Raw genomic sequence first — 47,704 nt, forward strand, 5'->3', positions numbered from 1 at the left:
CACGGCGGTGTCGGAATCCGCGCAGTCGGCCTCTTCAACCGTCGTTTGAATGCCGCGCGCATTCAGCGCACGCGCCACCTGGCCCACGGTGGTTTCTTCGGCCCAGTGCTTTGGCTGCCTGCTGGTGATCTGCAGCACGTGCACGTTGGCACCCTTCATGATCGGCATGGCGTCGTGCACCGCACGGGCGGCTTCGCGGCCGCCGCTCCAGGCGACCAGTACACGCTTGGGCAATGCGGTGAAGTTGCCCGCATACGGCACAACCAGTACAGGGCGGCCCGACTCCAGGATCAGGGTTTCCACAAAGTCGCCGGCGATGAATTCATCCGGATCATCGTGGTTTCGTTGTCCGACCACGAGAAGATCGCTCTCTCGCGCCTCGCGCAGCACGAGCGCCACGGGGTCGCCCTCCACTGCGCGCCACTCCGTTTCCACCCCAAGGCTCTCCGTCGCCTGGCGAAAGCGCGCATGTACGGCGTCCCGAACGCTGTCGCGCCGGATACGGTCTTCTTCCAGATAGCGGGCTGCGTTCTCCATCATGTAGAACCAGCTGAGACTGGGCGCAAAGCTCGCATAGATGCCGACGAGTTTGGCGCCATGCGCCTGCGCGTACTGGGCTGCAAGGTTGAGACGGTGCATGGCGCGCTCGCTGCGGTCCAGATGCACCATCACACTGGCGTAACTCATGGTCAGATCCTGGTGTCGTGTCAGAGGGGGAACTACCCGGTCAGGCAATGACGGCATTGGCCAGCGGTTCGGTAGCTTCGCGCGCTGCTTCCGTGGGCACCGCGCGGACGAGCAGCACCGGCAGCGTGCTGCGGCGTACAACGCTCTCAGCCACGCTGCCCAGGAACAAGCGCTGGAAGCCGCGACGCCCATGCGTGCCCAGCACCAGGGCCTGGGCGCCGACGTTCTGTGCCGCCTGTTCGATGGCGGTGCCGATGTCGAAGGTTCCGATGGGGTCGTCCACCACCACGCTGTGGACATGTACACCGGCCTTTTCGGCCTTGTCCCGCGCGTCGGCAACGATTTGCTTGCCTTGTTTGACCAGTGCCTCGGTAAAGGCGCCGACATCGATATAGCCAACGTCGTACATCAGATACGAGTTGTCGATCACGTGCGCGATGACCAGCTCAGAGCCGAGCTTTTTTGCCAGCTGGATGGCCTCGTCCAGCGCGCGCTCCGCCGTAGGACTGCCATCCACGGCTACCAGAATCCTGTCGTACATGATGTGCCTCCATCTCGAATCCGTCGTCCGCCCCACACGGGGTTGCTGGATTCCATGTTGGACCACCATGCGGATCAGCCCTTGATTTACATCAGCGTTTGGCTTGCCGGCGCCTCAGGCAATGCCAATTGATCTGCCTCAAGGGCCTGCGCGCCGCGCTCGATAGACTCGTGCGCTATCCGCTGCCTCTCGGGTGCAGTTCTGGAAAGCTCACGGCACCTTGTGCGGGATCAACTTCTGACACCGGCCCGTTCTTATAGTGAAAACGTACGCGCATCGGAGTTCAGCATGAGGGTCAACGAGATCTGTTCCCACCGCATCGTCCACGTCCAGGCGACGGCGACGCTGCAGCAAGCCGCCCGGCTGATGCGCGACGAAAGCGCCCGGGCGCTGCTTGTCACGGAACAAGCCGTTGGAGGTTCACGGGTGGTCGGCATCGTGACAGACCGCGACATGGTGGTGCACGGCATTGCCAGCCAAAGCGACTGCACCCACACCGCCGTCTCCGAAGTCATGACGCGCGGCCTCCTGACCATCCACGATGACGCCGTGATCAGTGAAGCCCTGCGCTCGATGCTGAGCCACGGCCTGCACCGTCTAGGCGTGGTCGATCGTCAGCAACGGCTGGTGGGCATGCTCAGCCTGGACGACACCATCCGCGCGATCGGCGGCGAATGGACGTTGCTCGCCGGCATTCTCGGTCGCGACAACGCGACGCGCCCCGCCACCATGCGCCGTCCGACTTGATTCTCTAAGGCTTCACTCACTGTTATCCAGGAGCACTGCCATGTTCACCAATGTTGGAACCGCGGACCGCGCCGTCCGCATCTTGATCGGCGTCGCCATGATCCTGCTGGCGTTCTTTGGCAAGGTGCCCGCGTGGGTCGGCTGGGTGGGTCTGATCCCCCTGGTGACCGGCCTCGTCCGCATGTGCCCGCTCTACTGGGTGCTGGGCATCGGACGAGATTGATCAGGCAACCAACCAGAACACCGCCCAGCTGGCCAGCAGCATGGTCAGCAGACCGGCGGTGACCTTGCCGGCAAATGCCCGGCCTCCGCTGACGGCCACGACAACCTTCGAGAAAGTGTTGGCCGTCAGCGCAAGCATCACGAGCGCGCCCGCCGTCGATATTTGCAGCGTGTGGCTTGCCGCCTGCGTTGCGATGGAAGCGGTGGCGGCATGGACATCGGCAAACGCACCGAAGACCGTGACGGCCACGACCGCTGCCGTCCCGAACCACATGCGCGCGGCGGCTGCGGCAAGCAGCAACGCCGCCGTCCACAGCGCAAAACCGATCGCGATGCGCCAGTTGATGGCGGACGCTGCGTCCTCCGGCGCCGCCTGAAGCGGCTCGCTGCCGCGCCATATCCATAGGGCGGACCATGCCACGGTCACCACCATGGCCACCGCCAGCGGGGCTGCCAGCAGGCGCAACAAGTCGATGCTGATGGCGGCAATCAGCAACAGCATCTGCACCAGCGTGGCAACGTTGGAGAGCAGTGCAGCGGCAACCGCGCCGTCAACGGGGCGATGGTCTTTCCGCGCCCGTGCCGCCATCGTCGTGATCGTTGCCACACTCGAGGCAAACCCGCTGAACAAGCCGGCCAGCGGCAGACCGAGGCGCTCTCCAAACCCTCGCGCCGCAAAGTGGCCCATGTTGCCGGTCAGCATGACAAGCAGCACAACGAGCCACAGCGTATGCGGGTTCCAGGCGTTCAGCGGCCCGAGGTTCCGGTCTGGAACAGCGGGCCAGATCAGCAATGCCGCCACGGCAAGGATCAGCAGATCGGCCAGTTCACGCTGGGTGATGACCGTGCGGGCAAACCGATGCAAACCGGCTTTGGCATAGAGCAGAACAAGAAGGACCGTGCCCAGGCCGGCCGTCATTTCCGGCTCGGTCACGGCATAGGCGCCCAGCAGCGTGGTCGCCACAAGCGCGAGCTCCGTCGTCACACCAGGGTCAACATTGGCCGAATGGTGATACCCCATCGCCGCCAACACCGCGACGGCCAGCAACACCGTGGGCACGGCAAACGGTATCGGCAGGCTTGCCGCAATGGCGCCTGCGAGCGCCCCGATCGCAAACGTTCGCATGCCCGCCGGCAACTCGGCGCTGCCGGCATGACTACGCTCGCGCTCAAGGCCGATCGCCAGGCCCACGCCCAGGGCAACCGAGAAAGACAGCAGTGAAGACATTCAGTGAAGTCGGATAGTCGTTGCAATGCACCCATTCAGTATTGCGCGCGGCAACGCTTTCCGATTGATCTGGCGCAGTCGATGGTCGACTGTCGGGCAGCCGTTCCGTGGTGCTGACCGATACTGTTCAGGCACGCCATTCTCGGAGACAGCGATGTCTGAATCGATGCAGGCCATGGTGATGGAAGGCGCGGGAAAGCCGTTGAGCTGGCGTGAAGTGCCGCTGCCCGCCCCTGGCCCGGGAGAAGTCCGGATCGCCGTCTCGGTATGTGGTGTCTGCCGTACCGATCTGCATATCGTGGACGGCGAACTGACCGCCCCGAAACCATCGCTCATTCCCGGTCACGAGATCGTGGGCGTCGTCGAGTCATGCGGCGAAGGCGTGACAACACCCGCTCCAGGCGAGCGCGTCGGCGTGCCGTGGCTCGGCTGGACATGCGGCGTCTGCCCGTACTGCCTGCACGGCCGCGAAAACCTGTGCGACCACCCTGCCTTCACCGGCTATACGCGCGACGGCGGGTATGCCCAATACGTCGTCTGCGACGCGCGATACTGCCTGCCGATTCCAGCGCGGTACGACGATGCCCACGCCGCGCCGCTGCTCTGTGCCGGGCTGATCGGCTACCGCACGCTGCGCATGGCCGGCGATGCGCGCCGGATCGGCATCTACGGCTTTGGCGCGGCGGCCCACCTCATCACGCAGATTGCCGTGGCAGAGCAGCGCGAAGTCTTCGCCTTCACCCGCGCCGGCGACACAGCAGCCCAGCAACTTGCGCTCGACACCGGCGCCAGCTGGGCAGGCGCAGGCGACGCGCCCGCCCCAGAACCGCTTGACGCCGCGCTGATCTTCGCGCCCATCGGCGCGCTCGTGCCGCAGGCGCTGAAAGCCGTGGTCAAGGGCGGCCCGGTGGTCTGCGGCGGCATCCACATGAGCGACATCCCCACGTTTCCGTACCGGCTGCTTTGGGAAGAACGCAAGCTCGTGTCGGTGGCAAACCTGACGCGCGCCGATGGAATCGCCCTCATGCGCACCGCCGCAGAGGTGCCCTTGCGCGTTCACGTCACGCCCTATCCGCTGCAAGACGCCAACACCGCCTTGGAAGACCTCCGCGCGGGGCGCGTGGCGGGCGCTGCCGTCCTGCAGGTGGCGTCGAAAGACCTTTGACGCGCATCAACAACCCCGCCGCCACGCTGTCTACGCTGATTACACGCGGTGCCGTACTGCGCAACGCCTTGGAGACCACCATGTACCAGCGAATCCTGCTCGCCGTCGACGGCAGCCACGCGTCGTATCTCGCGCTGCACCAGGCCATTGTGGTCAGCAAGGCAACGGGCGCCGAAGTCGAAGCCCTCTTCGTTGCCGACAGCAGCGACATCACCTTCGACATGGTCGGCGCGGACTCGATTGCCTACGCCAACCAGGTCGTCAATTACGGCCGGGACACGCTCGCCGAGGTTTCGAAAAAGCTCGACGCTGCAGGCGTCAAGCATTCGACCAAGTTGCTCGAAAAATCCATTGCGCCGGGGCAGATCTCGGCAACGATCGTCGCAGAAGCCAACGAGACCGCCGCCGACCTGATCGTGCTCGGGACACATGGCCGACGCGGGCTCAAGCATCTGGTGCTCGGCAGCGTGGCCGAAGGCGTGGTGCGCAAGACCAACAAGCCGGTGTTGATGGTGCGTAGCGAGGTCGAGGAGTAAGGCCACAACCTTCCCCGATCGTCTGACGCCGCCCGTCCGAGCTCATCGGCGGGCGGCAAAGTCTTGCTCGAAGCGCTTGCGCACCTGAGTGCACTCGGCCCTGCCTTCCGGATTCAAACCGACGCCACCTCCTTCTGCGTCAATTTGACCAAGGCGCGTTTGTTACTTTCGGTTCCAAAACGCAGCCAAACCCTCATCCCAGTGGTCGATGCATCGGCTCGGGGCCATTGCCCGCGAGCCTGCCCACCAATACGGCGGCCTGCGACAGGCGTACGGAGCGCATCGCTCCAGATTCCTGCCCGCCCAGATTCACTCGACCATGGAAGACTTTCTCTCGCACCTTCATCCCGAACGCCTGAACTTCATCTGGGACGCCTTCAGCCGCCTGGCCGTCAGCCTGTGCGCGGCGATGCTCATCCTGTTTCTCGGCTGGTGGATCTCCAAACGCATCGGCCGGTGGCTCAACCGGCTGGCCAGCGGCCAGACCCGCGTCGACGCCACGCTCAGGCCCATCCTGTGCGACATCGCCGTCTGGGGCATCCGGATTCTCGCCATTGTCGGGGCGCTGTCCCGGCTGGGCATTGAAACGGCCAGCATCATTGCCGTACTCGGCGCGGCGGGCCTTGCCATCGGGCTGGCGCTGCAGGGCACGCTGCAGAACATTGCGGCGGGCATCATGCTGCTCGCGCTACGGCCCTTTCGGGTGGGCGACTACATCGATGGCGGCGGCGGTGAAGTTGCCGGCACGGTGGAAGAAGTCAGCCTGTTCATGACGCGCCTGACCAAGCCCGACGGCATCTGCGAATACGTGCCGAACAGCGCGCTGTGGAGTCACTCCGTGCGCAACTACACGCGCAACCCGACCCGCCGGCTGGATCTGGAGATCCGAGGTCTCGCTCCAAGACGATATTCCGCGTGCGCTTGAGGCACTCCAAACGCTGGCCGCCAATGAACCGCAGGTGCTGGCCGACCCGGCGCCGCTGGCCATGGTGATGCGTTTTGACGACAGTATTGCCGTGTTGAATCTGCGCGTCTGGGCACGGACGGAGCACTTCTGGGACATGCGTTGGACGCTCGCCCAGAAAGTCCGCGCCACCCTCGCAGAGGCCCGCTGCGCCGTCCCCATGCGGATTCGCGAACTTCATATTGTGCGAGACGACACCAAGAAAATGGACGATGGACCGAGCCGTCAAGACCGAAAAAGCACCCATCCCATGGCCGGATGAGGGTCGGGATTTTCTTGTGCATTCGCAAACGCATTGCATAGACTCACCTTTCAAGGCATCCCTTACAGGCAAACGCATCATGTGTCGCTGGCTGGCGTATTCTGGCAATCCCATTCAGATGGAGACAGTGCTGTTCCGGCCGCGGCACTCGTTGATCGACCAAAGTCTGCGCTCCCGCCTCGGCGGCGAGACGACCACCAACGGCGACGGTTTCGGCATCGGCTGGTACGGCCGCTACTCTGAAGTGCCCTTCCGATACCGCTGCCTGCACCCCGCGTGGAACGACACCAACCTGCGTGAAGCCGCCCGCGCCATCCGCTCGTCGATGTTCATCGCCCACGTGCGAGCGGCCACCGACACCCCGGCACAAGAGACCAATTGCCATCCGTTCCGCTACGGCCGGTGGCTTTTTGCGCACAACGGGCTGATCCGCGAATATCCGATGCTGCGCCGGGCGCTGATGATGGAAGTGGCGCCGGAGCTGTTCCGGTGGATCGAGGGGTCGACCGACTCCGAAGTCATGTTTTTCCTGGCGCTGTCGTTCGGGCTCGACCGCGACCCGCGCGGCGCCCTGGAACAGATGGTCGGGCTGATTGAAGACATCGGCCGTCGCCACGGCGTCGAATACCCACTGAACATGACGGTCTGCGCAACGGACGGCGTCCAGATCGTGGCAGCGCGCTATTCCAGCGAGGGGGAATCGCGCTCGCTCTTCCACAGCACGTCTTTCAAGCATCTGCACCAGCTCTATCCTGACAGCGCTGCGATTGAAGACGCCGGGGACGGCGCGTTTCTTGTGCTGTCCGAACCGCTTGTCGACCTGCCCGGCGCTTGGGCCGAGATCCCCGAAGAGACCGTCGTCATCGTCAAGGGTGGCGTGGTCGAGCACCACCGTTTTGTGCCGCGCAAGCCCGGCCCCACGGGCTTCGACCTGCCAGCCAATCAGGCTTCCTACGGGCGCGAGGTAGGCTGACCGCCCAGCCGCGGGGATGATACAAGCGTCACCCCACTCTTTTTCCTGCTCCGCTGAAACCTCCTGACAAAACGCTGTCAGGAGCCCTGCGTTACGCTCGCGCCCGCGACTCGTTTCGTAGACGAACCGGATCTTGATAATCCGCTACAGTTTACGGCTCGAATTCTGATTGCCGGCGCAGCTGCCATAGGTTCACCCGCGCCGGCATTCCCCCTTACCTCCAAGCTCCAAGGAACGCCCTCCATGTCCTCCGGTGTCATTCGCCTGCGCGGAGCCCGTCAGCACAATCTCAAAAACCTCGATCTGGATCTGCGCACGGGCGAAATGACCGTCGTGACCGGCCCGTCGGGGTCCGGCAAGTCCAGCCTCGTTTTCGACACGCTCTACGCCGAAGGCCAGCGCCGCTACGTCGAAACCTTCAGCGCCTACGCGCGCCAGTTCCTCGACCGCATGGACCGGCCGCAGGTCGAGCACGTCGAAGGCGTGCCGCCCGCCATCGCCATCGACCAGACCAACCCCGTGCGCAGCTCGCGCTCGACAGTCGGCACGATGACGGAACTGAACGATCACCTGAAGCTGCTGTTTGCGCGCGCCGCGCAGCTGTTCGACCGCGAAACCGCGCTGCCGGTGCGGCACGACACGCCGGAAACCATCTACGACGACCTGCTTTCGCGCACGCGCGAGGGCGATCCGCGCCTGGTGGTGACGTTTCCCGTCGAGCTGCCCGCCAATACGAGCCCTGAAGAAGTCACGCAGTGGCTGTCGGTCAGCGGCTATACGCGCGTGCAGGCCGAGCGCGTGGTCGAGTCGCCTACCGGCAAGCGCAAGCTGCTCGACGTGGTGGCTGATCGCTTCCGCCTGCAGGGCACCGAGCGTGCGCGTGCGCTGGAGGCCATCGAGTCGTCGCTCAAGCGCGGCGGCGGGCGCGTCAGCGTGTACGTTTTGCCTGCAGAGGAAGGTGCGGAACCCACGATCTGGCGCTTTTCCACCGGCCTGCACTGCCCCGAAAGCGACCTGCGCTACGCAGACCCGCAGCCGGCGCTCTTCTCGTTCAATTCCGCCTACGGCGCTTGCGATGCCTGCCGCGGTTTCGGCCGCGTCATCGGCGTCGATCTGGGGCTGGTGATTCCGGACGAGCGCAAGACCCTGCGCGACGGCGCCATCAAGCCGATGCAGACGCCGGCCTGGAAGGAGTGCCAGGACGACCTGATGCGCTACGCCGCCGCTGCCGACATCCCGCGCGGCACGCCGTGGGCGGAGATGACCGAAGCCCAGCGCAACTGGGTCATCAATGGCGACCCGGCCTTCAAGCGCGGCGGGTGGAACAAGCAGTGGTACGGCGTGCGCCGCTTCTTCGACTACCTGGAGTCGAAGGCGTACAAGATGCACATCCGCGTGCTGCTCTCCAAGTACCGCAGCTACACGACCTGCGAAACCTGCGGCGGCGCCCGCCTGAAAACCGAGTCGATGCAATGGCGCCTCGGCACCAAGGAAAACGCCGACGCCGTGCTGGCGCCCGAACACCGCTTCATGCCGCGCGGCGTCGCCTGGAGCCGCGCCCAGCTCGAAGCCTTGCCGGGGCTGACCGTGCACGACCTGATGCTGCTGCCGATCGAGCGCATCCGCCGCTTCTTCGATGAGCTGACGCTGCCCTCCACGCTGCTCGACGACGCGCTCAAGCTGCTGCTGGACGAGGTGCGCACGCGCCTGGCCTATCTGTGCGACGTCGGCATCGGCTATCTCACGCTCGACCGCCAGAGCCGCACGCTGTCGGGCGGCGAAGTGCAGCGGATCAACCTGACCACGGCGCTGGGCACATCGCTCGTCAACACGCTGTTCGTGCTGGATGAACCCAGCATCGGCCTGCACCCGCGTGACCTGGACCGGATTGTCCAAGCCATGCAGCGCCTGCGCGACGCCGGCAACACGCTGGTGGTGGTCGAGCACGACCCTTCGGTGATGCTGGCGGCCGACCGCCTGATCGACATGGGCCCCGGCCCGGGCGAGCGCGGCGGCAACATCGTCTTCGACGGCACGCCGGCGTCGATCCGCCAGGCGGACACACTCACGGGCGCGTATCTGTCGGGCCAGCGCCGCGTGGCCGATGCGACGGACTGGCAAGCGCGGCCCGTCAATGACGCCACGCCGCGTCTGGTTCTGGAAGGCGCGTCGGAACACAACCTGCGCGATGTCACGGTCGAGATTCCGTTGCAGCGCCTGGTGTGCGTGACCGGCGTGTCCGGCTCGGGCAAATCGACGTTGATCCAGGACGTGCTGCACCCCGCGCTGGCGCGCCATTTTGGCAAGGCAACGGAATCGCCCGGTGCATTCCGTGCACTGCGCGGCGCCGATCAGATCAGCGACGTGGTGTTCGTCGACCAATCCCCGATCGGCAAGACCGCGCGTTCGAACCCGGCCAGCTACGTTGGCGCGTTCGATGAAATCCGCAAGCTGTTCGCCAAGGCGCCGATGGCGCTGCAGCGCGGCTACACGGCCGGCACGTTCAGCTTCAACTCGGGCGATGGCCGTTGCCCGACCTGCGGCGGCTCGGGCTTCGAACACGTCGAGATGCAGTTCCTCTCCGACATCTACCTGCGCTGCCCCGATTGCGACGGCACGCGCTATCGCGCCGAAATCCTGGAGGTGAAGCTGCCGCGTGGCGGCCGCGCATTGTCGGTGGCCGATGTGCTGGAACTGACGGTGAGCGAAGCCGCCAGCGTGTTCGCCGATGACGCCGACGTGCTGCGCGTGCTGCAACCGATCGTCGACGTCGGCCTGGAGTACGTGAAGCTTGGCCAGCCGGTGCCGACGCTCTCCGGCGGCGAGGCGCAACGCCTGAAGCTGGCAGGCTTCCTGGCCGAAGCCGCACAGGCCGCCCAGACGGCGGCGCGCAAGCGCGTGAAGCAGGACGTGCCGGCCAACGCGGGCCGCCTGTTCATGTTCGACGAGCCGACCACCGGCCTGCACTTTGACGACATCGCCAAGCTGATGCGCGCGTTCGGCAAGCTGCTCGACGCCGGGCATTCGCTGATCGTGATCGAACACAATCTCGACGTGGTGCGTGCGGCGGATTGGATCATCGACCTCGGCCCCGAAGGCGGCGACGCCGGCGGCCTGCTGGTCTGCGCCGGCACGCCCGCGCAGGTCAAAGCCTGCGCTGCATCGCACACCGGCGCCGCGCTCAAGCAATACGAAGCCAGCGTCGGCCAGCCGGAAGCCATCGAAGGCGTACCGCTGCAGACAGCACTGGCCGACCGCCGCGCCAAGCGTGCGGCGCTGGCGGAAGTCCAGGGCGAAAACGTCGTGCGCATCGTCCACGCACACGAGCACAACCTCAAGGGCCTGAACGTCGATATTCCGCACGGCAAGTTCAACGTGGTGACGGGCGTGTCGGGTTCGGGCAAGTCGACGCTGGCGTTCGACATCCTTTTCCACGAAGGGCAGCGTCGCTATCTTGAATCGCTCAATGCGTATGCGCGTTCCATCGTGCAGCCCGCGGGGCGGCCGGAAGTCGATGCCGTGTACGGCATTCCGCCCACCGTGGCCATCGAGCAGCGCCTGTCGCGCGGCGGCCGCAAGAGCACGGTGGCGACGACGTCCGAGGTGTGGCACTTCCTGCGCCTGCTGTACGTGAAGCTGGGCGTGCAGCACTGCATCCACGACGGCACGCCGGTATCGGCGCAAAGCCCGGAGGCGATCTTTGCCCAACTCATGCGCGATCATCGCGGCCAGCACATCGGCCTGCTCGCGCCGCTGGTCGTGAACCGCAAGGGCGTCTACACCGACCTGGCCAAATGGGCCAAGGCGCGCGGCTATACGCACCTGCGCGTCGACGGCGAATTCCTGAGCGTCGACCCATGGCCGCGCCTGGACCGCTTCCGCGAGCACACGCTGGAACTGCCGGTGGGCGACCTCGTTGTCTCGCCGGAAAACGAAGCCGCGCTGCGTGCGCTGCTGGAGCAGGCGCTGGAATATGGCAAGGGCATCATGCACGTGCTCGCGCCGCTCGACGGCCTGCAGCACGCCATGCACAACGGCGGTACGGCGCACGTCGGCAATGTGAAGGTGTTTTCGACCAAGCGCGCGTGCGCCACCTGCGGCACCAGCTACCCCGAGCTGGATCCGCGCATGTTCTCGTACAACAGCAAGCACGGCTGGTGCGCGAGCTGCGTCGGTACCGGGTTGGCGCTCACGCGCGAGCAGCGTGCCGCGTTTGACGACACCGTCCTCGGCGGAGACGATCGCGGCCGCGAGCAGACGCTGCCGTCGGAAGAGGTTGATCCGGAAGGCATGACCGACCTGCCCTGCCCGGACTGCCACGGCACACGCCTGAACCCGACGGCGCGCGCGGTGACCTTTGCCGACAAGCCCATCGTCGACATTGCGCAGTGGACGGTCAGCCAGACCCGCCGCTGGGTCGAGGGCCTGGACCTGACCGGCCGCGACGCCGACATCGCCCGCGACGTGGTGGCCGAGATTCACAGCCGCCTGTCGTTCCTGGAGGAAGTCGGCCTGGGCTACCTGAGCCTGGATCGCGCCGCACCGAGCCTGTCGGGCGGCGAAGCGCAGCGTATCCGCCTGGCAGCGCAGCTCGGCAGCAACCTGCAGGGCGTCTGCTATGTGCTGGATGAGCCGACCATCGGCCTGCATCCGCGCGACAACCAGATCCTGCTCGACGCGCTGCGCAAGCTGGGCGACAAGGGCAACACGCTGGTGGTGGTTGAGCATGACGAAGACACCATCCGCCGCGCCGACCACATCATCGATATCGGCCCAGGCGCCGGCAAGCGCGGCGGCACGCTCGTCGCGCAAGGCGGCGTGGCAGACCTTGCAGCCCAGCCGGATTCGCTCACGGGCCGATTCCTGTCGCAGCCGATCGAGCATCCGCTGCAGCCGCGCCGCCAGGTGGTTGCTCCCCGTACGGGCGCACAAGCGGTGCCCGAGCAGTGGCTGACGGTGCACGGTGCCAAGTTGCACAACCTGCGCAACGTGACCGCGACGATGCCGCTGTCGCGTCTGGTGGCGATTACGGGGGTGTCGGGCTCGGGCAAATCGACGCTGGCGCGCGATGTGTTGATGACGAACCTGCTCGATGCAGTGGGCCGTTCGGTGCTGTCTTCGCCGGCAACGCGCCGTGCACGCAAGGCCGCGCAGGCTGAGGTGCCTGACGCCAAGATGCCGCGCAAGCTCGACGTCAAACACGACTGGCACGGCTGTGACAGCGTCACCGGCTGGGAAACCATCGACCGGGTGCTTGAGGTCGACCAGACCCCCATCGGCAAGACGCCGCGCTCCTGCCCGGCCACGTACATCGGCGTGTGGGACACCATCCGCAAGCTCTTTGCCGACACGCTCGAGGCGCGGGCACGCGGCTACACCGCGTCGCGCTTCTCGTTCAACACCGGCGACGGCCGTTGCCCCGCCTGTGAAGGCCAGGGCGTGCGCACCATCGCCATGAGCTTCCTGCCCGACGTGAAGGTCGGCTGCGACGTCTGCCACGGTCAGCGCTTCAATGCAGAAACGCTGGCCGTCACCTGGCGCGGCAAGAACATCGGCGATGTGCTGACCATGGAGATCGACGAAGCGGTCGAGTTTTTCGGTGCGATGAACAGCATCGCCCACCCGCTGCAGTTGATGAAGGACGTCGGCCTCGGCTACCTGACGCTGGGCCAGCCCTCGCCCACGCTGTCCGGCGGCGAGGCGCAGCGCATCAAGCTTGTCACCGAGTTGTCCAAGGTGCGCGACGACGTGACGCGCCGCGGCCAGAAGGCGCCCCACACGCTGTACGTCCTGGACGAGCCGACCGTGGGCCTGCACATGGCCGACGTGGCCAAGCTGATTCGCGTGCTGCATCGCCTGGCGGACGGCGGCCACAGCGTGATCGTGATCGAACACGACCTCGACGTGATTGCCGAGGCGGACTGGATTCTCGATCTCGGCCCCGAAGGCGGCGACGAAGGCGGCACGATCGTCGCGGCTTGCGGGCCGGAGGCGTTGACGCGCGTGCCGGCGAGCCATACCGGCGCAGCGTTGGTGCCGGTGCTGGCGCGCGGCAAACAGGTCGATCCGAGCAAGGAAGGCGCGACGGTCTAGCGTGGCGCCCGGCGGTTTCCAGCTTGGTGGAAGCCGCCGCCGCTGCCCCACAGGCCGATGTGGCGTCGGCAAACCTTTCGCTTTCCTGAGCAAAACGGAACCCAATCGCTGCCGGAGCAGGGTTTGCCCTAAAGAACTGCGCAACGCTGCCGTCACATTGTGGAGATTGTGAAGAAAGCGTTTGCGCGCGTCCGACCATGGCCACTTCGTCCACGAGCAATAACTACATTCCGCCGATCTCCGTTCCGGGCATCGGTACGAACATCGACGTCAACAGCCTTGTCACGAAGCTGATCCAGGCCGAAAGCAAGGGCATGACCCTGCGGCAGACGCAGCAGAAGGCGTTTCAGACGCAGTTGTCGGCGGTCGGCTCGCTCAAAAGCGCGCTGGCGACCTTCCAGACAGCCATGGCGGCCCTGAACAATCCGGACACGTTCACCGGCAACAAGGCCAGCGGGCACGATACGTCGATCCTCACGGCTTCGTTGTCGAACACGGCGCCGGCGGGCACGTATCAGGTCAACGTGACGCAGCTTGCGCAGGCGCAGGTGCTGTCGGCAGCCGGGCAGGCGTCGAGCAAGACGCCCATCGGCGGCGGCACGCCCACCACGCTCACGTTTTCGTTCGGCAGTGTCTCGGGCGGCAGCTTTGCCGACGGCAAATACACCGGCGCCACCTTCACGCAGAACGGCAACCAGGCCGGCGGCTCGATCACCATCGACCCGTCGAACAACACGCTCGCCGGCATCCGCGACGCGATCAACAACGCCAACCTGGGCGTTTCGGCCAGCATCGTCAACGACGGCAGCAATTCGCCCTACCGGCTGGTGCTGACGTCCACCACGGGCGGCGCCAATTCGGAAATGAAGATTGCCGTCTCGGGCGACTCGACACTGCAATCCTTGCTGAGCCACGATCCGGCCGGCACGCAGAACATGAGCGAGGTCGCGACGGGCCGCAACGCCATGGCCACCGTCAACGGCATCAGCGTGCAAAGCGCCACCAATACGCTGACGGACGTGGTAGACGGAACCTCGTTCACGCTGGCCAAGACGGGCAGCACGACGGTCACGGTCGGCAGCGACGCCGGCCAGGCCAGCCAGTCGGTGCTGAACTTCGTCAAGGCGTACAACGCGCTGCGCATCCAGCTCAACGCGTTGACCAAGTTCGACACCGCCAATGCCGCCAACAACGGCGCGCTGGCCGGCGATGTCAGCACCAAGGCGATGATCAACCAGCTGACCGACGTGCTGGGCCAGGGCATCGGCAACGGCGCGTTCCAGTCGCTGGGCAGCATTGGCGTGACGATGGACAAGGAAGGCACGCTGTCGATTGACGACGCGAAGCTCACCGCGGCGCTCAAGAAATCGCCCAGCCAGGTGGCAGCGCTCTTTGCCGGCACGGGCACGGCGACGGATTCGCTGCTGAAGGTCTCGTCGTTTTCAACGACCACGCAAGCCGGCAGCTATGCCGTCAACGTGACCCAGTTGGCGACGCAGGGTTCGCTCAAGGGCTCGGCGGCGGCCAACACGACCATCCAGAGCGGTGTGAACGACAGCCTGTCGGTCACGCTCAGCGGCATCACGACCAACATCCAAGTGCCGGCCGGCAGCTACACCGCGTCGAGCCTGGCTGCACAGATCCAGAGCCAGATCAACGCGTCGCCCGACCTGCAGAGAGCCAAGGTGGAAGTCGCCATCGGCACCGATGCCAACGGCGTGCTGACGTTGACCGACAAGCAATACGGCTCGGTATCGACGGTGTCGGTGTCAGGGAATGGCGCCGCATCGCTGTTGGGCGGCAGCCCAACGGCCACGGCCGGACGCGATGTACAAGGCACCATCAACGGCACGGCCGCAACGGGTTCGGGCCAGAACTTGTACGGCGCCAGTGGATCGGCCATCGATGGCCTGACGGTGCAAGTGACCGGCGGTGCGTTGGGCGACCGTGGCACCGTCACCGTGCAGCGTGGCTACGCCGCGCAACTGCATACCGTGTCGGGCAACTTGCTGTCGAACAACGGCATGGTGCAGAACGCCACCGACGCCATCAACAGCTCCATCACCTCGCTCGGCAAGCAGATCGATCTGATGCAGAAGCAGCTCGATGCCAAGCAGGCGCTGTACTACGCGCAGTTCAATGCGCTGTCAAAGGTGGTGGCGAGTATGACCAATACGAGCAATTACCTGACGACGCAGTTGGCGATGTTGCAGAAGCAGCGGACGGGGGGGTAAGGGCGCCCTGAGTGCGCGTGCCCTGCAAGCAGCGGCGCCAGACTATCAATTTGCGCCAGCCCTGGTAAGCGGCGAAACAGGTTGATCACCGGCTGTCTCGTCCGGATTGCGATAGCTGATGTCAATGCTATAGCCCTGAACCTTCAGCTTTTGCTCGGCGGCAGCCCGCTCTGCACGCATCTGCCGCTGCAAGCCGGGAAAGAGGTCACGCCAATGTGGGCGGTCCTGCTCGTTGAACGCGTTGCGCCAATAATTGGCGTAGCCCTCCAACTCGATCTTGACGAAGTACGCGCCCGGTTCATCCACCCTCATGCGCTTCGAGTCCCTGGACATCTGAACGTCCATGTATACCCCGTCGAGGTAAAAGCGCCACGACGTCATATCCGCGAGCTTCATCCAGTCTTCGAGACTGGGCACATAGCTCGGATCCAGTGAATCGACCCCTTGGTCTTTTACAAGTCGATAGCGGACGGCTTCGCCCCCCGACAGCCGAGGGTTTTCCGGGAATATCCACCGTTTCCAGCCTGCCTGCTGAATTCGCTTGAGCATTTCGTAGAACTGCAGGCGTGCCTGGTCGTGCGTAACGTTGTTTCGCGGGGGAATGCCGAGGCTGATGCTGTAGTCGTAGATACCCTCATCGGCGTGGGCCTTGTCGAACGAGCCCGAGACACCCAACGCTGTGTCGAGGCGCACCTCGCTCTTTTGATTCTTGATAACGACCGTACCTTGCGAGCTGTCAGGCCAATCCACCGCATAGAACGTCACGCCATAGGCCTGCTCATTCTTGTTGTCAACATCCACGGCCTTGCCATAACGCCCAATGAGCGCCTGCGGCGACTCGCCTAGCTCAATCTCAATGCTGTTCGGCATCACCGTTTTGCTGGATGACTTGCTAGCGGAAGGCTGGCACCCCATGACCAAAAGCGCGGCCAACATTGCGAGGAGACACGAAACCGTGCGCCGTACTTGAAACATCATCGTGCAGGCGCTGTTTGATTGGATCCGCGAGAAGCAGATTGTGGCGATGGTGGCGCGGGCCACAGCAACAATGCCGTACTCAGATAGTCGCCGTAAGCCATCTAGAGAGAATCGACACTGCATCGTCATGCGTCCTATTTGTTTTGTCTTTAGGTACTCATTTGATCGGGTTGGACGGAGATAGCGCAGCGGTTTGCTGAGACATATCCAGACCGCTGGGCCAACGAGTGCAAGTGGAGGGCTACCGGCAAACCACCGGCGTAACTTGCCCACCCTGCGCGATCACCAAATCATTGCCGTTGCCGTCTGTGCCAACGCCCATCGCGGTGTAGGCATACGCAGATTGGTACTGCGTGCCGTCATAGCGGTAATAGGTCACGTAATGCTCGCCCATGCTGACGCGCGCACTCGTCATAAGATCCGGCATGCCATTGCACGTAGTTTTCAACACGCCAGACGGTCCATCATCGATGTCGAGTAGCGATTCAAGCTTGGCGCCTCTAACGCGATAGAGCCATTCTGGAGCGTTCACCTGATTGCCACTCATCGTGCATCCCGCAAAGACGAGGGTGCCTTGCGCCCCCCTGCAGGTTTGCACGGAAAACGACTCTGGCGCGCACTTGTCGACAATGCCTTTTTGAATTTTGGGGCCGAGCAATGTGCGCACCTTGTTCGCCGGCACGTCGACAGCTTTCGACATGCATAGACCTGTTCCATTCGGCCATTCCGGATGGGAATTCAGGTACACAGGCGACAAAGCGGTAATCGTCGCATCCAACTCGCGGTCCAGGCATTCCGTGTCCTTGCATCGGCCGATGGCTTCGTTCTGTACGCGAATCTTTGCATCGAGATTCCATGGATCGCTTACCACCGCAATCGAGGCGTACTGCAGAAATCGCGCTTTGAACAACTTCTCCACCAGCGCGGGGGATTCGCACGTGTTCGGAGGTAGCCCTTTCCGCGCGTCCGCGACTTGCTTCAGAAGATCGTCGTTCGGCTCGGGCGACCATTCACGAATATCCAGGCATGGCTTGAGCAGCAATGCCGTGCTCAGATAGCCGCCGTTGGTCTGTTCGCTACGTGGAATCGCGGGCGGCCCATCCGCCAAGGCGGGAAAGGCCGAAGCCAATACATACGCCAGCAAAGCGCCGCGCAGCACCTTCAATCCGGATCCAACCGTGTTACGCATGACTGGGAAATGTTGTCCTCGAAGAATGTACTGATCAGCCGTTTTCGCTGCGCGTCCACTCGAAGGTTGAGGAACGCGTCGCCACAGCCGGGATGGCGCTCAACAAAATCGTTCCGCCTTCGTGACAAGGTGAAAACACGGTAGAGCTTGTACACGCCCTGCCCTTCGTCGATCGACCAGAAAGCGAAGCCTTGTCGTCCGCTGAAATCGTAGTCGGCAGTTTCTAGGTGAATTGCCTTTTCAGTTTCAGTGGCAATTGTTGCGTTGCGAATGCCGGCCGGAGTTCGCAACTCGTAGTAGATGTCGCTGCCCCGTATTTCGATTGTGGCGTTGGTGCGTTGACCGGGCGAAATCGCAACGGCGTCCGCTGCCGATGCCGAGTGCGGGGCCGCAAAGAAAAATGCTAACGCTGTCGCTATGCGGCGCATGCAACCTGTCGTTTGGAGAGGCAAAGAAGACCGTTCAGCACGAGATATTGGTTGTCCGATTCCGACGGCGGCGGGGTGCGCTGAGGTATATGAATCACCCTTGGATATGGTGGTAGCCAGGTGGTGTCGTCGCGTCTCGCTTCACACCGGGCGCGATCTCGTCGGGCAAAAGTGGTATCGGCTCTGCCGGCGCCTGAGGGGGTGGCGGCGCATTCTTCAACGCGCGCATTTCTTCTTGAAGTCGGGCCCGTCCCGCCGCTTGCGCTCGGGCGCGCTGTTCAGCCTCACGCGCTGCACGTCGGCTTGGCTCAAAATGGAAATCTGCCGGCTTAACAGGATAGGCTGGCCCAGGATATTCCGGGTGGCCAGCCACCTTGGTTGAAATGATGAGGCGAACCTTTCCTCCTGGCAGGAAATGCACGTTTACCTTGCCTGCCTCCACATATTTCTCAATGGGAACGACAGCCTCGTGCCAATGCGGCTTCACTGCGTCGCCCGTCGCATTCGGATCAGAACTGGACGTTGTCCACTTCACCGTGGCAGTGAGGCCCGGGCGCCATGTTCTTGGGTATGCAACGCAACAGACAAATTTGCCTCCACCGCCGTACGCGAACGAGTTGCCCGCCCAAGTTCCATCCACGTAGAACTGATGGATATAGTCGGGAGTATGGTTGTACGAAGTGATGCTAGCCGCTACCTCGTCATCCGTTGGTGCAGGCTTAGTGGTGCACGCAGTCAGTACGCAAAACGCCGTTGAAGCGATGGCCGCTGCGCCGAGGCATCTGCAGGTTTTCATTGCGTTTCTTTGTGGACCGGTGAGATCAAGATCAAGGTTCTTTCTCAGGCGGCACCACGTCGCTCGTCCGAATGCAAACCGCTCTTACTGCTGCGGCTTCCCCCACAACGGATTCCTGCTATCGGAACCCAGGACTTGCGCGAGCACTTCTGCGTCGCCATCACGCGCGACTGCGGTGTTCTTGCGTGCACGGGCGACCTTGGTACGCTTGCCCTGCTTCTTTGCGTGCACGGCCTTCTTGATTCCGCTTTGCGGGGCATTGGCTGATGCCGGCTCGGTGGAGGTGTGCTGGGCGCAGACGCCTGCGGTCATCCAGGCGGTGGTCAAGAGGGCTACGGCAAGTTTGTATTGCAGGTTCATTTGAGAGAGTCAGGTTGTTTTAGGGTTGAATTCACAACGACGTCGCCCGGTCATCCGGAAAACGCGTCAATGTTTTTCTGGTTGGTGTTGTCACAAATCATCCGGTCAGCCCGTACGCCTGCGGGGACGCCCGTGGTGACGGTTCTCTGGTCTCCGCCGAGAAGGTTCTGTGTTAGAAACTGCTCCGCGGCAACGACGCCACCATCCAAAAAATACAATCGAACGTTACGGACAGATGCTTGCATAGCCCGTGACGTCGTCCCTTGAAAGGCGGGAACGCTTACGCTTGCCTCGTGCCAACGGGCCGGATCGTCCAGCGTCTGCCAGCGCACTGCAAGCGGCGCTTGAATGTCCAGCAGCGCACTGCCAACAAAACTCGAACGTCGATCGCACGGCGTTTCAAAAACGCGCTCATTGTCAGTTCCAATCACCAGAGTCTGACCATCGATCTCAAGTCTCGCCAAACCTCGCGGGTATTGATCGGACAGATAGAAGGACACGACATTGCCCACTAGGCCCTGTAGTTCGTCCAATTTCGATGCGTCCAATCTACCAAGCCCTGGCGCGACGTCTACATGATCGTAGTAATGAAAGTACTGATACACCAGCAAGTCGCTCTCGCGAAGGTCCGACCGAAGTCTGCCGAGATCCGGGTATGGGCGTAGCAGCAGTGGGCGCGGGCGTACCCCTACAGGCCGTCCTGCCTCGTCCGTATCGGCGTAGGCGTATGAATGCTCGCTCTCACGCAGGCGGCTTCCCGTATATGGAAAGCGCCCCTGGTTGACGTCGTCTTCCTGAGGATGACGAATGAAGCCGGCAAACCTTGCCTCTGGCCCCGACAGCAACGGCATATGCGGCCATGAACCTGCGCCTGTCTGAGCGCTGCCTACTGCAAGCCACAACGGTCTTCCGCTGAAGTTGACATGCAGTTCGCGGATATCCGGGTGCGCTTGACTGAACCACCTTCGCGCTGTGTCCTGCACGCCCACTCCAATCGGAAGAATGCCCAACGCTGCCAGCGTTGGCAGAAACATGGCCGCATGCAACTTCGCCGGCAACGGCGTGGAGGCGCGACGCCGATACGTGAACCACGTAAGCAGCAATGCGGCACACAACGGCAGACCAATGACTAGCGCAAGCAGGATCAGCAGCACCACGCCATAGTCGAGATTAGGCGTAAGAAGCGCGATAAAGCTAAGCGTGATTAGCAGGATTGCGAGTGCTGCGCTGAGGGTGATGCCGAGCCAATAGCGCTCCAGCATGGAGCGCGGCCTCCCATTCGTTGAAGGGCTAGCCGTCCCCTGAGGCGGCGTGCGGTGCTCTGGCTTCAAATTACTAGTCGTCGTGTGCAGCTTTCAGCAAATCAAAGGGACTGGAGAAAGCTGAAAATCAGCGGTATCAACTGTGGTCGAACACCCGCCGGTATCGGCCATGTCCGTGTGGCTCGCGGCGCGTCTCGGTTCCGAGGATCCACATTGCAACACTGGTTCCTGTACCCGCGTTCGCCCGCAAATCTGCCGCGTCGGCATCGCTCATTATCGGAACAGCTCCCGGTGATTTCGCATCCGCCTCAAGCACCCGACGCTCAAACCCATTGAGTTCGTAGGCCAACGCTGCGCGTCGCATGTTGTTGGCATAGCCGGGGTTAGTGGCTGCCTCTGCTTCACGTAGCAAACGGTCATGCTCAGCCTTCTTGGCCTTGATGTCGGCGATGAATGCGGTGCGTTGAGCTGCAGTGATCGGGCCAAGCAGCCAGAATCCTCCGTGCGAATCATGTACGTACTTGTCAAAGAAATCGCTGGCACCGGCAGTCACCTTCGCCGCAGCATTTACCTCGGCGACGATCTGTTTTTGAAGCTGCGTTGCGGTGGGGGGAGCGTCGACGAATCCGAATCTCCCTCGAAACACTCGGCGCGGCCTCATTGCCTCTTGGGCGCGCGCAACGTCTCTCCGCCAATCCAACTCGGACTCCCATAGATCGATCCGGTCTTGGGCGTCTGAGTGGGTGTAGGACGACATCGCCTTAAAGGTCGCGTCGCTGGAGACATGCGCACGCCACCGCCAGTACAAATGGGTGTGGTACTGCATGCGGTTCTCGCAAGGGAGCCCCTTGCCATCGGCAACATTCTGCTTCTCGGAAAGAGTCGTCCAAGTGGAATATGCGGAAAATGCTTTGTCCAGTGCAGGCGATACGGAAAAATCGTCGGCTAGGCTAGCCTGCATCTCGCTTTTCGGCAGGAGCTTCACGCCTGCATTGCAGGCTTCAAAGTACATATCGTTCAGCGGGATCTGGGATAGAAGTTCAGATCGCCCATTGATGGCCTTGCCTTGCGATCCAGGGCCATACCCTCCCCCTACATCCGAATGCGCACCTGGATAAATGTACTCCCTCGTGTTCTTGGGGTAGTGCTTGCCGCCAATCCGCGCGGTGGAAAGCGGGAACGATTGACGAATTTCATGCGCGGCCACGAAGTGGGTCACGCTTTCAAAATCGCCTATGTCCATCGTACCGTCCGCCCAATCCATAAAGCCCGATCCGACAGGCGACGAATCCGCCAAACCGACTGACGCGACTGTGTCAAAAACACCGAGAAAGCGCATGTTCAGCTCGGCGTATCCCACCTTCATCTTCGTTGCTTTCCGGATCCACTGGCAGCACGTACGAGCCTCCGCTGCGCCACGCGAAAATCCAAATACGGAAAGATGGACCTTCGTGACTCGAGGACGCGCATCCTTGATCTTGGCGAGTAGCTGCTTCTGAAGATCCGCGAAGATGCTGATCATCTTGTCATCGCCCAATCGCCACGCAGTCGCCAACCCACTTTTAGTTGTGACTAGCCGCTTCATCTGCGCCGTAGTCAGCAGACCGGCATCGGCTGATGCTGCGTTTGCGCCGATCGATGCACGACATACTGCGTTGAGCACTTGCAACATGCCCCAATGAATGCGAGCCTCGCCGCCGGCGGCATACGCTTTGCCTGCATCAGTCTCCTCAGGCTCACCGATTTCTTTGAATGCAGTTCCAACGCCAGGCATGTAATACCGAAAATGTTCGGACTGATCATTGCGATGTGCGTTGAAAAGGACCACCACATTTGAGTGCGACCGAGACGGCATGTCGCGCTCCATGTTGTTATTGGTACCGTCGAAAAACAACCCTACATGTATTTCTTTGGAACAGCTCGCACTTTGCTTTCCTGCAATATCCGCAGTCCCGGCACGACTGCACAACTCGCTCAAGGTCGGCTTGCGTAGTGGGCGAGAACCTGCCCCCGGCAATTCGGGTTTATAGTCCTTTCCGCCTGGCGGGTTATCCCACCAGTCCCCCTTCTTTGCGGCCGCGAGCGGGCGATATGCAGATTGCCACTGTGCCGTCTTGCCTGGACCATTTACGCCGGCGGGATCCGACCACAGCAGGATCTGTTGCCCCGTACTCTTGAGCAGACACTCTGCTGTGTACGTAGACGGATTCTTAAAAAAACGGCATCGGCGATCACGCGTGCTCGCATCGAAACTGATTTCGTACCATCCGGAGCGGAACTCACTCATTTTTCATCCTTAGGCAAAACCGGAGGAGGAGGTAATTTAGTTCCCGCGGGTTGGTCAGACGGAGATAACTTTTTTGCTGATGCGCCGCCTTGCAGCGCGCGCATCTCTGCCTCGGCCTGCGCCCGCCCTTCAGCTTGCGCCCGAGCGCGCTCCTCTTCTTCGCGCGCGGCACGTCGGCTAGGCGCGAAATGAAAATCGGCGGGCTTAATGGGATAGGAAGGTCCGGGATAGTTAGGTTGTCCTGCAACCATATTCGAGATAATGAGCCGAACTTTTCCGTCGGGCAGGAAGTGCACATTCAGCGTACCGCCATCATCCTTATATTTCTCAATCGGGACGACAACTTCATGCCAATGCTCCTGGGCAGCATCCCCCTCAGCATTTGGATCCGAGCTTGAAGTTGTCCACTTCACCTTCGCCGTTAAGCCGGGCCGCCAAATCTTGGGATACACCAAGCAACAGACAAAACTGCCGCCACCGCCATAGGCAAACGAATTCCCTCCCCAGGTACCGTCCACATAGAACTGGTGAATGTAGTCAGGCGTGTGGTTGTACGAAGTGATATCGGCTGTCGCCTTGCCTTCCATTGGATCCGGTTTTTTTGCGCAAGCGGTCAACGCATACAGCGAAGCCGCTGCCACCGCTGTCAACCCTAAGACTTTCCAAATCTTCATTGTCAACACCTTCCTAAACGTCAGACACCGCCGCGTCGACCTCTCCGGGGTCCAGAGCGCTCCAGATCTCTGGCGTCCAAGATTTCATGAGCTCTTTGAGGCTTGCTCCTTGAGCAACCTCATTCCACATCGCTGCCAATGCCGGCAAGCGATGAAAATCCTCGCCGCAATACACGCTCAGCACCGCAAATTGCAGGCGATCCGGTGCCTGCGTCACCTGCAGCTCCGTAGCACGTGCGAGTGACTGTGTCAGCGTCCGATACAAGTCCGATCGACGCCGATCCACGATCAACTCGGGCGTTGTTTCCAAAAACGCGCTGAAAATGGTGTCAGGTTCGCTGGCGTCGAGTACGGCACCAAATTGGCGGGCGTCGAGTTCCAATGTACCGGCAAACGCTGATACCGCGGGCAGGACTTCAGCAGACTTGGTAGCGAGCTCGATCGGATGCCCTGCTCGGTCGCAGCAACCCCAAGCCACGACGCGGTCGGATAGCGCCGCATACTGCTCTTCAGACAGCGCAGCCCACAGCGCTGGTAGCACTCGCGTATCAGCAAACCGGCAATGCACGTCCATGTCACCGTCGATACGCACAAGGCCTAGATGCGCCAGCGCCTCACATAAGGCGTCCGCCGACTGCCGTGAAAAAATCCAACTAAAAGCCGGCGATGCCGAATGCGGCCGCAGCAGCTTCGCCAGCTTTGACGTGACCTCGCCCAAGTCGCGCGGCAGTTCAATGAGGTGCGGGGCCTGTGCCCCGAATGACGCTAGCCTTGATCTGGCAAAAACGTTGTGAATCGGCCAGCCCCAGTTGGCTGCCAGCGAGGAGATGCGATGAAATTCAACCAGCGCAGCATCCACCAGCAGCCACGTGGTGCCATTCACATCCTGCTGTTGCTTGTCGCAAATTTGTGCAACAACTTCATCAACCGCGATGGGGTCTGTCAGGAATTCCATACCGACGATTACTGCAGAGCGGAAAACGGACTACCGTTCATCGCGGCCTTCAACATGCATTCCACGCAAACGCTCTGTGGGAAGAGTGGCAGCGGATAGCTACTGCTTGTCGGCCCCTGAAACACCCGTTGCGCCGCCTTATACGTAATCGCCCCCGCACACTCCACGGTGATATTCCCACCTTCCAGCGTGATCGACGCCCCGCCGGCAGTGGCGATGCGGATGCGCTTGGCCGCCGCAAAATCCACATTCATATTGGCCGACACCAGCTTCAGGTCCTGCTTGGCCATCAGCTTGAGCACGTCGTGCTGGGCTTGCACGTCGATGTTGTCTTGCCCTGCGGTGAGCTGCAGGCCGATGTTGTTGTCGCCCGCCTTGGACAAAGCTGCAGCCACGCCGATCGCCTGGCCGGCGTGCATGCGCCCTTGTTTGCCGATGGCGAGGTTGGTGTCCTGGCCGCTGCCCAGCGCAATGCTTTCGCCGTTGGCGAGCTGCAGGTCTTGCCCCGCCACCATGACGAGGCCCGCGCGGCCCGCCAGGTGGGCAATGGCCTCGCTCTGATGCGGCACCTTGCCTTGCGTGGCGGTGTTGCCGGCGCTGGCGTCCTGCTTGGCAGCATCGAGCGCCTTACCGTCGACCATTCCCGCAACTGCCTTGGCTTGCTTGGCCAGCGGGGCATCGTCGTTCTTGGCGGTGTCCAGCGCGGCGATCTGATGCGTGACCGCCCCTTGCCCGAGCGATGACGTCAATTCCTTGGCTTGCTTGATCAGCGCAATGCCGGCAGCGTTGTCGCCGGTGGGCACGGCTTTGCCGCTGCTGGCGTCGCGGTAGGTGGTCAGCAGCAGGCCGGCCTGGCCGCGCACGGCGGCGTGGCCATCGGTGCGCAGCTCGAAGCCCTGGCCGCGGAAACTGCCACGCCGGTTGTCTTGCTGATGGACGAGATGGCCGAGGTTGAGCTGGGTGAATTGCTGCGTGGTGGCGAGCTGCGTGCGCAACTGGCCGTCGCTGTCGTCAAAGACGAGGTGGTTGTAACCACTGCCGCCGTGTTCCGCGCTCTTGAAGCCGGTGTGGGCGGCGGCGTTGCGGTGGCCTTCGGCTTCCGCGCCCATGCCGTGCCAGGCGGGGCTGTGGCCGCCGGCCACGTTGCCTTGCGCGCTTGCGGCGCTGTCGCTGCCTTGCTTGTAGAGGGCGGTGCCGTCGCTTTGGTCGGATGCCCCCTGCCCGCCCGGCGTGGGCGCGATGCCTGCCTCGCCCTGGCCGTTGTACAGCGAGCCGATCACGACGGGCTGGTCGATGTCGTCTTCGCTGAACTTGACGAGCACTTCCTGCCCGATGCGCGGCAGCCATTGCCAGCCCATGCCGGAACCGGCCTGCCGTTGCGCGACGCGTACCCAGCGGCTGCTGCGGTCATCCGCGCGCTCGCCTTGTTGCCAGGGAAAGCGCACGCGGATTTCACCTGCGGGGCTGGCATGATGCTCGCCGTCTCCGCCGGCTTGGGTCTGGCCGTCCGGGCCGACCACGATGGCGCTGTGTACGCCTTGCGCGGTGGGCGCCGCGTAGAGACGGCCGCAATCGGGTTCAGTCACGGCCGGACGCCAGGGCCGGCGTGCGTCGCTGGCGCGGAACAGGCCAGCGTAGCCGTGCGTCCGTGCGGCTTTGAGCAGATCGCCAGTCGGCGTGCTGCGCTCGATGGGGCCTTCTGCTTCCTGGAAACCAAAAACGCCCGGGCCGGATTCCGGTGCGCTGGGCGGCGTATCGAACGCCAGTGCGGCATCGAGCCCGCCCAAACGCTGGCTGAGCGCGTTGTGCGTATCGACGGTCAGGTTGTTGATGCCGCAGTGCTCGACCAGATCCATCAACAGCGGATAGGCGCCTTCCACGTCTTGCGGCAGGTGCGGGCAATCCACCACCTGCAGGCGCGTTCCGCTGCGCAGTGTGCGCACGGTGCCGCGCCCTGAAAACAACAGCGCGCGCGCTTCCAGGCTTTCCATGACCTGCTCGGCAATGCGCTGGGCATTGGCGGAATCCGGTGCCAGCGATGGGCTGATCGACAGATACGCATCCGGGCTGCCCGCGCTGGTGGCGAAGCGTGCAGGCGCGTGGGCGCGAGCGTTCTGCTTGCCTTCCGGGTCCCAGGCGGCCACCGCCACACCGCCCACCGTCGTGCGGCTGTGGCAGGCGAGTTGCTGGATGGCGTCGCGCTCTTCCAGGCTGTGCGCGCGGTGGAAACGGATACCGCCCGCCGCAGCCGATTCCGCATCTTCCGGCAGCTGCGTGCTGTCGGCAAAAATCACCAGCGTGTGGCCGCCGTGCGCCTGGTCGTCTTCCACCGTGGTGAAGCCGAGCCCCGCTTCGGCCAGCAGCCGCGTGACGAAGTGGTAGTCGGTCTCGCGAAACTGGGCGATGTGCGCGCGTGTACCGAAATCGCTCATGCGCGCTTCGGCACCGGCCGCGTAGCGCCACGAGGCATACGGCTCGTACGGCGACAGCATCTGCTCAAAAATGTCGGCGAGCGGCCGATTCTGGAACACCTGGCTGTGGCGCTGCTGCGTGGTCAACCAGAACCACGGCACCACGGTCAGGCGATAGCGCGTGAGGCTGCCGTCCGCGCCAAGCTTCTCGGCCAGACGGATCAAGCCCGTGCGCGTGGCCTGCGTACCGTCTGCCAGCGTCGTAACCAGCGTGACGCGCTGGCCCAGCAACGATTTGAGTGCGATGCGCGCATTGGCGCTGACAGCCACCACGCGCCATTCAAACAGCTCGGAGAGCGCCTCGCGACCGAGCCAGGCTTCCACCGCGAGCTCCGCAAGCGGCCCCTCGCCTTCCAGCGTGTACAGGCGGCGTGTGGGTGCGAAGAGGTTCTGAAGAAGGGTCGTGGCGTCCATTCGCTGTCCGATGCTGCAACGCGTGGCGTATCACGGAGCGATTTCGTGAAACCAGCGCGGGCATTTACGAGGCAGCGCAATGTCGGGCATTGCAGCCGCCTCCGCTCAATCACCCGGTTGTAAAAACAACCGGGCAGCCGGGCGGCTATTGCCCTTTGTAAGTGGTTGAATTGGCGGCCTTATTGGCAGCATTCTGCGGCGCAAGCAATGCGGCCAGCAGATCGGCGTCAGGATCATCCGGCGCCAATGTGCCTTTTCGGTTCTTGGCGGATTTGGCCGCGGATTGCGCCTTCGGCTTTGACGGCTGCTGCAGCGCCTTAAATGGCGTATTCGTCGATTTCGCCACGAGCTTGGCGGTTGCCGTCTTGCCTTCCTCGGTATCGGCCGTGGTGCTGCCGGACTTTGCCGCCACGGCATGCGCGGCTGGCGTTGCGTCATGCGCGTCTTTGGCGGGCACGCTGGCAACCGGCGTCTTCTCGCTCTTATCGCCCTTCTCGTTTGCGTGGTCTTCGCCCGGCGCGACGTTGACGATGGTGGCGGCCTGCGCTTCTGCCACAGGCTCGCTTGCGGAGGCAACCGGCGCCGCAGCGGCCGTGTGAGCGGCTTCCGCGGCTGCAGCCTGTGTAGACGCAGGCGCTTGCGCGGCTGCAGGCGTGGCCTGTTCTGCCACCTGCGCGGGCGCAGATTCGCCGCTCGGATTCAGCAGGACCCACGCGCCGATACCGGCGGCCAGCACGACAACCGCCGCCGCAACGCCATAGCGCTGCCCCGACTTTTTTGGTGCCTTGCCGTTGGCCGCAACGCGGCCCTCCAGGCTCGCAAGAATGCGCGTATGCCCGGCCTCATCGGTCTCGGATTCAGAATTGAAGAGCGTTGGAGGCCCTTCTTGTTTCAAATCGCCGTTATTACTCATCACGGGTCCAGAATTGAAATAGAATGCGCGGCGAACGTATGGATTACAAACAAGCGCCGATTCCGGTGGTGGCTGCTGATTCTAAGTCTGGCCTTGCTGAAAGACAAATGATTGGCGCAGGTTGCGGTATTTTCTTTATCGTTTCTTAATATTTCTGTGTAGCGAGCGCTGGATTATTACCGTTTATTAATAATTTAGCGTTGTAAATACAGATATAAATCTGGATGAATTGACGTAGGCGCGCACGCTCCGCAGGTCGGTATGGTTTTTGTCGCTCTGGTTCTCTACTTCGTTGCCATGGTGGTGGTGGCTGCCGTGCTGCTGCTGCCGTCGGTACGGCAGCGCTGCGCGGCGTTGCTGCGTGCGCAGTGGCAGCGCGTGAGCACGGGGGCTGCGGTGGTGGGCGCGCGCTCCGCAGGGTCGTTGCGCGAGTCGGTGGACAACGCAACGTCCGGGGTGTCGGCGTTCAAGCAGTTCGTGGTGCGGCGGCGGATGCTGCTGCTCGGCGCGCTCGGCGTGCTTTCGGTGCCGCCCATGCTGGCACTGGCGCTGCGCGAGCAGCAGTCGTTCGAGTTCGATGACGACCAGGTGCGCGAGCCGGATCCGCACATCTCGGCATTGCTCAACGGTGAACGGCTGATCCCGCCGCCGCCCCTGCCGCCCGAGGTGTTCACCACGCGTGAAGTCGAGCAGATCCGCCCGGCCATCCGCGATGCGAGCCGCGACTGGAACCTGCTCGACGCGGATTTCCGTCAGCGCCTGCTGCTGGTCTACAAGATCATGCGCGACGAACACGGTTACGAGATGGCGCTGCTCGAAGGCTACCGAAGCCCCGAGCGGCAAGTGAAGCTGGCGGCGATGGGCAGCAATGTCACGCAGGCCACGGCGTTCCAGAGCTATCACCAGTACGGCCTGGCCGCGGACAGCGCGTTCTTCCGCGAGGGCAAGCTGGTCATCAGCGAGAAAGACCCGTGGGCGATGCGCGGCTACGAGCTGTACGGCCAGACGGCGGAATCGGTCGGCCTCGTGTGGGGCGGCCGCTGGAAGATGATGGACCTGGGCCACGTCGAGCTGCGCCGCAAGGGCGTGCTCGGCAAGCAGCCTGCACCAAGGCAATGACGAAAGGACACATGGGGAGCATGCAATGACACGGCCCTTCATCCTGCTGGGTGACAAGACGGACCACGGCGGCGTGGTGATCACTGCGTCGGGCAACACAAGCACGGGCGGCAAGGGCATCGCCTGCGTGGGCGACAAGGTGACGTGCCCGAAGAACGGCCACGGCAGCACGACCGTCATCGTGACGGGCGACCCGAACGTCATCATCGACGGCAAGCAGGCGGCACGCCACGGCGACAAAACCGCCTGCGGCGCCACGCTCCTGTCCAGCCAGGGCAACACCGGCAGCATCTGAACGCGCACGACATGGTTGCAAGACTCTTCCGGTCCGGGCTGACGCTGCTCGCTGTCTTCGTGGTGGTGTGGATTGCCGTCATCGTGTGGTGGCAGTCCGCCAACCGCATGCCGACCACCGGCGACATCCTGACTTACCTGCTGTTGCTGCCGGTCGGGATGATCGTCGGCTATTGGGTCATCAAGCGTGCGCTGGACGGCATTCGCTCGAATGTCGTTGCGGGCCGCGAACTGGCGGCGGCCACGCCGGCCGCAACAGGCACCGATGCCAAAACCGCCGACCCGCAAGACGCCACGCGCCAATGGCGCGCCGTGCTGCTCGCCAGCGCCCTGCGTGCGCCCGCCGGCGGCGATGCCGCTTCAGTGGTGGAGGCCGTGCAAGCCAATGCGCAGCCCGGCCTGACCGATGTGCAAGGCTTCGGCCAGCCGATCTTTGCTGCGCAAGTGGAAGGCATCGACATCGAAGACCTGCGTGCCGAACTGGCAGAGCAACATCCCGATGTCGACTGGCTGGATGAACGCCTGCGCGCCCTGTCGCTGGCCGGCCAGGTGGCCGAAGAACTGGCCGCACACGCCGTTGCGCAAGCCCCGGAAACAACAGAGCCGGACACCACGCGGCTGATCATCACCGCACTGCTCCCCCGCGAGTGGACACCGCAGGATCAAGCAGCCGCCGATGGCTGGCTGCGCCGCCGCATCGCGTTGATCTGGCCGGCAGACCGTTTAACGCTGGAGCCCATCACCGCCAAGGGCGATGCCGATGCGCTGCTGTTGCTCGATCGCGCCACGCAAGGCGTCAACCGCGCCAGCGACGAGCGCGTGCTGCGCATGGTGGTGGTGGCGGATTCGCTGGTGGGCCCCAGCGCGGTCGAACAACTGATGCAGCACGAGCAGCTGTTCGAAGCCAATCGGCAGCATGGCCGCGTGCCGGGCGAAGCCGCTGCGGGCGTGCTGCTGTGCGCGCCGACGATGGCGCAGAGCCTGCTGCCACCCGCGCTGGACGGGGACGCCGCGGCAACGGCACCCTTCACGATCACGCGCGCCGGCGTGGCGCGGCTGGAATCGCCGACGCCTGATCGCGGCCAGCCGCAACTGCAGGCGCTGGGCGACGCCGTGGGCCACGTACTCGACACCTTGGCCGCCGCACCGGTCAAGGCCAAGCAGGATGCAGCGCCCGCCGAGAAGGCCGAAACCGCGGAGGGCGATCCAGCCGCCGAACCCATCACCGTGGCCGGCGTCGTTTCAGACACCGGCATGCACCCCGTACGCACCGTCGAGGTGGCTCGCGTGTTTTCCGAACGTTTCCCCGCGCTGGACCTTGCCGCAGATCTGCTGCCTGTTGGCACGCCCTGCGGCTATGTGGGCGCTGCGGGCCCGCTGCTATCGGTGGTGGTGGCGCACCAGTTGAGCCAGCAGACCGGCAAGCCGGTGCTGGCCATTACCGCCAACGATATCCAGCAGCGCGGCGCCATCGCGGTGGTGCCCAGCCTGACCTGATCTTGTTCCAGATTTCGAATCCGATTCCGTCTGTTCCCGAGCCGAAGGCAACATGCAACGCTTCCTGAACTTCCTGACCAACTCACGCACGCTATCGATTCTTGGCGTGATCGTGCTGACCATCTTCCTGCTGCTGATGGCGCAGACCTTCGAGGTTGGCCTGGTCTGGGTCGGCATCGCGCTGGGCGTGCTGCTCGCGCTGTGGCTGCTGACGTATCTCTGGAAGCGCTGGCGCGCGCGTCAGGCCAGCAACAAGCTGGAGGGCGTGCTGGAACAGGCCGCCGCTGACAAGACCGCCACGCCAGACAAGCGCGAAGAAGTGGAAGCCCTGCGCGTGCGCCTTGCCGAAGCCGTCAAGACCATCAAGCGCTCCAAGCTCGGGCAGATGTCGGGCAGCGCAGCGCTGTACGAGCTGCCCTGGTACATCGTGATCGGCAACCCGGCGGCGGGCAAAAGTACGGCCGTGCTCAATTCCGGCCTGCAGTTTCCGTTTGCCGACAAGGGCGGCGCGGTCATCCAGGGCATCGGCGGCACGCGTAACTGCGACTGGTTCTTCACCACCGAAGGCATCCTGCTCGACACGGCCGGCCGTTACTCCGTGCACGAAGAAGACCGCCGCGAGTGGCTGGGCTTCCTCGACCTGCTCAAGCGCTATCGCCCCAAGGCGCCCATCAACGGCATCGTCGTGACGGTGAGCGTGTCGGAACTCACGCAAAACCGCCCCGAATTCGCCATCAACCTGGCCAAGAACCTGCGCCAGCGCGTGCAGGAGCTGACCGAACGCCTGGAAGTGTTTGCCCCGGTGTACGTGATGTTCACGAAGGCCGACCTGATCACCGGCTTTACCGAATTCTTTGGCGACAGCGAGAAGCAGGAGCGCGACCGCGTCTGGGGCGCCACCCTGCCCTTCGAGCCCGATTCGAAGCCCGACGTGGCCGCCGTGTTCGACCAACGCTTTGACGAGCTGTGCGATGGGCTGAAGGAGATCAGCGTGGCGCAGATCGCACTGCACCGGAACAACAAGCTCTCGCCGGGGCTGCTGAGCTTCCCGCTGGAATTTGCGTCGATCAAGCCGACGCTGCGTGCGTTCCTGATGACGCTGTTCGATGAGAACCCGTTCCAGTACAAGCCGGTATTCCGCGGCTTCTACTTCACCAGCGCGCTCCAGGAAGGCGCCACCAACAGCGTGTCGGCCGAACGCATCGCACGACGCTTTGGCCTGTCGACCGACGGCGCCGCACGCACGCGAGAGGTGTTCTCCAAGAACGGCTTCTTCCTGCGCGACCTGTTCTCGAAAGTGATCTTTGCCGACAAGCAGACCGTGCGGCAGTTCGCCAGCCCCGCCAAGACGCGCCTGCGCATCGCTACGTTCTTTGCGCTGGTGCTGGCGCTGGGCGTGATGCTGGGCGGCTGGACGTGGTCGTACATGGGCAACCGCACGCTCACGGCCAACGTGCAGGCAGACCTCGACAAGATCGTGAAGATGCAGCAGAACCGGGTGGACCTGCAGGCCCGCCTGGAGGCGCTCGACATTCTGCAAGACCGGATCGAACAGCTCGACCGGTATCGCAACGACCATCCGCTCGCGCTGTCGCTGGGCCTGTACCAGGGCGACACGCTGCAGCACAAGCTGCTCGACGAGTACTACAACGGCCTGCGCCAGGTCATGCTCAAGCCGGTCGGCGGTGCGATCGAAACCTTCCTGGCAGAGGTCAACGCGCATCCGGATCAGCTCGCCCCGATGGTGCGTCCGCCGGAAACCGGCGCAGTGATGACCACGTCCGTGACGACGGCTACCGCCACGCTGGGTGGTGCGTCGGCTGCAGCAGCCGGCGCGCCTGCCGCGCCAAACCAGGCTACGGCGTCGACCGGGGCCAAGCGCTACACCGATGCCTCGCCCACCAACGTGGAAGACGGCTACAACGCGCTCAAGACCTACCTGATGCTGTCGGACAAGCGCCACGTGGAAGTCGCGCACCTGACCGATCAAGTGACGCGTTTCTGGCGCGGCTGGCTGGAAGACAACCGCGGCAACATGCCGCGCGAGCAGATGATCCGCTCGGCGGAGCGCAACCTGTCGTTCTTCCTGGCCCGCGTGAACGACGACAACTGGCCGCTGCTGGAAGGCAACCTCTCGCTGGTCGACCAGACGCGTGAGAACCTGCGCCGCGTGGTGCGCGGCATGCCCGCACGCGAACGCGCGTACGCGGAGATCAAGGCCCGCGCGTCCACGCGCTACGCCCCGATGACGGTCGCACGCATCGTTGGTGACACCGGTGCAGGCCTGGTTGCTGGCAGCTACGCCGTGCCCGGCACGTTCACCAAGGAAGCGTGGTTCGGCTATGTGCAATCCGCCATCAAGGAAGCTGCCAACAAGGAACTGCAGACCAAGGACTGGGTGTTGAACGTTGCCGCCCGCGACGACCTCACGCTGGAAGGCAGCCCCGAGCAGATTCAGAAGGCGCTGGTCACGATGTACAAGACCGAATACGCGCGCGAATGGCAACGCTTCATGCAGGGCGTGGCGATCCAGGATTTCACCAGCTTCGACCAGGCCGTCACCGGGATGAACCTGCTGGGCGATCCGACCAACTCGCCGATCCGCAAGGTGCTCGACACCGCGTATGACCAGACGTCGTGGGACAACCCGTCGATGTTCAACGCGGGGCTGAAGCAGGCCAAGACCGGCGTGCTGGGCTGGTTCAAGCAGCTGTTTGCGCGCCAGACGCCGTCGCAGGTGAACGTCAACCTGGAGGTGGGTGGCAATGCCGATGCCGGCGCCATTCCGATGGGCCCGGTGGGCAAGGAGTTCTCGGGGCTGGCACGCGTGGTCGTCATGCGCGACGACAAGTCGCTGCTGCGCGGCTACATGGATTCGCTGTCCAAGGTGCGCACGCGCTTCAACCAGATCAAGAATCAGGGCGACCCGGGGCCAGGCGCGCGCCAGCTGATGCAGCAGACGCTGGACGGCAACGGCTCGGAGCTGGCCGACACGCTCAAGTACGTGGATGAGCAGATGCTGACCGGCATGACCGACAGCGAGCGCGCGACGCTGCGTCCGCTGCTGGTGCGTCCGCTGCTGCAGTCGTATGCGGTGGCGATCCGCCCGGCCACGACGGAAGTCAACAAGGTGTGGAACGCGCAGGTGTATCAGCCGTTCGCCACCACGCTGGCCGACAAGTACCCGTTTGCGCCCAACGCCAAGATCGAGGCGAGCGCGGCCGAGATCGGCCAGGTGTTCGGCCCGGACGGCGCGATCGCGAAGTTCGCCAGCACGACGATCGGTCCGCTGTCGGTGCGACGTGGCGACATGATCGCCTCCCGCACGTGGGGCGACCTGGGCATCGCGTTTGTGCCCGAGTTCACCACGGGCTTCACACGCTGGATCGCGCCGCTCACGGGTGGTGCTGCCGGCGGTGCTGGCGGTGCGGCAGCCGCGGCGCCGCAGACGGTGTTCCAGATCCTGCCGGTGCCGTCGCAAGGCGCCACCGAATACACGATCGAGATCGACGGGCAGCAACTGCGCTATCGCAACACGCCGCCGCAGTGGGCCAACTTCGTGTGGCCGAATCCGCAGGGCACGCCAGGTGCGCGCGTGACGGCCACCACCTTTGACGGCCGCACGGTGGAACTGCTCAACGAGCCGGGCCGCTTCGGCCTGGAGCGCCTGATTGCGACGGCGCAACGCAAGCGTCGTCCGGATGGCGCATTCGATCTGTCCTGGACGAAGGACAACCTGACGGTATCGATCAGCCTGCGCATCATCAGCAGCCCGCAGACCGGCGGCACCACCGCATCCGATTCGCCGCAAGGCCAGGGCCTGCGCGGCTTGCGTCTGCCGACGTCGATTGCCGATGCATCGGCACCGCAGAACACCCTGACGCCGCCCGCCCCGGCAGCGCCAACAGGCACGCCGCCTGCGGCCCAAGCCGCGGTGTCCACGCAGGCCGCACGCCACAACATCACGGAAGAGCAAGGAGGGACGGCGCAATGAGCCAGACCCAGTTGCAGCTTTCGTACTTCGGCAAGCTTCCGTCGCGCGGCGATTTCGTCAAAAGCGCCAACAACGTCCAGCTGCTCGACACGCTCGACCGCTGGCTGGCGCAAGGCATGGAATTGCTGGCCGAAGCCCCTGACTGGAAGACGACCTACGACAATTGGAAGCCGGTGCAGTTTGCGTTTCTCGGCTCGCAGAGCAAGCTCGCCATTGCGGGCACGCTCATGGCCAGCAGCGATCTGTCGTCGCGCCGCTTTCCGTTCCTGACGGCTGCGGCGATGGAAGTCGATCGCCCGATCAATTTCATCGCCCGCAGCCCGATTGCGCTGGCCCGCCTGTGGACGCGCGCCGGCCAGCAGATGCTTTCGCTCGGCACCGCGACCGACGCCACTGAAGGCCTGCGCCTGCTTGCCGAAGGGCAACACGGCGTAGAGACCGGCACCGGCGGCACGAGCACGCAGTCGCACGACGCGAGCTTTTCGGATTTCATCGACTTCCAGACCGTTGCCGGCCTTGAGCAGATGCTGCGCTCGGAGGGCCACAACATCCGTCTGCGCCGCACCCTGCTCGCGCTTGGCACCCTGCTGCAGCCCGTGATGGCGAACGGCTCGTCGCGGCTTGAGAAAGGGCTCACGCTGCCGCTGCCGGCAGACCCGCTCTATCGCAGCTTGGTCGCGAGTTTCTGGCTGGAGCTGGTGTCGCGCTTCCTGCAGCGGGCGGACTTCGAGCTCTCGCTGTTCCTGGGCGATATCAACGGCGCGGAGCGACTCGTCATCGGCTTCAACGGCGCCTCGTCGCGCACGCTGCACAGCGTCATGTCGCCGCTGGCGTATGCCGAACAGAACATCAACATCGACGATCCGGAGTGGGTCGACCAGCACGTCAGCGGAGAGTACGGCTTGGCCAAGTTCGTGAGTTACCTGGATCAACCGCAGTTGTCGCTGCGCGTGGCGGTCGATACCTTCCGCGAAGTCTTCATCGGAGAATGAACATGGGTCTGGATGCAATCAAGCGCGGCTTCCGGCCTGCAACACTCCTGGCAAGCGCCGCCATGCTGGCCTGCCTGGCCAGCGCCCTGCCCGCCCACGCAGCGGCGGGCGATGCTGCGCCCGTGCCTGGCCAGGTCGTCGCGGGCGGCATGGTGCCGGACGAAGCCACCAAGGCGACCGTGCTGGCCAAGCTGCGCGAGCTGTACGGCAGCGCCAACGTGGTCGATCAGATCGAAGTTGGCAACGTGGTGTCGCCGCCCAACTGGTCGGCCAACGTGCAGAAGATCCTGTCGCCGGCCATCAAGCAGGTGAACCGCGGGCAGCTCAACATCGACGGTACGCAGGTCTCCCTGCACGGCGACGTCGGCAACGAGGCGCAGCGCCAGCAGCTGACCAGCGACATGGCGACGGCGCTGGGCCAGAGCTACACGATCAAGAATGGGCTGCGCGTGGCGGCCGCGTCCGAACAAGGGCTGCTGGACCAGACGCTGGCCAACCGCATCATCGAGTTTGAAACCGGCAGCGCCACGCTCACCCCCAAGGGCCGCGCGATTCTGGATGAAATGGCCGCCGTGCTGCCGCGTCTGAACGGCCGCAAGATCGAAATCGTCGGCCACACCGACAACTCCGGCAGCCGCGCGTTGAACCTCAACCTGAGCCAGGCCCGCGCCGAGACGGTCAAGAACTACCTCATCGCCAAGGGCGCCGAGCAAGGCACGCTGACCGCGATGGGCGTGGGGCCGGATCAGCCGGTGGCGGCCAACAACACCGATGAAGGCCGCTCGCGCAATCGGCGGATCGAGTTTCGGGCGAGTAAGTGACACACGAAGATCAGGCAGCGCCGACCGACGCAGATCGCCAAGCCTGCCTGCTTCGGCTGAGCCAATATTCGCCCGATGCGCCTGACGCGCCGGTCCCTTACAGCCAACGTCTGGCGGAGGCCGAGGGGTGGTCGCGTTTATATACGCTGACCGTCATCGAGGAATACAAGCGCTTCGCGTATCTGGCGGTGTTTGCGGGGCACCCCGTCACGCCTTCCGAGGCCATCGATGCGGCCTGGCATCTTCATCTGCAATATTCGAAAGAGTATTGGACGGTGTTTTGCGGAGAAGTCCTGCGCGCGCCGCTGCACCACGCACCCGGCATTGGCGCGCCAGACGAAGACGACACATACGCGCAGCACTACCAGCAGACGATCGATAGCTACCGGCGTACGTTCGGCGTCGAGCCGCCTGCCGACGTCTGGCCGGTGCCAGAACCTGCGCCGCCGAACAGCGCGCCTGAGGCTGCCAGCCCCGCACGGCATGCTCTTGACCCGGTCACGCCGCCACCCGCATCGGCCCATCGTTCGGTCATGCCTTCCGTATGGCTTCTGATCGGAGCCATCCTCATCGTCATCACCACGAACATCGCATCGGATTTCGATGTGCTGAACTTTCCGGGGCCGCGCTTTCTCGCGTTCTATCTCGGCATGAGCGTGATGGCGTGTCTGCTGATCCGGGGCCTGCATCGCGCGGCGTACGACCGCCGCCCTTGGGGCGTCGCCGATGGCAACGTGCCGCGTCAGTTGACGCCTGCCGAAGCCGCGCTGATCACCGGCGACCCCACACGAATGGCGCAGGTCGCGACGCTGACACTGCTCGACGCGGGTGCGATCCGCGTTGCTTCTCCGGCAAAGCGGAAACGTGACCGCAACACATATGTGGTCGCCCACGAGACGCCAATGCCCCAGCGTCACGTCAACGCGTGGACCTGGCTCGCACGGCAACCACAGCGCCGTTCGCCATGGCCGGCCTTTCGGGACCGACTCCTCGACGAAGCCATCGACATGACGGATCGGCTGCGCCACGAAGGCTGGATGTGGGCCCGCGGCGCGATGCGCGCGACGACTGTCGCTGCATGGGCCATTGCGCTGGCGATGCTGTGGCTCGGGGTGATGAAGGTCTTTGTGGGCTTGTCCCGACAGCGTCCGGTGATGTGGTTGCTGATCGAGATGGCGTTGTTCGCAATCGTGTACTGGTGCGTGACCGCGCGGCTGATCGGCGTAGGGCGTGCCGGCCCGACTGCCGGCGCCAACGCCACGCTGAATGTTCATCGTCAGCGCAGCCAGCAGGCGCCACGTGCCGGTTTGTCGACGAACGATCTACTGTGGCTGGCGGCGTTTGGCGGAACCAGCGTGCTGGCCAACACAGCGTGGGCCGGATACCGATCGATGATGGGAACCCCCGTCGGCGCCAGTTCCGGCGGCTCCGGAGGTGACACGTCGAGCAACTGCAGTTCAAGCAGCAGTGGCTCCAGCAGTTGCAGCTCGAGTAGCTGCGGATCCAGCGGCTGCGGCGGCTGCTCGAGCAGCTAGCCAGGTCAGCTGGCGCTTTCCGAGGGCGGATCGCCCAGGCCCAGCAGCTCCTCGATCTGCGACAGCGTCGCATCGTCCTTGACCACCGTGCGCAGCCAGGCGTGCAGCGGCATGTCGCCCCACTTGGCAGCACGTGCGGCGAGGTACGCAACAGGGCTGTGCGGCTCGGTCTGGCGGAAGAACTCGGCCACATCGCGCAGCTGGTTCAACGCCTGGGCGCGCGTGCGGATGGGGCCGGAAACGACCGTCTCGATGACGGTGCCGGCGGCAGACTGCGTCGCCTGTTGTGGAGCACCCTTCGCTTCCACGGCGGTAGGCTTGGGCTCCGGCTTGCCGCCGAAGCGCTCCACCAACGCGCGCACCGCTTGCAAGGCCTCGCGCGCGGGGCGGAAACTCGGCGCGTGATCACCCGCCCGTGCATCCAGAACGGATTCCAACCGCAGCAGCGCAGCGCCGCAGCCGACCACATCGTCGTGCAGCGTCTTGTAGAACGCGGGCGGCGTTGCGCGCCGTGCAGACTCGAACTGTTCCTGCGTGACTTTTCCGCGCGACAGCTCGTCCGCCTGTTCCGGATCGCGGCGGATGGCTTCGACCAGGCTGGTCGCGACTTCCCAATCGATCAAGCTGTAGCCGCCCTTGCCCGCTTCCACCAGCGGCACCTCGCGAATGAGCTGGCTCGAACGCGTGGCAAGCCATGCCATGCTGCCTGTCCGCGCTTCGGGGTCGTCAGCTTCCGGCAGCGGATAGATGTGTTCCCAGAACTGCTCGCACAAGCCGGCGATCAATTCGTAGCCCTCGCGCAGGCCGGCAAAGCCACGCTCCTTCGACAACGCCTCGGCCAACCATGCAGCCAGGCGCAGATCCTTCGTGCGGTTCTGCAGCAGCGACGTGCTCTCGGCGATGACTGCGCGCCAGTCGGCTTCCTTGATCTCCGTGACCCACTCGCCCTGATCGAGCGACGGATCATCAAAGCGGCGCGCATCCTGGATGCTGTCGAATTCTGCAGAGAAGAGCATGTCTTCGCCGCAGGGCTGAGCGCCCGGCAGTGGAGCGAGCAATTGGTCAAACGGAAGAGAGGCCATGATCTGAAGCGAAAGAAAACTGATGTGCGATACGAAACTCAGGGCTTGGCGACGCGGCAATCCGCCAGCGCCAGCGTCAGGCCAACGAACTGCCGGTTCAGGCAATCCAGCGTGATGTCCTTGCTGGGCTTGTACGCCGCAAGCTTGCGATCGGGAAACAGCGCCTTGAGCGCGTCACGCTGATCGTCCTGGAACGGCGCGCCCACCTTCAGGTCTTCCGTCACGGCCAGCGTGTTCAGGCTGTCGTCGGACAACGGGTAGACCTGGCCCTTGAAAACCAGGCGGCGACCGTCGTATTTCTTCGACGCGGTCGGCGCGTCCTTGAAATATTCGGTCAGCACCTGGCGGTACGAAACCTGCAACGGGGTGTCGTCCTGGGCGAAGGCGGGCGTGACGAGCAACGCGACCACAGCAGAAGCGGTGGCGAAGCGGGACAGGGCGTTCATATCAGCGTGCGTGATTGAGACGTCCGCGCGCGCGGAGCGGACGGTGGAGATGCTACGCAGGCTTGGGGCGGTTGGGGGGATTGTTTCTAAATCTTCATGTGCCGGCGGGCCCATCGCTCACATCTGCATGGCTGAGCTTCACGGGGGGCGCATCCCGGCACAAGGAAACTCAATCGCGCGAATGTCGCCCGGTTCGCGAAACGATCTCTGCCGGCCACTTTGGCTCCGGCGCAAGGCGTTGCCCGACGTACTCGAAAATACCCGCAGGAAGAAACAGCCAAAACAGCGGGATCCCAACCGCCGTCAGCAGCACCAACTCAACCGCGTGCATATTGGCGCGAAGCCGTGCGCCTTCTTCTGTCCGATCAAACAACGGATAGAACTCCAGCAGGCACCGCCGGAAACTGATATCGCGCGGGAACGGCCTGATGTCTCGCAGATTCTTTGGCCCCTCACTCATGAAGCAGCGGATATACGCCCACATCTGATGCAGCACGAGTGGAGTCGCCACCTGCAACTTCACGATGATCCGATCCTGGACCTTGGTCGTATTTGCTTCGCACTGCGCCAAAATCAGCCCATAGCGCACCGAGTACGTCTTGCCGTTGTATCCGGCGATCTTTCCAATTTCCGCTTCGGCGCGCGACCAATCCAGCTCCTTGATCACGGTCTTCCATGTGGCGAATGGATTCGCCTTGGGCACATACTCAAACGCAAAGACCTTCCGGTTCTTTCGATCGAACAGAACCGGAAGGTCTCGTGGCGTCCGCACCCCTCTCTTGATGAGGTGAAGCAAAAGAACCGCAAGCCCCAGCAGCATCACGGCCAGCACCGACGCGATGACCGGCGACTCTTCAGGGTGACCGTCCTGATACATCTGACCGATGAACGGCAGCATGGCCACAAACGCGATGGAGACGCCCACCCCAAACATCAGACCAAAACCACGCGGGATGGACGACGCCCGGGACAACTCAAACACGTCTTCATTCACGTAATTGAGGTCGAGTGCGAGGTTTGGTTGATCACTCTTGTCGCTGGACTTGAGCGGCACGGTTGGGCCGGGCAAGTCTTCATACCAGTAGGGGCTCTGCGGCTGCAGTTTTGAGCGGCGCTCTGCCATTGGAGTCGAAAACGAGTTACTCGTACTCGTAGCGGTATCCGTACTCGTCGTAGCTTTCAAGCGTGATGATCTTCGCGTCAACGGGTTTGCACGCTAACGCCCGGGTCTCGCCGATGGCATCGGCATCGCGCACAACCTCGGTTCCCCACTGCAGGCCGCCGCCAGATCTGCCCCGTAGGGCACTCCCTAAACGCGCAAGCATCGCCGGAATTTCTCTTGTCATGCCTCTGCTGCAACTCCGGCCAATCGCTCCACCTCTGCAACACTCAAAGCCGGACCACCCGCTGCCGCAATGACCTCCGGTGGAAATTCCAACGGCTTGCGGCTATTTGCAGGCTTGCGCAACTGCTCTCCCGGCTGGATGGACGGACCGCCCTCCTCCATGTAACGACGGATATGTTCCCAAACCTGGAACAGTCGCTCATCCTCAAAGTAGCCTTCGTAGCCGATTGGGACACAGTCTTTCACGACGTTGCGGCCATGTTCATCCTGCGCTCCCCATAGCAGCACCAGCCAATGTGAGTCGTGGAACGATTTGCCCGCATTGGACGCGAGGAGCTTGTAACTGCGCACCTTGACGCCATCCCATGGGTAGGTGTTGACGTCAGAGTTTGTGAATCCCCAGAATTTGAAAAACTTGGGGCGAACGGGGCGAACAAACGTGACAGTTCGATCTACCTTATTAAAAAGAATCGGCCAGTCGGATGGCATTCTCACTGTGAAATTGAAGAACCAGATTGATACCAAGGCTAAAATAACGGAACCTACCGCACTAACAGAGAATCCAACAAAATCATCATAGTCAGCACCAAGCGATTGAATCGCAAAGAACCCGAGCGTCGCTGAGACTAAAGAGCAAAAAATTACCGCGAACCAACCAAGCCCTTTTTTATTTTGAGCATACGGCGAACCAATCGCAATGGCCCGCGGGTAGATTGCCACGAGGCATTTCCTGGTTCTTGCCAGAAGATGAGTTGTCTGACTTTTATCGTCAGGCGCGATACGCCAGGGATTCTTGCTTGGAGGAACAATCGGCTTCAGCTTATCTAAAACTTGAAAGTATGGATCGGGCTTATCCCAAACCGGAGCCAATACCGACTTACCAGATGGGCCATCAGCTTCATCACGCTCGGCAGTCAATCTCGAATCTCCTCGTCAACAATGAGTGAGCGCGCATCAATGCCCTGAGCCTGACCATCACTTGAAGTTGTGAAGATTTGCACGGTGCCACGCGCATTGCGGAAGCGCATCATATCAACCTTCGACGACAACACCAGCGTCGTCACACCGTTCTCGGTTTTCTCCTCAAAGGTCGGAGAAATACCGCTTGCTGTGCTGGGCATTTTCTTTGCGATCATGCCCGACCCACTGTAGGAGGCAGTTCCCACGAGAGTCTCGCCTTTGCCGCCCGATACGTAAACACGCATTTCCCAACCAAGTCGATCACGTAGGGTTTTTGGCAACACGAACCGCAACCACGCCTCTCGGGTATAAGTCTGCTCTTCCCCGAAAAGCCCGGCACCGTCTGCAGCCATAGCGGATGTACCAAGATTTTCGATCAGGTTCCAGCGGAAGGAAAAATCGATCTGCGCACACAGCAAAACCTTGTTTGCCTCTTTCACCTCAACGGCGTAGCTCTCCCACTTATCTTCGGCTATTCCCCAAACCGTTTTTGCAGCCCATGTTTCAGGTGGCCGATCTTTGATAAGCAGGATTATAAATCCGACAATGACACCAATCGCAACCAGCACCAACCCAACAACCGTAAATGTGAGCACGCTAATACCGAGAGCACCGCCGACAGTAGCGCCGATTGCCGCTCCGACAGCCAGCGCAAATAGCACACCTTGAACGATATACCCGGCCCTCGCCTTTCGGTCTCCATCGCTGCCAGCCTTACTGGCGTTTACGAAAGCCTGCGCCGCATCCACCGCAGTCGACCCTGCCGCCAAGAACCCTGCGATTCTTTTCACTCCTTCGACTGCCACCGTTCTACCCACATGCTCTAGGTACTGCGCCCGAAGCTCATAGAGCGCAGCTGTCAACCCCAATCCAGCCGACAGTAGCCCCGTCCGAGCGGCGAATCTCTCTTGATCGTTGCCATTGGCATAGTCGCCCCAAGCTTTGTGGATCAGCAACACTTGCAAAAGGCCGGAGCCGGCAGAAAACACACCGCTTCTGCTCATGGCCACCCTCATATGCCCTTTGGCCCACTCTGACGTCTTAACAGCATCAATGAACTGTCCTGCTGAGCGCGCTGCTTTGGCGCCATAGATTTCAGCGGGCGCCACAAGATATCGGGCACCCCTTGTCACGCTCTGGCCCGCCTTACTCAGCGTTGCCTCTGGATTACTAACCATCAGGTACACGTCGACCATGCCCATGGCGATCTTCGGGCTGCCATTCGCCTCAATCGCGACAGCCGTGTTCAGGAGCAGGCTCTCGACCTTGTTCTTTCCCGCTTGCGCCGTTTGCTTGACCGCTTCAGCAACCTCTCCACGCATGACGTTCCAGACCCGCACAGCGTCAGACAGCGGCATCTGCACCCGCATAAGCTTGAGCAGTGGGTCGGCTTCACTCCGTGTCATCACCGCCATGGTGAGAAGCTTTAGCTGGTATCGCAGCTTCTCGGAGATCTGCCCCGCCTGCAAATCCAGTTTCGTCATGACGGCCGTGGTAGTGGCCAGCAGCGCTTGGGTTGCCAACCTAGCGTCATCAAGCAATACGCCTTTACCTGCCTTGATAGCCGCTTTAACGGGCTCCAAGTCCATGATTCCTTTGACTGAATCCCACTCCTTGGATACCTGATCCTTCTCCGCGATCCAGTCAATGAACTGCTTCTGATTACCGAGCAATGCCCGTGTGAGGAGCGCTTCCTTATCGTCGAACTTGGATGTCAAAAATGGTTTGAACCACTTCGCCCCCTCATCGGTCATGGGGCCACCCAGCGTCAGATTCGCAACGCATTGCGCGTAGTAAATCCCGTCGATATGAGTTGTCTCATCGAAGTCATGAGAGGTCACAAGTTTGCGAGCGTCGCTCTGCAACCAAACCTTGTAGTCCTTCTCGACTTCTGCCAAGTGCTTCTGGTCGGCTGCCGCCTTGTCTCGATACCGCTGCAGATATTGGGCATACGAACCACTGGGGCCGTTCGGCGACGGCAGATTTCTAAGCTTGCCGAGCAGGCGTGTGCGGGCATCCTTGGTGTCCTGATCAATCTCACTAGCACCGGGAATGCGAACCGTTCCGTTGTTGGGGTCCGGATGCCAAAATTTCGGATTCATCCCTGGTTTGACCAAGTTCGGCATGAATTCTGCATCTGGCGGCAAACGGCCGTCCTTCTGCATCGCATCAAACTGCGTGCGCGTAACACTCGTGCCCTGCAGTTTGGAGAATCCTGCGTTGCGATCCTTATGCTGCTGGCCGTTCTGCTCGATCAATTTGAGCATGCCCTCGATCTGCAAGGCGGATTGGAACTTGCGGGCTTCTTCCTTGGTGACAACAGACTCTGCCGCTGAATTGCACAATGTGATCCGACGCTGGGCTGCTTCCGTGGTAATGCCCTCGGCATCGGGCACGCACACCATCATCAGCTTTGCATCGGTGTAGGTCTTATCCGACAACTTTTCTACCATTGCGTGGGCTTGGTTCCACAGCAACTGCGCGTCGTCCGGGCGTACTTTCTGTTTTGGATTCTTAAAGAGCGGCGAGGATTGTTTGTCGTCCTGGGCGTCAGGCGATGGGGCTGCCGCCGCGCCGTTGGTCTGACCAGCCTTGGCGGGGATCAATCGTGGGAACGGATTTCCACGCAGTACATCAGGCTTGAGAGCACCGTCGTAGTCGGGCATGCATTGGGCAACGTTCTCGGGCGTGAGTGCGATTGAGGCCTCACTTGAGCTTGCTGGAGCGTTAATGCACGCCATCCGTTTTTCACGGAGATCGAGCTGGCGTCCATACTTCTTCAGCGTCGCTGGGCTCCACGGGGACGAGCTGAAACCGACCCACACTCGCTTTGTCAGCTTCGGTTTTGGGATAACGAACAGCATCGCCGTGGCATAGCTTTCACTGCGCTTGCACGAGAAGGCTTCCTCGTCCTTGCCAGCCATCTCCAATGGGATTGGCGTCAGATAGCCACCGTGGTCGACACGGAATACCTGCCACCCATGTTGTTTGACCAACTCAGGCGTATGGGCCTTCTCATAGTAGGCATAGAGATAGCCCGCTCGTAGGGTCCGCAGAACATATCCGGAAGCCACTAGACCAGGGGCCTGCTGCTTTTTTATTACTGGCGCCAGAATCTTCTCGCGAGCAGCGGCGTAGCGTTTCTCTGCCAGTCCCAGGCGCGTGAGCAACACTGGCAAACCGGCTTTGACACAAGATGGGCATCCCTCCGTCCCGCAGGCGGGCTTTGCGGACGCCGCTGCAACTTGCGCATTGCGCGAGTAACTGATGGGTTGACCTTCGGCCATGGTTCGATTTCCGTGAATGTCTAGTTGGTTTCCGGCAAGCCATCCGCAGTCAACTCGTGTCGAATGCGGTCCCATCCCTCCGGATCTGGAATTTCCGCCAGCGCCTCATGCAGGGGCATATCGCTGCTTTTCGCTATGCGTACGAGTTCAGCAACGCGCGGATGGTTGCAAAGGTCCGGGTGAATCTGCAGTTGATAAGCACTCATCAGCACAATGTCAGCAGATTCAGTTAGGCCGAGCGATCTCGCCGACCTCAATGCTCGCTCGATCTGTCGCACGTAGTCGGCCGGCAGCAATTCAGCAAAACTGGACCACCCTCGCAGCATCTGCTGAGCAAGTTCGCAGTCATGCAAGCGTGCCCACTGCGGGGCGGTCAGATGCAGCGCTTCCCCGTGGACATCGGCTGACTCAACGCTCTCAGCGGTGACCAAAGCCAGTTGACCGCGTCGGTCCAGCCGCCACCATTGCGTGATCTGACCAAGCCACGCTTTACGCTGCAAAGGGGAAAAAACCGGCCACAGCCACTCGAACACCCGGCGATCTGCCAGCCGCAGATACCGTCGGCCCACGCGCGGCTCCACGGGCAGCATCAAAGCTTGCAGATGCCGCACCAAGGCGCGCGGTTCCGCAGCAGATCGGAGCCATCCTCCTATAGCCATGCCTGCCCGGCTCTCTCGCTCCGCGGTGCTCTGCTCTGACAGAGCCATGGCAACGCTTGCCGACAGGACCTCGACGGCTCTCGGCTTGAGTTTGATAAGCCTTGGCCACTGATCGTCGTCCAACTGCGGCAGATCGATCGGGATCGGGAAAACTTCACAGCCGCTGGCCAATAGATCGATATCCGCCAGCGGCTCTCGCAACATCGGATCAACCAGCAGATACCCATGCTGCCCATCTTCAGCTTGCAGATGCTCGCCTAGCGTCCGTACCAGCGTCTCCAACGGCATAGGACTCATCAGATTAGTGCGGCGCCACCCGCCGCAGCGCCTTCATCTTTGGTCGGGCACGCCTTCAACTCGCCCTTCGCCAGTTGAGTATCGGCCCCCGCCCCACCCGGCCCCACAAACCGATGCCCCGCCCCCTTAAACGTCACCATCCCGGGCGCATGCAGCTCAATCGTGCCATTCGTCACCTTGATCTGCGCACCGGCTGCATTGACGAGCACGTGCTGCTTCGCCTCTGCAGTGACGTTGGCTTGCGTGGAGGCGACCGTCACGGCCTTCTCGGCCACCAGATGGGTCTCGCCCTTGAGGCTCGAAAGCCCCACCTTGCCGCTTGCGGCATGCATGGCGATGCCCGGTGTGGCATCCCCGGCTTGCCCGAGCGATTTGCCGTGCGCATAGAGGCTCAGCCCCTCGGCCACCGCCACTGAGAGATTGCCGCCCGCGGCGACGTTGGTGTCTTGCTTGGCGACCAACGTGGCTTGCGTGCCGGCAACCAGCACCGCATCGGCCGGTGTCGTGCTGAGGATGCCTTTGGGCGCCGAGACTTGCAGATGCGGCTCGCTGTAGGCAACGGCCTGCGCGCCTTCACCAGCGCTTTCGGCGTGGCGCAGCACTTCGGCGGTGTGGCGCAGTTGCTTGAGCGCGGGGAGTTTCTTGGCGGCGGGTTCGTCGGCCAGGCCGGCTTTCTGCTTCTGCGCTGCGTCGGCGAGGGATTCGGCGAGGTCGCTCACGGCTTCGATCTGGCTGGCGGCATCCTCGCTGTCCTGCAGCGATGCGCTGGTGCCGGCGCTGTGGGCGGTGAGCAGCAGGCCGGCGCCGGCGCGCACGGCGCCGCTGTCGTCGGTGGCGAGCGCGGCTCCGTGCCCGAGATCGGCCTGCCGCGCGCTGTCGACCTGTTCCTTGTGATGACCGAGCACGAGGCCGGTCGCCGCCTGCGTGGTGCTCAGCTGCGTGCGGCCCTGCCCTTGGGAGTCATCAAAGACGAGTTGGTTGTAACCCGACGAGCCCG

General features: G+C 62.9%; 36 protein-coding genes and 1 pseudogene (1 of these 37 running past the window's edge). 15 read left to right on the top strand and 22 right to left on the bottom strand.

Annotated features, from left to right (window positions below; genetic code table 11):
• Both FUT88_RS17810 and FUT88_RS17815 read right to left on the bottom strand, forming a co-directional pair.
• Window positions 1–687, bottom strand: the 5' portion of a protein-coding gene (locus FUT88_RS17810) for a universal stress protein (protein ID WP_147217073.1). It extends 153 nt beyond the left edge of the window; 687 of the gene's 840 nt are visible here — the first part of the coding sequence; it begins with the start codon at window positions 685–687; its stop codon lies off the left edge, out of view.
• Window positions 688–727: 40 nt separating this feature from the next.
• Window positions 728–1,228, bottom strand: coding sequence for a universal stress protein (locus FUT88_RS17815; protein ID WP_147217074.1), 501 nt, complete (start codon window positions 1,226–1,228; stop codon window positions 728–730).
• A gap of 288 nt (window positions 1,229–1,516) precedes the next feature.
• Here FUT88_RS17815 and FUT88_RS17820 point away from each other — a divergent pair, with 288 nt between their 5' ends.
• Window positions 1,517–1,975 carry a CBS domain-containing protein gene (locus FUT88_RS17820; protein ID WP_147217075.1) on the top strand — a complete coding sequence of 153 codons (459 nt, stop codon included), beginning with the start codon at window positions 1,517–1,519 and terminating at the stop codon, window positions 1,973–1,975.
• Window positions 1,976–2,015: 40 nt separating this feature from the next.
• Window positions 2,016–2,198 (top strand): DUF2892 domain-containing protein, encoded by a 183-nt coding sequence (locus FUT88_RS17825; protein WP_147217076.1) that lies wholly within the window; start codon window positions 2,016–2,018, stop codon window positions 2,196–2,198.
• On the opposite strand, the gene FUT88_RS17830 is transcribed toward FUT88_RS17825, so the two are convergent.
• Window positions 2,199–3,425, bottom strand: coding sequence for an MgtC/SapB family protein (locus tag FUT88_RS17830; RefSeq protein ID WP_147217078.1), 1,227 nt, complete (start codon window positions 3,423–3,425; stop codon window positions 2,199–2,201).
• 154 nt (window positions 3,426–3,579) lie between these two features.
• Here FUT88_RS17830 and FUT88_RS17835 point away from each other — a divergent pair, with 154 nt between their 5' ends.
• The 6 genes and pseudogenes from FUT88_RS17835 (at window position 3,580) to fliD (ending at window position 15,652) form a co-directional block, all read left to right on the top strand.
• The gene (locus FUT88_RS17835; RefSeq protein WP_147217079.1) at window positions 3,580–4,590 is read left to right on the top strand and encodes a zinc-dependent alcohol dehydrogenase family protein; all 1,011 of its coding nucleotides are present in this window, start codon (window positions 3,580–3,582) and stop codon (window positions 4,588–4,590) included.
• A gap of 80 nt (window positions 4,591–4,670) precedes the next feature.
• Entirely contained in the window at window positions 4,671–5,126 is a 456-nt protein-coding gene (locus tag FUT88_RS17840) for a universal stress protein (protein ID WP_147217140.1), read from the top strand.
• 319 nt (window positions 5,127–5,445) lie between these two features.
• Window positions 5,446–6,352: pseudogene (locus FUT88_RS17845) on the top strand (mechanosensitive ion channel family protein).
• 79 nt (window positions 6,353–6,431) lie between these two features.
• Window positions 6,432–7,325, top strand: a complete 894-nt coding sequence (locus FUT88_RS17850; protein ID WP_147217081.1) for a class II glutamine amidotransferase — start codon at window positions 6,432–6,434, stop codon at window positions 7,323–7,325.
• 243 nt (window positions 7,326–7,568) lie between these two features.
• Entirely contained in the window at window positions 7,569–13,418 is a 5,850-nt protein-coding gene (gene uvrA, locus FUT88_RS17855; protein ID WP_147217083.1) for an excinuclease ABC subunit UvrA, read from the top strand.
• 197 nt (window positions 13,419–13,615) lie between these two features.
• A complete protein-coding gene (gene fliD, locus FUT88_RS17860; RefSeq protein ID WP_147217085.1) occupies window positions 13,616–15,652 on the top strand; it encodes a flagellar filament capping protein FliD in 2,037 nt (678 codons plus the stop codon).
• A gap of 45 nt (window positions 15,653–15,697) precedes the next feature.
• Here fliD and FUT88_RS26260 read toward each other — a convergent pair whose 3' ends face one another.
• The 11 genes from FUT88_RS26260 to FUT88_RS17915 all read right to left on the bottom strand — a co-directional run bounded on the left by FUT88_RS26260 (window position 15,698) and on the right by FUT88_RS17915 (window position 28,379).
• The gene (locus FUT88_RS26260) at window positions 15,698–16,693 is read right to left on the bottom strand and encodes a hypothetical protein (protein ID WP_186829327.1); all 996 of its coding nucleotides are present in this window, start codon (window positions 16,691–16,693) and stop codon (window positions 15,698–15,700) included.
• A 178-nt stretch (window positions 16,694–16,871) separates the two neighbouring features.
• The gene (locus FUT88_RS17870; RefSeq protein WP_147217089.1) at window positions 16,872–17,819 is read right to left on the bottom strand and encodes a hypothetical protein; all 948 of its coding nucleotides are present in this window, start codon (window positions 17,817–17,819) and stop codon (window positions 16,872–16,874) included.
• Window positions 17,792–18,247, bottom strand: a complete 456-nt coding sequence (locus FUT88_RS17875; protein WP_147217090.1) for a hypothetical protein — start codon at window positions 18,245–18,247, stop codon at window positions 17,792–17,794. Before FUT88_RS17875 ends, FUT88_RS17870 begins: the two co-directional genes overlap by 28 nt.
• 94 nt (window positions 18,248–18,341) lie before the next feature.
• Window positions 18,342–19,043: a DUF3304 domain-containing protein gene (locus FUT88_RS17880; protein WP_147217092.1), complete on the bottom strand. Its 702-nt coding sequence runs from the start codon at window positions 19,041–19,043 to the stop codon at window positions 18,342–18,344.
• 84 nt (window positions 19,044–19,127) lie between these two features.
• The gene (locus FUT88_RS17885; protein WP_147217094.1) at window positions 19,128–19,403 is read right to left on the bottom strand and encodes a hypothetical protein; all 276 of its coding nucleotides are present in this window, start codon (window positions 19,401–19,403) and stop codon (window positions 19,128–19,130) included.
• Between the two features lie 50 nt (window positions 19,404–19,453).
• Window positions 19,454–20,665 (bottom strand): hypothetical protein, encoded by a 1,212-nt coding sequence (locus FUT88_RS17890; protein WP_147217096.1) that lies wholly within the window; start codon window positions 20,663–20,665, stop codon window positions 19,454–19,456.
• A 136-nt stretch (window positions 20,666–20,801) separates the two neighbouring features.
• Window positions 20,802–22,952 carry a phospholipase effector Tle1 domain-containing protein gene (locus FUT88_RS17895; RefSeq protein ID WP_147217098.1) on the bottom strand — a complete coding sequence of 717 codons (2,151 nt, stop codon included), beginning with the start codon at window positions 22,950–22,952 and terminating at the stop codon, window positions 20,802–20,804.
• Window positions 22,949–23,626 carry a DUF3304 domain-containing protein gene (locus FUT88_RS17900; protein ID WP_147217100.1) on the bottom strand — a complete coding sequence of 226 codons (678 nt, stop codon included), beginning with the start codon at window positions 23,624–23,626 and terminating at the stop codon, window positions 22,949–22,951. The genes FUT88_RS17895 and FUT88_RS17900 overlap by 4 nt, the downstream gene beginning before the upstream one ends.
• Window positions 23,627–23,639: 13 nt before the next feature.
• Entirely contained in the window at window positions 23,640–24,581 is a 942-nt protein-coding gene (locus FUT88_RS17905) for a DUF4123 domain-containing protein (protein WP_147217102.1), read from the bottom strand.
• An 8-nt stretch (window positions 24,582–24,589) separates the two neighbouring features.
• Window positions 24,590–27,466, bottom strand: coding sequence for a type VI secretion system Vgr family protein (locus tag FUT88_RS17910; protein ID WP_147217104.1), 2,877 nt, complete (start codon window positions 27,464–27,466; stop codon window positions 24,590–24,592).
• Between the two features lie 145 nt (window positions 27,467–27,611).
• Window positions 27,612–28,379 carry a hypothetical protein gene (locus FUT88_RS17915; protein WP_147217106.1) on the bottom strand — a complete coding sequence of 256 codons (768 nt, stop codon included), beginning with the start codon at window positions 28,377–28,379 and terminating at the stop codon, window positions 27,612–27,614.
• A gap of 261 nt (window positions 28,380–28,640) precedes the next feature.
• Between FUT88_RS17915 and FUT88_RS17920 the strand changes: the two genes are divergently transcribed.
• The 7 genes from FUT88_RS17920 to FUT88_RS17950 are packed head-to-tail and all read left to right on the top strand — an operon-like array spanning window position 28,641 to window position 38,631.
• Window positions 28,641–29,498, top strand: a complete 858-nt coding sequence (locus FUT88_RS17920; RefSeq protein WP_027678944.1) for a M15 family metallopeptidase — start codon at window positions 28,641–28,643, stop codon at window positions 29,496–29,498.
• Window positions 29,499–29,523: 25 nt separating this feature from the next.
• A complete protein-coding gene (locus tag FUT88_RS17925) occupies window positions 29,524–29,793 on the top strand; it encodes a PAAR domain-containing protein (protein ID WP_147217108.1) in 270 nt (89 codons plus the stop codon).
• An 11-nt stretch (window positions 29,794–29,804) separates the two neighbouring features.
• Window positions 29,805–31,289 (top strand): hypothetical protein, encoded by a 1,485-nt coding sequence (locus FUT88_RS17930; protein WP_147217111.1) that lies wholly within the window; start codon window positions 29,805–29,807, stop codon window positions 31,287–31,289.
• Window positions 31,290–31,341: 52 nt separating this feature from the next.
• Window positions 31,342–35,283: a type VI secretion system membrane subunit TssM gene (tssM, locus tag FUT88_RS17935; RefSeq protein WP_147217113.1), complete on the top strand. Its 3,942-nt coding sequence runs from the start codon at window positions 31,342–31,344 to the stop codon at window positions 35,281–35,283.
• On the top strand, window positions 35,280–36,275 hold the full coding sequence (tagF, locus tag FUT88_RS17940; protein WP_147217114.1) for a type VI secretion system-associated protein TagF: 996 nt from the start codon (window positions 35,280–35,282) through the stop codon (window positions 36,273–36,275). The genes tssM and tagF overlap by 4 nt, the downstream gene beginning before the upstream one ends.
• A 2-nt stretch (window positions 36,276–36,277) precedes the next feature.
• On the top strand, window positions 36,278–37,096 hold the full coding sequence (locus FUT88_RS17945) for an OmpA family protein (RefSeq protein ID WP_147217116.1): 819 nt from the start codon (window positions 36,278–36,280) through the stop codon (window positions 37,094–37,096).
• Window positions 37,093–38,631, top strand: coding sequence for a TIGR04222 domain-containing membrane protein (locus tag FUT88_RS17950; protein ID WP_147217118.1), 1,539 nt, complete (start codon window positions 37,093–37,095; stop codon window positions 38,629–38,631). Before FUT88_RS17945 ends, FUT88_RS17950 begins: the two co-directional genes overlap by 4 nt.
• Window positions 38,632–38,636: 5 nt before the next feature.
• On the opposite strand, the gene tssA is transcribed toward FUT88_RS17950, so the two are convergent.
• The 8 genes from tssA to FUT88_RS17990 all read right to left on the bottom strand — a co-directional run.
• Window positions 38,637–39,713: a type VI secretion system protein TssA gene (gene tssA / locus FUT88_RS17955; RefSeq protein ID WP_147217120.1), complete on the bottom strand. Its 1,077-nt coding sequence runs from the start codon at window positions 39,711–39,713 to the stop codon at window positions 38,637–38,639.
• Window positions 39,714–39,751: 38 nt separating this feature from the next.
• Window positions 39,752–40,159 (bottom strand): hypothetical protein, encoded by a 408-nt coding sequence (locus FUT88_RS17960; protein ID WP_261797209.1) that lies wholly within the window; start codon window positions 40,157–40,159, stop codon window positions 39,752–39,754.
• 169 nt (window positions 40,160–40,328) lie between these two features.
• Window positions 40,329–41,282 carry a DUF6708 domain-containing protein gene (locus FUT88_RS17965; protein ID WP_147217124.1) on the bottom strand — a complete coding sequence of 318 codons (954 nt, stop codon included), beginning with the start codon at window positions 41,280–41,282 and terminating at the stop codon, window positions 40,329–40,331.
• A 16-nt stretch (window positions 41,283–41,298) separates the two neighbouring features.
• Window positions 41,299–41,505 carry a hypothetical protein gene (locus FUT88_RS17970; RefSeq protein WP_147217126.1) on the bottom strand — a complete coding sequence of 69 codons (207 nt, stop codon included), beginning with the start codon at window positions 41,503–41,505 and terminating at the stop codon, window positions 41,299–41,301.
• The gene (locus FUT88_RS26830) at window positions 41,502–42,422 is read right to left on the bottom strand and encodes a DUF6708 domain-containing protein (protein ID WP_261797210.1); all 921 of its coding nucleotides are present in this window, start codon (window positions 42,420–42,422) and stop codon (window positions 41,502–41,504) included. The genes FUT88_RS17970 and FUT88_RS26830 overlap by 4 nt, the downstream gene beginning before the upstream one ends.
• Complete coding sequence (locus FUT88_RS17980; protein WP_186829328.1) at window positions 42,419–45,751, bottom strand: DUF2273 domain-containing protein; 3,333 nt, start codon at window positions 45,749–45,751, stop codon at window positions 42,419–42,421. The genes FUT88_RS26830 and FUT88_RS17980 overlap by 4 nt, the downstream gene beginning before the upstream one ends.
• Window positions 45,752–45,771: 20 nt before the next feature.
• A complete protein-coding gene (locus tag FUT88_RS17985; protein WP_222614278.1) occupies window positions 45,772–46,692 on the bottom strand; it encodes a DUF4123 domain-containing protein in 921 nt (306 codons plus the stop codon).
• 14 nt (window positions 46,693–46,706) lie between these two features.
• The coding region (locus tag FUT88_RS17990) for a type VI secretion system Vgr family protein (RefSeq protein WP_147217128.1) at window positions 46,707–47,704 on the bottom strand (998 nt) is incomplete at its 5' end.

This window comes from Ralstonia sp. TCR112 (assembly GCF_007997035.1).
GTDB classification, from domain to species: Bacteria; Pseudomonadota; Gammaproteobacteria; order Burkholderiales; family Burkholderiaceae; genus Ralstonia; species Ralstonia edaphi.

Coding starts and splice junctions, on each gene's coding strand:
- FUT88_RS17895 (WP_147217098.1), bottom strand. CDS start 22,952: ATGAGTGAGTTCCGCTCCGGATGGTACGAAATCAGTTTCGATGCGAGC.
- FUT88_RS17820 (WP_147217075.1), top strand. CDS start 1,517: ATGAGGGTCAACGAGATCTGTTCCCACCGCATCGTCCACGTCCAGGCG.
- FUT88_RS17825 (WP_147217076.1), top strand. CDS start 2,016: ATGTTCACCAATGTTGGAACCGCGGACCGCGCCGTCCGCATCTTGATC.
- tagF (WP_147217114.1), top strand. CDS start 35,280: ATGAGCCAGACCCAGTTGCAGCTTTCGTACTTCGGCAAGCTTCCGTCG.
- FUT88_RS17885 (WP_147217094.1), bottom strand. CDS start 19,403: ATGAACCTGCAATACAAACTTGCCGTAGCCCTCTTGACCACCGCCTGG.
- tssA (WP_147217120.1), bottom strand. CDS start 39,713: ATGGCCTCTCTTCCGTTTGACCAATTGCTCGCTCCACTGCCGGGCGCT.
- tssM (WP_147217113.1), top strand. CDS start 31,342: ATGCAACGCTTCCTGAACTTCCTGACCAACTCACGCACGCTATCGATT.
- FUT88_RS17830 (WP_147217078.1), bottom strand. CDS start 3,425: ATGTCTTCACTGCTGTCTTTCTCGGTTGCCCTGGGCGTGGGCCTGGCG.
- FUT88_RS17980 (WP_186829328.1), bottom strand. CDS start 45,751: ATGGCCGAAGGTCAACCCATCAGTTACTCGCGCAATGCGCAAGTTGCA.
- FUT88_RS17815 (WP_147217074.1), bottom strand. CDS start 1,228: ATGTACGACAGGATTCTGGTAGCCGTGGATGGCAGTCCTACGGCGGAG.
- FUT88_RS17925 (WP_147217108.1), top strand. CDS start 29,524: ATGACACGGCCCTTCATCCTGCTGGGTGACAAGACGGACCACGGCGGC.
- FUT88_RS17890 (WP_147217096.1), bottom strand. CDS start 20,665: ATGCTGGAGCGCTATTGGCTCGGCATCACCCTCAGCGCAGCACTCGCA.
- FUT88_RS17970 (WP_147217126.1), bottom strand. CDS start 41,505: ATGACAAGAGAAATTCCGGCGATGCTTGCGCGTTTAGGGAGTGCCCTA.
- FUT88_RS17945 (WP_147217116.1), top strand. CDS start 36,278: ATGGGTCTGGATGCAATCAAGCGCGGCTTCCGGCCTGCAACACTCCTG.
- FUT88_RS17850 (WP_147217081.1), top strand. CDS start 6,432: ATGTGTCGCTGGCTGGCGTATTCTGGCAATCCCATTCAGATGGAGACA.
- fliD (WP_147217085.1), top strand. CDS start 13,616: ATGGCCACTTCGTCCACGAGCAATAACTACATTCCGCCGATCTCCGTT.
- FUT88_RS17900 (WP_147217100.1), bottom strand. CDS start 23,626: ATGAAGATTTGGAAAGTCTTAGGGTTGACAGCGGTGGCAGCGGCTTCG.
- FUT88_RS17965 (WP_147217124.1), bottom strand. CDS start 41,282: ATGGCAGAGCGCCGCTCAAAACTGCAGCCGCAGAGCCCCTACTGGTAT.
- FUT88_RS17930 (WP_147217111.1), top strand. CDS start 29,805: ATGGTTGCAAGACTCTTCCGGTCCGGGCTGACGCTGCTCGCTGTCTTC.
- FUT88_RS17915 (WP_147217106.1), bottom strand. CDS start 28,379: ATGAGTAATAACGGCGATTTGAAACAAGAAGGGCCTCCAACGCTCTTC.
- FUT88_RS17880 (WP_147217092.1), bottom strand. CDS start 19,043: ATGAAAACCTGCAGATGCCTCGGCGCAGCGGCCATCGCTTCAACGGCG.
- FUT88_RS17840 (WP_147217140.1), top strand. CDS start 4,671: ATGTACCAGCGAATCCTGCTCGCCGTCGACGGCAGCCACGCGTCGTAT.
- FUT88_RS17875 (WP_147217090.1), bottom strand. CDS start 18,247: ATGCGCCGCATAGCGACAGCGTTAGCATTTTTCTTTGCGGCCCCGCAC.
- FUT88_RS17920 (WP_027678944.1), top strand. CDS start 28,641: ATGGTTTTTGTCGCTCTGGTTCTCTACTTCGTTGCCATGGTGGTGGTG.
- FUT88_RS17960 (WP_261797209.1), bottom strand. CDS start 40,159: ATGAACGCCCTGTCCCGCTTCGCCACCGCTTCTGCTGTGGTCGCGTTG.
- uvrA (WP_147217083.1), top strand. CDS start 7,569: ATGTCCTCCGGTGTCATTCGCCTGCGCGGAGCCCGTCAGCACAATCTC.
- FUT88_RS17910 (WP_147217104.1), bottom strand. CDS start 27,466: ATGGACGCCACGACCCTTCTTCAGAACCTCTTCGCACCCACACGCCGC.
- FUT88_RS17870 (WP_147217089.1), bottom strand. CDS start 17,819: ATGCGTAACACGGTTGGATCCGGATTGAAGGTGCTGCGCGGCGCTTTG.
- FUT88_RS17835 (WP_147217079.1), top strand. CDS start 3,580: ATGTCTGAATCGATGCAGGCCATGGTGATGGAAGGCGCGGGAAAGCCG.
- FUT88_RS17905 (WP_147217102.1), bottom strand. CDS start 24,581: ATGGAATTCCTGACAGACCCCATCGCGGTTGATGAAGTTGTTGCACAA.